General features: G+C 69.6%; 47 protein-coding genes, 1 tRNA gene and 1 other RNA gene. 19 read left to right on the top strand and 30 right to left on the bottom strand.

The features are described 5' to 3' along the window. The 4 genes from Q0654_RS11145 to purB all read right to left on the bottom strand — a co-directional run. Positions 1-508: biotin carboxylase N-terminal domain-containing protein (locus tag Q0654_RS11145; protein ID WP_298853811.1), on the bottom strand; the 508-nt coding region annotated here is incomplete at its 3' end. 115 nt (positions 509-623) lie between these two features. Then, the gene (locus tag Q0654_RS11140) at positions 624-1,574 is read right to left on the bottom strand and encodes a GNAT family N-acetyltransferase (RefSeq protein ID WP_298853810.1); all 951 of its coding nucleotides are present in this window, start codon (positions 1,572-1,574) and stop codon (positions 624-626) included. 20 nt (positions 1,575-1,594) lie between these two features. Next, the gene (locus Q0654_RS11135) at positions 1,595-2,821 is read right to left on the bottom strand and encodes a cupin domain-containing protein (protein ID WP_298853809.1); all 1,227 of its coding nucleotides are present in this window, start codon (positions 2,819-2,821) and stop codon (positions 1,595-1,597) included. Position 2,822: 1 nt separating this feature from the next. Next, positions 2,823-4,196, bottom strand: a complete 1,374-nt coding sequence (gene purB / locus Q0654_RS11130; RefSeq protein WP_298853808.1) for an adenylosuccinate lyase — start codon at positions 4,194-4,196, stop codon at positions 2,823-2,825. Between the two features lie 117 nt (positions 4,197-4,313). Between purB and Q0654_RS11125 the strand changes: the two genes are divergently transcribed. Then, positions 4,314-5,714 carry a class II fumarate hydratase gene (locus Q0654_RS11125; RefSeq protein ID WP_298853807.1) on the top strand — a complete coding sequence of 467 codons (1,401 nt, stop codon included), beginning with the start codon at positions 4,314-4,316 and terminating at the stop codon, positions 5,712-5,714. A gap of 13 nt (positions 5,715-5,727) precedes the next feature. Here Q0654_RS11125 and Q0654_RS11120 read toward each other — a convergent pair whose 3' ends face one another. The 3 genes from Q0654_RS11120 to Q0654_RS11110 form a co-directional block, all read right to left on the bottom strand. Further along, complete coding sequence (locus Q0654_RS11120; protein WP_298853806.1) at positions 5,728-6,870, bottom strand: GGDEF domain-containing protein; 1,143 nt, start codon at positions 6,868-6,870, stop codon at positions 5,728-5,730. Positions 6,871-6,988: 118 nt separating this feature from the next. Beyond that, positions 6,989-7,951, bottom strand: coding sequence for a diguanylate cyclase (locus Q0654_RS11115; protein ID WP_298853805.1), 963 nt, complete (start codon positions 7,949-7,951; stop codon positions 6,989-6,991). Between the two features lie 269 nt (positions 7,952-8,220). Further along, positions 8,221-8,961 (bottom strand): hypothetical protein, encoded by a 741-nt coding sequence (locus Q0654_RS11110; RefSeq protein WP_298853804.1) that lies wholly within the window; start codon positions 8,959-8,961, stop codon positions 8,221-8,223. 118 nt (positions 8,962-9,079) lie between these two features. On the opposite strand from Q0654_RS11110, the gene Q0654_RS11105 reads away from it, so the two are divergent. From Q0654_RS11105 to ffs, 4 genes are all read left to right on the top strand, one after another. Then, a complete protein-coding gene (locus tag Q0654_RS11105) occupies positions 9,080-9,862 on the top strand; it encodes a 3-deoxy-D-manno-octulosonic acid kinase (protein ID WP_298853803.1) in 783 nt (260 codons plus the stop codon). Further along, complete coding sequence (locus Q0654_RS11100; RefSeq protein WP_298853802.1) at positions 9,859-10,644, top strand: MBL fold metallo-hydrolase; 786 nt, start codon at positions 9,859-9,861, stop codon at positions 10,642-10,644. Before Q0654_RS11105 ends, Q0654_RS11100 begins: the two co-directional genes overlap by 4 nt. Positions 10,645-10,721: 77 nt before the next feature. Next, positions 10,722-10,814: transfer RNA gene (locus tag Q0654_RS11095), tRNA-Ser, on the top strand. Positions 10,815-10,897: 83 nt separating this feature from the next. Next, an RNA gene (gene ffs / locus Q0654_RS11090) (signal recognition particle sRNA small type) lies at positions 10,898-10,994 on the top strand. Between the two features lie 165 nt (positions 10,995-11,159). Here the strand turns inward: ffs and Q0654_RS11085 are convergent. The 8 genes from Q0654_RS11085 to Q0654_RS11050 all read right to left on the bottom strand — a co-directional run bounded on the left by Q0654_RS11085 (position 11,160) and on the right by Q0654_RS11050 (position 23,082). Beyond that, positions 11,160-12,788, bottom strand: a complete 1,629-nt coding sequence (locus tag Q0654_RS11085; RefSeq protein WP_298853801.1) for a hypothetical protein — start codon at positions 12,786-12,788, stop codon at positions 11,160-11,162. 95 nt (positions 12,789-12,883) lie between these two features. Beyond that, a complete protein-coding gene (locus tag Q0654_RS11080) occupies positions 12,884-14,665 on the bottom strand; it encodes a hypothetical protein (RefSeq protein WP_298853799.1) in 1,782 nt (593 codons plus the stop codon). A gap of 175 nt (positions 14,666-14,840) precedes the next feature. Beyond that, the gene (locus tag Q0654_RS11075; RefSeq protein ID WP_298853798.1) at positions 14,841-16,505 is read right to left on the bottom strand and encodes a hypothetical protein; all 1,665 of its coding nucleotides are present in this window, start codon (positions 16,503-16,505) and stop codon (positions 14,841-14,843) included. Positions 16,506-17,022: 517 nt separating this feature from the next. After that, entirely contained in the window at positions 17,023-18,768 is a 1,746-nt protein-coding gene (locus tag Q0654_RS11070) for a DUF885 family protein (protein WP_298853796.1), read from the bottom strand. 81 nt (positions 18,769-18,849) lie between these two features. Beyond that, entirely contained in the window at positions 18,850-19,572 is a 723-nt protein-coding gene (locus Q0654_RS11065) for an ABC transporter ATP-binding protein (RefSeq protein WP_298853814.1), read from the bottom strand. 2 nt (positions 19,573-19,574) lie between these two features. Beyond that, positions 19,575-20,759, bottom strand: coding sequence for a hypothetical protein (locus Q0654_RS11060; protein WP_298853794.1), 1,185 nt, complete (start codon positions 20,757-20,759; stop codon positions 19,575-19,577). A 110-nt stretch (positions 20,760-20,869) separates the two neighbouring features. Further along, positions 20,870-21,166, bottom strand: a complete 297-nt coding sequence (locus Q0654_RS11055; RefSeq protein WP_298853793.1) for a hypothetical protein — start codon at positions 21,164-21,166, stop codon at positions 20,870-20,872. Next, positions 21,163-23,082: a hypothetical protein gene (locus tag Q0654_RS11050; protein WP_298853792.1), complete on the bottom strand. Its 1,920-nt coding sequence runs from the start codon at positions 23,080-23,082 to the stop codon at positions 21,163-21,165. Before Q0654_RS11050 ends, Q0654_RS11055 begins: the two co-directional genes overlap by 4 nt. A 126-nt stretch (positions 23,083-23,208) precedes the next feature. Here Q0654_RS11050 and Q0654_RS11045 point away from each other — a divergent pair, with 126 nt between their 5' ends. After that, positions 23,209-25,140 (top strand): winged helix-turn-helix domain-containing protein, encoded by a 1,932-nt coding sequence (locus Q0654_RS11045; RefSeq protein ID WP_298853791.1) that lies wholly within the window; start codon positions 23,209-23,211, stop codon positions 25,138-25,140. 105 nt (positions 25,141-25,245) lie between these two features. Here Q0654_RS11045 and Q0654_RS11040 read toward each other — a convergent pair whose 3' ends face one another. From Q0654_RS11040 to rpsU, 5 genes are all read right to left on the bottom strand, one after another. Next, complete coding sequence (locus tag Q0654_RS11040; protein ID WP_298853790.1) at positions 25,246-27,444, bottom strand: M3 family metallopeptidase; 2,199 nt, start codon at positions 27,442-27,444, stop codon at positions 25,246-25,248. A gap of 333 nt (positions 27,445-27,777) precedes the next feature. After that, a complete protein-coding gene (locus Q0654_RS11035) occupies positions 27,778-29,265 on the bottom strand; it encodes a DUF4139 domain-containing protein (protein ID WP_298853788.1) in 1,488 nt (495 codons plus the stop codon). 116 nt (positions 29,266-29,381) lie between these two features. Then, a complete protein-coding gene (locus tag Q0654_RS11030; protein WP_298853787.1) occupies positions 29,382-30,641 on the bottom strand; it encodes a TCR/Tet family MFS transporter in 1,260 nt (419 codons plus the stop codon). Between the two features lie 20 nt (positions 30,642-30,661). Further along, complete coding sequence (locus tag Q0654_RS11025; RefSeq protein WP_298853786.1) at positions 30,662-31,108, bottom strand: GatB/YqeY domain-containing protein; 447 nt, start codon at positions 31,106-31,108, stop codon at positions 30,662-30,664. 178 nt (positions 31,109-31,286) lie between these two features. Next, positions 31,287-31,502, bottom strand: a complete 216-nt coding sequence (gene rpsU / locus Q0654_RS11020) for a 30S ribosomal protein S21 (protein ID WP_018971772.1) — start codon at positions 31,500-31,502, stop codon at positions 31,287-31,289. Between the two features lie 90 nt (positions 31,503-31,592). Here rpsU and tsaD point away from each other — a divergent pair, with 90 nt between their 5' ends. The 6 genes from tsaD to Q0654_RS10990 all read left to right on the top strand — a co-directional run bounded on the left by tsaD (position 31,593) and on the right by Q0654_RS10990 (position 35,877). Next, positions 31,593-32,609 carry a tRNA (adenosine(37)-N6)-threonylcarbamoyltransferase complex transferase subunit TsaD gene (tsaD, locus tag Q0654_RS11015; RefSeq protein ID WP_190281908.1) on the top strand — a complete coding sequence of 339 codons (1,017 nt, stop codon included), beginning with the start codon at positions 31,593-31,595 and terminating at the stop codon, positions 32,607-32,609. A 111-nt stretch (positions 32,610-32,720) separates the two neighbouring features. Continuing rightward, on the top strand, positions 32,721-33,080 hold the full coding sequence (gene folB / locus Q0654_RS11010) for a dihydroneopterin aldolase (protein WP_028840256.1): 360 nt from the start codon (positions 32,721-32,723) through the stop codon (positions 33,078-33,080). Beyond that, positions 33,077-33,781, top strand: coding sequence for an SDR family oxidoreductase (locus Q0654_RS11005; RefSeq protein ID WP_190281907.1), 705 nt, complete (start codon positions 33,077-33,079; stop codon positions 33,779-33,781). The genes folB and Q0654_RS11005 overlap by 4 nt, the downstream gene beginning before the upstream one ends. Continuing rightward, entirely contained in the window at positions 33,778-34,269 is a 492-nt protein-coding gene (locus Q0654_RS11000) for a 6-carboxytetrahydropterin synthase (RefSeq protein WP_298853778.1), read from the top strand. Before Q0654_RS11005 ends, Q0654_RS11000 begins: the two co-directional genes overlap by 4 nt. Further along, positions 34,269-35,459: an SAM-dependent methyltransferase gene (locus tag Q0654_RS10995; protein ID WP_298853777.1), complete on the top strand. Its 1,191-nt coding sequence runs from the start codon at positions 34,269-34,271 to the stop codon at positions 35,457-35,459. Before Q0654_RS11000 ends, Q0654_RS10995 begins: the two co-directional genes overlap by 1 nt. A gap of 82 nt (positions 35,460-35,541) precedes the next feature. Then, positions 35,542-35,877 (top strand): VanZ family protein, encoded by a 336-nt coding sequence (locus Q0654_RS10990; protein ID WP_223809563.1) that lies wholly within the window; start codon positions 35,542-35,544, stop codon positions 35,875-35,877. A gap of 53 nt (positions 35,878-35,930) precedes the next feature. On the opposite strand, the gene Q0654_RS10985 is transcribed toward Q0654_RS10990, so the two are convergent. Together Q0654_RS10985 and Q0654_RS10980 are read right to left on the bottom strand one after the other, a co-directional pair. Beyond that, complete coding sequence (locus tag Q0654_RS10985; protein ID WP_298853812.1) at positions 35,931-37,160, bottom strand: multifunctional CCA addition/repair protein; 1,230 nt, start codon at positions 37,158-37,160, stop codon at positions 35,931-35,933. Positions 37,161-37,202: 42 nt separating this feature from the next. Then, a complete protein-coding gene (locus Q0654_RS10980; RefSeq protein WP_298853775.1) occupies positions 37,203-39,293 on the bottom strand; it encodes a lytic transglycosylase domain-containing protein in 2,091 nt (696 codons plus the stop codon). 28 nt (positions 39,294-39,321) lie between these two features. On the opposite strand from Q0654_RS10980, the gene Q0654_RS10975 reads away from it, so the two are divergent. Next, positions 39,322-40,122, top strand: a complete 801-nt coding sequence (locus tag Q0654_RS10975; RefSeq protein WP_190281904.1) for a sulfite exporter TauE/SafE family protein — start codon at positions 39,322-39,324, stop codon at positions 40,120-40,122. Positions 40,123-40,129: 7 nt separating this feature from the next. Here the strand turns inward: Q0654_RS10975 and Q0654_RS10970 are convergent, their stop codons facing one another. The 4 genes from Q0654_RS10970 to Q0654_RS10955 form a co-directional block, all read right to left on the bottom strand. Next, a complete protein-coding gene (locus Q0654_RS10970; RefSeq protein ID WP_190281903.1) occupies positions 40,130-40,888 on the bottom strand; it encodes an endonuclease/exonuclease/phosphatase family protein in 759 nt (252 codons plus the stop codon). Between the two features lie 10 nt (positions 40,889-40,898). After that, complete coding sequence (locus Q0654_RS10965; protein WP_190281902.1) at positions 40,899-41,747, bottom strand: thiol:disulfide interchange protein DsbA/DsbL; 849 nt, start codon at positions 41,745-41,747, stop codon at positions 40,899-40,901. A gap of 18 nt (positions 41,748-41,765) precedes the next feature. Beyond that, complete coding sequence (locus tag Q0654_RS10960) at positions 41,766-42,464, bottom strand: thioredoxin domain-containing protein (RefSeq protein WP_298853770.1); 699 nt, start codon at positions 42,462-42,464, stop codon at positions 41,766-41,768. Between the two features lie 78 nt (positions 42,465-42,542). Then, entirely contained in the window at positions 42,543-43,310 is a 768-nt protein-coding gene (locus Q0654_RS10955; protein WP_190281900.1) for a c-type cytochrome, read from the bottom strand. A gap of 118 nt (positions 43,311-43,428) precedes the next feature. On the opposite strand from Q0654_RS10955, the gene yihA reads away from it, so the two are divergent. Together yihA and Q0654_RS10945 are read left to right on the top strand one after the other, a co-directional pair. Then, on the top strand, positions 43,429-44,040 hold the full coding sequence (gene yihA / locus Q0654_RS10950; RefSeq protein ID WP_298853767.1) for a ribosome biogenesis GTP-binding protein YihA/YsxC: 612 nt from the start codon (positions 43,429-43,431) through the stop codon (positions 44,038-44,040). 101 nt (positions 44,041-44,141) lie between these two features. Next, the gene (locus tag Q0654_RS10945) at positions 44,142-45,506 is read left to right on the top strand and encodes a glutamate--cysteine ligase (protein WP_298853764.1); all 1,365 of its coding nucleotides are present in this window, start codon (positions 44,142-44,144) and stop codon (positions 45,504-45,506) included. Between the two features lie 3 nt (positions 45,507-45,509). On the opposite strand, the gene Q0654_RS10940 is transcribed toward Q0654_RS10945, so the two are convergent. Beyond that, the gene (locus Q0654_RS10940) at positions 45,510-46,469 is read right to left on the bottom strand and encodes a hypothetical protein (RefSeq protein WP_190281897.1); all 960 of its coding nucleotides are present in this window, start codon (positions 46,467-46,469) and stop codon (positions 45,510-45,512) included. A gap of 109 nt (positions 46,470-46,578) precedes the next feature. Here Q0654_RS10940 and ppc point away from each other — a divergent pair, with 109 nt between their 5' ends. From ppc to fghA, 4 genes are all read left to right on the top strand, one after another. Continuing rightward, a complete protein-coding gene (gene ppc, locus Q0654_RS10935; protein WP_298853763.1) occupies positions 46,579-49,293 on the top strand; it encodes a phosphoenolpyruvate carboxylase in 2,715 nt (904 codons plus the stop codon). 77 nt (positions 49,294-49,370) lie between these two features. Continuing rightward, positions 49,371-49,655: a formaldehyde-responsive transcriptional repressor FrmR gene (gene frmR / locus Q0654_RS10930; RefSeq protein ID WP_190281895.1), complete on the top strand. Its 285-nt coding sequence runs from the start codon at positions 49,371-49,373 to the stop codon at positions 49,653-49,655. Between the two features lie 18 nt (positions 49,656-49,673). Further along, positions 49,674-50,783 carry an S-(hydroxymethyl)glutathione dehydrogenase/class III alcohol dehydrogenase gene (locus Q0654_RS10925; RefSeq protein ID WP_298853762.1) on the top strand — a complete coding sequence of 370 codons (1,110 nt, stop codon included), beginning with the start codon at positions 49,674-49,676 and terminating at the stop codon, positions 50,781-50,783. A gap of 14 nt (positions 50,784-50,797) precedes the next feature. After that, a complete protein-coding gene (gene fghA, locus Q0654_RS10920; RefSeq protein WP_298853761.1) occupies positions 50,798-51,628 on the top strand; it encodes an S-formylglutathione hydrolase in 831 nt (276 codons plus the stop codon). A gap of 31 nt (positions 51,629-51,659) precedes the next feature. Here the strand turns inward: fghA and Q0654_RS10915 are convergent, their stop codons facing one another. The 3 genes from Q0654_RS10915 to Q0654_RS10905 form a co-directional block, all read right to left on the bottom strand. After that, the gene (locus Q0654_RS10915) at positions 51,660-52,331 is read right to left on the bottom strand and encodes an adenine nucleotide alpha hydrolase (protein WP_190281892.1); all 672 of its coding nucleotides are present in this window, start codon (positions 52,329-52,331) and stop codon (positions 51,660-51,662) included. 13 nt (positions 52,332-52,344) lie between these two features. Beyond that, on the bottom strand, positions 52,345-52,689 hold the full coding sequence (locus tag Q0654_RS10910) for a hypothetical protein (RefSeq protein WP_190281891.1): 345 nt from the start codon (positions 52,687-52,689) through the stop codon (positions 52,345-52,347). Between the two features lie 62 nt (positions 52,690-52,751). Beyond that, the gene (locus Q0654_RS10905) at positions 52,752-53,693 is read right to left on the bottom strand and encodes a DegV family protein (RefSeq protein ID WP_298853753.1); all 942 of its coding nucleotides are present in this window, start codon (positions 53,691-53,693) and stop codon (positions 52,752-52,754) included. Positions 53,694-53,965: the final 272 nt, after the last annotated feature.

The following is a 53,965-nucleotide window of genomic DNA, read 5'->3' as shown; positions in this document are numbered from 1 at the left end:
GCATGCCCTTGCCGCCGCCGCCGTGGGCGGCCTTGATCATCAGCGGATAGCCGATACGTTCGGCCTCGGCGGCGAGGCGGTCGCGCGACTGGTCCTCGCCGGTATAGCCCGGCACCACCGGCACGCCGGCGGCGGCCATCAGCTCCTTGGCGCCGGCCTTCGAGCCCATCTTGCGCATCGAGCCGCCGGAGGGGCCGATGAAGACAAGTCCTGCAGCAGCCACTGCATCCGCGAAGTCGGCGTTCTCCGACAGAAACCCGTAGCCGGGATGGATGGCCTCGGCACCGGTGGCGCGCGCGGCCTCCAGGATCGCTTCGGGTCGCAGGTAGCTGTCGCGCGGGGCCGAGCCACCGATGTGCACGGCGACGTCGGCGAGCCGCGCGTGCTGCGCACCGGCATCGGCGTCCGAGTAGACCGCAATGGTGCGGATGCCCAGACGGCGGCAGGTGCGGATGATGCGGCAGGCGATCTCGCCGCGGTTGGCGATCAGGACGGAAGCGAAGGGCATGCGGGCGCGTCTCGCACGGCCCGCGGGGCTGGGGGCCGCTTCAAGGGGCGCTAGTTTCGGGGATTCGCCCGCACTTGGCTATGTGCCGCAGGACGGTGGCGCAGGCCCGCGGACACTACAACCCGCTCAGCGCGCGCAGTTCGGTGCAGGGCTGGCCGCGCTCCCAGAGCGCGTCGAATTCGTTCTGCAGCTGGCGACGGCGGCCTTCCGCCTGCAGGCTGGCGCTGCCCTCGAAGCGGCTGGCGAGCGGGCGCAGGAAGAACCCGCCGGCATCGTTCAGCAGCAGGGCCATCGGGTTCTGCTGGTCGATGGGCTCGCTGACATGGCGAACGTGGATCAGGCTGGTGAGGCGCTGCATCAGCGGCAGCCAGGGGTGCTGGGCGCGCTGCAAGCTGGCCGGCTCCTGCAGCAGGACGCGCACCTCGACGCCGCGGCCGCGGGCCAGCAGCTGGCGCAGGGCTTCGACCGCTTCCGGCGTGCCCAGCAGCAGTGGGTCGAGGTCGCGGGCGAACACGCTCAGGCGGTGCCGCGAGCGCTGGACGAGCTGCAGGCTCACCTCGCGGGCCTCGTGCTCGCTGTCGATGTTGAGCAGCTCCGGGCCGGCGCTGCGCGGAATCTCGTCTTCGTCCAGGACGCGACGCATGTGCACGTGCTCGATGCCGGCCTCGAAGAAGTTGTCCCCGTAGGCCTCGAAGCCGTGGCGCTCGTAGAAGTCGCGCGCATGCACCTGCGAGTGCAGCTCGACCTGCTGCAGGCCGCGGGTGCGAGCGATCTCGACCAGGCGCTCCAGCATCACCCCGCCGACGCCGCGCCCGCGCCAGGTCTCGAGCACCGCCATACGGCCAATGCGGCCATCGGGCATCAGTCGACCGGTACCGATGGCCGCACCGTCCGTACTGCGCGCGATCACGTGCTGGCAGAGTGGATCGAGCGCATCGAGTTCGATGTCCAGCGGCACGCTCTGGCCGCGCACGAAGACCTCGTCGCGGATCGCGCGCAGGCTGTCGAAATCGCGGCGGTAGTCGGCGGGTTCGACAGTGAAGCCTTCGGGAATGGCTGCGCTCATGACCGGTCTCGTCGGTGGAGTCAACGCGCGCGCGACTTGCGCGCCGGCTGCAGGATCAGATGCCCGGCCTGCACCAGGGCCCAGGCGCTGTCGCGGTCCTGTGGCTTGAGCGCGGCCCAGTCGCTGCCGTCCAACGCATCGCTGCGGGCGAGTCGCTTGGCGCCGGCCAGACTGCAGGGATGCGCCTCACCGTGCACGAACAGGAGAGCGCCTCGGCCCTGTCGCGCCCAGGCGCTGCGGCTGAAGGGATGCCAGCCGAGCTGGCCGCCGGCGGCCAGTGTCTCTTCGAGCTTGGCCCGGCTGGGCAGGCGCGGACCCGGCTGCGGCGTGCCGGCATTGCGATAGGCGGTGATGAAGCGCCCGAACCAGCGGCCCAGGGCCGCGTCGTCCATCGCCAGCAGCGGCGCCAGCGCTTGGCGCACGCGGGCGAGTGCGGCGGCATCGATCTCGGCGACATCGCGTGCCGGTGCGAGATCAGGATCGACATAGCGCAGCTCTTCCGAGAGCTGGGCGCCCAGCTCGTCGGCGAGGTCAGTGACCAGCTCGTTGACGGACGGCGCGCGCATGCCCAGCGACAGGGTGAGACAGGGCGTTTCGGCCACGCCGTGGTGGGGCACGCCGGGCGGCAGGTAGAGCACGTCGCCGGGCCCAAGCACCCAGTCGTGGCTGGGCGTGAACTGCTGTAGCAGGCGCAGCTGCGCGCCCTCGCGGAAGGTCTTGGGCGCAGCCGGATCGACGTCGATCTGCCAGCGCCGCTCGCCCAGGCCCTGCATCAGGAAGACATCGTACTGGTCGACGTGCGGGCCCACCGAGCCTCCCGGCACCGCATAGCTGATCATGATGTCGTCGATGCGCCAGCGCGGCAGGAAGCCGTAGTGCTGCTTCAGCGCCGCGACATCGGCGTCCCACTTGTCGACGTCCTGCACCAGCAGGGTCCAGTCGCGTTCGCTCAAGCTCGCGAAGCGCGCTTCGGGAAACGGGCCGGTCTCCAGCGCGTAGTGGTCCTTGCGGCGATCGTGCAGCACCAGGCGCGACAGCGCGCCGTCCTCGCAGGCGAGACCCGCGAGATCTTCGGGCGTGATCGGACAGGCCACGTCGGCGAAGGCGCCGCGGATCAGCAGGGGGCGCTTCTGCCAGTAGTCGCGCAGGAAGACGGCCGGCGCCATGCCGAGGCGATGCTTCGCGCTGGCCTGCACTTCGATCGGCAGCGTGGAGATTGCGGCGCGCTTGCGCGGGGCGATCGCCATCTCAGATCGCCTTCGCAAGTTTCGCGGCAAGGCCGGTGTAGTCGCCCGGGCTCAGCATGAGCAGCCGCGACTTGTCGTGCTCGGGCAGGTCCAGCGAGGCGATGAAGGCGCGCATCGACTCCTGGGTGATGCCGTGGCCGCGGGTCAGCGCTTTCAGCTGCTCGTAGGGATTGGGCAGGCCGTGGCGGCGCATGACTGTCTGCACCGGTTCGGCCAGCACTTCCCAGGCGGCGTCGAGGTCGGCCGCCAGACGATCCGGATCGGCCGAGAGTTTGCCCAGGCCGCGCATCAGGGCATCGATGGCGATCAGGCTGTGGGCAAACGCCACGCCCAGCGCACGCAGCACGGTGGAGTCGGTCAGATCGCGCTGCCAGCGGCTGATCGGCAGCTTGGAGGCAAAGTGCTCCAGCAGGCCGTTGGCGATGCCGAAGTTGCCTTCGGCGTTCTCGAAGTCGATCGGGTTGACCTTGTGCGGCATGGTCGAGCTGCCAACTTCGCCGGCCTTCACCGCCTGCTTGAAATAGCCCAGCGAGATGTAGCCCCAGACATCGCGGCAGAAGTCGATACCGATGGTGTTGATGCGGCGCTGCACGTCGCAGAGTTCGGCGATGCAGTCGTGCGGCTCGATCTGGGTGGTGTAGGGGTTGAAGTGCAGGCCCAGGCCCTCCACCAGCATCTGCGCCAGCCCCGCCCAGTCGACGTCAGGATAGGCGACCACGTGGGCGTTGTAGTTGCCGACCGCGCCATTGATCTTGCCCTGCAGCTCGACTGCGTCCAACTGCTTCAGCTGGCGGCGCAGGCGCGCCAGCACGTTGGCGATTTCCTTGCCCACGGTGGTCGGCGAGGCGGTCTGGCCGTGCGTGCGCGAGAGCATCGGCAGCTCGGCGTGGGCGTGCGCCAGCTCGCGCAGCTTGGCATCGAGCTTGCCCAGTGCCGGCTGCAGCACCTCGCGGCGGGCCTCGGCCAGCATCAGCGAGTAGCTCAGGTTGTTGATGTCTTCCGAGGTGCAGGCGAAGTGCACGAACTCCAGCGCGGGCCCGAGCTCGGCGTCCTCGCGCAGGCGCTCCTTGATGAAGTACTCGACCGCCTTGACGTCGTGGTTGGTGGTGCGTTCGATCTCCTTGACCCGCTCGGCGTCGGCCACCGAGAACTGCGCGGCCAGTGCGCGCAGGCGCGCGCTGGCGTCCGCGGAAAAGGGCTTGAGTTCGGGGATGCCCGGGTGCGCGGCCAGGGCCAGCAGCCACTCGACCTCGACCCGTACGCGGGCGCGGATCAGGCCGTACTCGGAGAACACCGGCCGCAGGGCGTCGACCTTGGCGCCGTAGCGGCCATCGACGGGAGACAGGGCGGTCAGCGGAGAGAGGGCTGTGGACATGGGGCTCGCGCAGGCGGGGAGGGGAGGCCGCGGATTTTACGCTGCATGGCCCGCCGCGTCGGGTTGGATGTCCCGAGCGGGCGTAGGATCGGCGCTTTCCCGCACCGGAGAACCGCCATGGCAAAGCCCCGGATCGAACGCGACAGCCTTGGAGAGCTCGAAGTCCCCGACGAGGCGCTGTGGGGCGCGCAGACCCAGCGCGCGGTGCAGAACTTCCCGATTTCGGGCCAGCGCATGCCGGCGGGCTTCATCCGTGCGCTGGCGCTGATCAAGTCGGCGGCAGCGCGCGCCAACGCGGATCTCGGCCTGCTGGATGCGAAGCTTGCCGAGGCGATCGAGTCCGCCGCGGCCGAGGTCGCCGAAGGGGGGCACGCCGAGCAGTTCCCGGTCGACGTGTTCCAGACCGGCTCGGGTACCAGCAGCAACATGAACATCAACGAGGTGCTGGCCGCGCTCGCCAAGAAACGCCTGCGCAAGACCGTGTCGCCGAACGATCACGTCAACATGGCGCAGAGCTCGAACGACGCGGTGCCGAGCGCGATCCAGGTGTCGGCGGCGCTGGCCCTGCGCGATCAGCTGCTGCCGGCGCTGAAGTCGCTGAAGAAGACGATCGGCAAGCGCGCCGACGAACTGGCGGACGTGCCCAAGACCGGCCGCACCCATCTGATGGACGCGATGCCGCTCAGCTTCGGGCAGGAGCTCGGTGCCTGGGCCGCGCAGCTCGCCAGTGCGCGCGAGCGCATCGAGCAGGAGGCCGAGCGCCTGCGCCTCTTGCCGCTGTCGGGCACGGCGATCGGCACCGGCATCAACGCGCATCCGCACTTCGGCAAGCGCGCCTGTCGCGCCCTGCAGGCGCTGACGGGTATCAAGTTCCGTCCCGCCGACAACCTGTTCGCCGGCATCGCCGGGCAGGACGCGGCGCTGGGCCTGTCGGCGCAGCTGAACGGGCTGGCGGCGATCCTGATGAAGATCGCCAACGACCTGCGCTGGATGAACTCAGGGCCCTTGGCCGGCTTGGGCGAAATCGAGCTGCCGACCCTGCAGCCGGGCAGCTCGATCATGCCGGGCAAGGTCAACCCGGTGATTCCCGAAGCCGTGGCCATGGTCTGTGCGCAGGTGATGGGCGCACATGTCACCGTGACCGTCGCCGCGCAGAGCGGCAGCTTCCAGTTGAATGTGATGCTGCCGCTGATCGCGCACAGTCTGCTGCAGTCGATCGAGCTGCTTTCGAACGCGATGCGGCTGCTGGGTGAGCGCGCCATCGCGGGTTTTCGCGTGCGCGCAGATCACATCGACGAGGCCTTGGCGCGCAATCCGATCCTGGTCACCGCGCTGAATCCGGTGATCGGCTATGCCAAGGGCGCGGAGATCGCCAAGCGCGCCTATGCGGAAGGCCGGCCCCTGATCGATGTGGCCGAGGAGGTGAGCGGCCTGCCGCGCGCGCAGCTTGTCGAATTGCTTGACCCGCGCGCACTGACCCGCGGCGGGCTGAAGGGCGGAGGTTCGGCGGGCGGCTGAAACCGTCCGCGGTTCAGGCCGCCTGGCGGCGTTCCGCCTTGTGGCTGTACATGGCCTGGTCGGCCCGACGCAGGGCGTCCATCGGATCGCCGCCCGGCTCCAGCCAGGCGGCACCGACGCTGAAGTGGATGGGGCAGGGCTCGGGCAGCGCGGCGAGATCCTCGGCCATGGCCTGCACGCGCGCCTCGATGGCATCGGGATCGCGCAGATGCGAGATCACCAGGAACTCGTCGCCAGCGAAGCGCAGGATTTCGTCGTCCTCGCGGAAATGCCGGCGCAGCGCCGTGGCGACCGCGCTCAGGCAATGATCGCCCGCGGCATGGCCGGCCTCGTCGTTGATGCGCTTGAAGTCATCGAGATCGAAGAACAGCAGACAGGCGCCTTCGCGCTGCGCCCGGTGCAGCACCCCCTCCAGCCCGTGGCGGTTGCGCAGGCCGGTCAGGGCGTCGCGTTCGGCCTGGGCGCGAAGCGCCTGCTGGCTGGCCCGCAGTTCGCGCTGGGCGCGGCTTGCCAGCGCCAGCATGCAGCCAAGGGCAATCGTCCATTCGGCGACGAGGTCGAGCGACGAATGCGCCGCCACGAACAGCGACAGGGTCTCGCCGGGAATGCGCTCCACGCCGAACGCCAGTGAGCCGTAGGCCCAGGCCTCCAGCACGGCGAACGCCGCGCGCAGGCCGAAGCCCAGCGCCAGCCATTCGAGTCCGAGGCCGCGCCCGCGCAGACTCATGAGGACGCCGGCACTGCAGGCCAGGGCGATCAGCGCGGACTGCGCCATGCCCATCAGCGGCACGCTGTCGAGCCAGATCGCACCGAGCAGGCCGTAGCTGACGGCCAGCGCCCAGGGCAGCGCGCGCAGCCGCGAACGCTCGTCCTGCGACTGGAAGCGCAGCACGCCAGCGAGCAGATAGAGCAGGAAGGCGGTCTTGGCGGTGGCATAGGTGACGCGCGCAAACAGCAGGCCGAGCGCTTCGGGCTGGGCCAGCCAGTAGAACCAGGTGACGCCCAGCGCCAGGCAGTTCCACTGCCAGGCACGCGCCCAGTCCCTGAGCACCTCGCCGCCCTCGCGGCGCCCGCTGAAGCTCAGGAAGGCCGTAATCAGCAGCACCGACAGGGTCTGGATGCCGGTGCTCCAGCGCCACAGCAGCAGTTCTTCCACGCATCCCCCTGCGGATCGATGTCAGAGCGCCTGGGCTCAGGGCCTGCGCATGTTCAGGAGCGGTCGACCCCGCCTGCGCGACCCGGCGACGGCCGCCCAGCCTGCGTGCACGCCACCCTCAGCTTGCCATGGCCTCGCCGCCGCCGCCCACCGCCTGCGCGGCGCGGTCGCGGCCGCTCTTCTTGGCAAGGTACAGGGCCTTGTCGGCGAGCGCGATCAGTCGCTCCGGCGACAGCTGGCTGTTCGGCACGCGGGTCGCCACGCCGATGCTGATGCTGACGATGCCCTTGGGGGCATGCCCGTGCTCGATGGCCAGGCGCTCGACGTTGGAGCGCACCGTCTCGGCGATCTCCATGGCCTGTGGGGCCGAGGTTTCCGGCAGCAGCAGGGCGAACTCCTCGCCGCCGTAGCGCGCGGCCAGCTCGCAGGGTCGGCGGATCGCGAACTGCAGGGCGCTGCTGATCCGCCGCAGGCATTCGTCGCCGCGCAGGTGGCCGTAGTTGTCGTTGTAGGGCTTGAAGAAGTCGACGTCGCACATCAGCAGCGAGACCGGGTGCCGGCAGCGCTCGCCGCGCTCCCACTCGCTGCGCAGCATGGCGTCGAAATGGCGGCGGTTGGCGAGACCGGTGAGGCCGTCCATCGCCGACAGCCGCATCAGCTCACGGTTGACCTGGTCGAGCTGGTGGGTGGTTTCCAGGAGCTTGTCGCGCATCTGCGCGATCCGCGACATTGCCCGCACCTTGGCGGCAAACACGATCGGGTTCAGCGGTTTGACCAGGTAGTCGTCACCGCCGGCTGCAATTCCCGATTCGAGGTCGGCATCGCTGGTGCGGCCGGTGAGGAAGACGATCGGAGTCCACTCCCCCGGTCCCTCATCCGCGCGGATTCGACGGGCCACTTCGAAACCATCGATGTCGGGCAGGACCACGTCGAGCAGGATCAGGTCGGGGCGTCGCTGCGTGTACAGCTGAAGACCGTCCAGACCGCGCTCGGCCTGGATGGGCTCGATGTCCATCTCGCGCAGCAGGTGGGCGATCATCGCCTGGCTGGTGCGCGAGTCCTCGATCACCAGCGCCTTCACGCCCTTCGGCTCCCGGGGCTGGCGGCGGGCGGAGGCCTTTGGATCCAAGCTGTCATGGACGCTCCCGTGGCGGCCTCTGCGATGAGGCTTCACGGATGCAAATCCCGGGCCGGGAGCCCACGTCAGGTGCACGTCGGCCCTGTTCCGACGCGCGAACCGGTCTCGCGGAACAGGAGTCCCCTATGCGAAACCTGAGCCTTCGCCAGGCGTCTGGGGCTACCCGGCAGGATCCCCGCAGGTCGGTGCGGCCGGCCCGTGGCGCCTGCCGCTCAGCGCCAGTGTTCAGCGACCCACGCGGTGGGATGCACCTTGCGGTACCACTTGCCGCTGACCCCGGCGATGGCGTCGGGCGGGTTCGGCTTGCCGTGGAAGGCGATGATCTTCGCGCCCTCGGGGAGTCGCGGCGGCTGGAACCAGCACAGGATTCCCGGTCGCACGCAGTGGCGCTTGAAGCTGCGGCACCAGCTATCGGGCCAGTAGCTGACCTTGCCCTGGCGGCCGAGGTAACCAGTGATGAACTCCTGCTCGTTGCGCACCTCGGACAGCGCTTTGTCCTTGTTGGCGGCGAGATACTCCAACGCATCCGCGTGCGCGCCGATGGTGTAGCGATAAACCGAAGTGTTGCCGGTGCCGTCGCGCTTGTCCCATTCCTTGATGACCACGAACTCGCCCGGTGGCTCGAAGAACGCGTCCAGGCTGTCGACGATCACCACGTCGAGGTCGATGAACAGGGTGGTGCCTTTCAGGTCGTAGAGCTCGCGCTTGAAGCTGGTCAGCTTCAGCCAGCCGTGGCCAAAGGTCCAGGGCAGGCGCTGGTCGAAATCGGCGAAGCCGACCTGCGGGATGTCGAGGACCTCGATGTCCGGCTCGATGCCCGTGCGGTCGTCGGTGAGGCAGACGAAGCGGTGCGGGCGCTTCAGATGCCTGCGCACCATCGAACGCAGCCGGTTGACGTACTCCGGGCCGTACTTGCGACCCCATTTGATGCACAGGACGTTGACCGGTTCCATCGCTGATCGCGCTCGCCATCGGTGTGTTTGCAAGGCCTCGCATTCTACATGCGCGACCGGGTCGACCTCGGATGGAGCTTGCTAGACTCCCCTGCCGCCCTGCGTATGAAACACCACCGTGAACCGCAGCGAGACCGACACCCTGGCCAGCGAGAGCGTGCAGGAGGCCCGCGTCACCGACGCCCGCGGCGCCCTGCTGTTCGACCGCCGGCGCATTGCCCAGGCCGATCGCCTGCTGCTGGATCCGCAGCACTGGGCCGAGCGCGGTCGCATGGAGGCATCGCGCGGCGGCCGCGGCGCGGTCTGCTTCGTGCGCGGCGAGTTCGGCGAGGCGGTGATCCGCCACTACCGGCGCGGCGGCCTGGTCGGCCGGGTGATCCGCGATCTGTACCTGTGGACCGGCGAAGACGCCAACCGCGCCTTCCGCGAGTTCCGTCTGCTGGCCCGGCTGCGCGAGCTCGGCCTGCCGGTGCCCGCGCCGCTGGCGGCCGGCTATGCGCGAGCGGGCCTGTTCTACCGCGCCGACCTGATGACCCTGGCGATCCCCGACAGCCGCACGCTGGCGCAAGCGCTGGCCGCCGGACAGGGCGAAGCCTTTGACTGGCGCGGTCTTGGCGGGCTGCTGGCGCGCTTCCACGCCGCGGGCGCGTTCCATGCCGACCTCAATGCCCACAACGTCATGCGCGACGACGCGGGTGGTCTTTGGCTGATCGACTTCGATCGCGGCGACCTGCGTGCACCCGCGCTCGCTTGGCAGCGCGCCAACCTGCAGCGCCTCGCGCGCTCGCTGCGCAAACTCGGGCTTCAGGGCGAGGCGCTGGCGGTGGGCTGGTCGGCCCTGGGCGCGGGCTACGTCGAAGCCGGGGGCAGCGCGGCCGCCTGCGAACTCAAGCCCGCATGAGCACGCCAGCGCACACCCGCGTGGACAGCGGCTGGGCCCTGCGTTTCCTGGGCGTCGGCAGCAGTGCGGCGGTCGAGCTCGGTTCGGCTTCGGCGGTGCTGGAGCACGATGGTCGTCCGCTGCTGATGATCGACTGCGGCGGCGAGGCCCTGACCGCGTATCTCAAGCACTACGGCGAGCCACCGCTGGCCCTGTTCATCACCCATGCCCACCTCGACCACATCGGCGGCATGGAGCGGCTGTTCTTCGCCCTGTACTTCGACGAAGCCCGACGCGGCCGCTGCCGGCTGTACGTGCCGGCCACCGTCGTGCCGCTGCTGCAGGCGCGGCTGGCGGACTATCCGGGCGTGCTCGCCGAGGGCGGCGCCAACTGGTGGGATGCCTTCCAGCTAATCCCGGTCTCGCGCGGCTTCTGGCACGCCGGCCGCCAGTTCGAGGTGTTCCCCTGTCGTCACCATGCGCCGGATACGGCCTTCGGCTTGGCCCTGCGCGGCAGCTTCGTCTACAGCGGCGATACCCGGCCGATCCCCGAGCAGCTGGCGCGCTATCCCGAAGAGACCCTGGCCCACGACTGCGGTCTGCGCGGCAATCCCTCGCACACCGGGCTCGACGACATCGAGCGCGAGTACCCGCAGGCCTGGCGCGAGCGGCTGGCCCTGTACCACTACGGCTCGGCCGCGGACGGCGAGGCCATGCGCGCGCGCGGCTACCGCGTGCTGGCGCCGGGTGAGCGCTTGGCGGTCGCGGCACCCGCGCCCTCAACCCTGCCCGCCGGTGGCTGAGCGCGCGCGCCAGACTTGTGGATTCGCCTCCGAGTCGCTACTCTGCCGCGCTCTGCAGCGTTCGTGCGTGAGACTCCGGAGAGATGTCCGAGTGGTTGAAGGAGCACGCCTGGAAAGTGTGTATACGGCTAAACCCCGTATCGAGGGTTCGAATCCCTCTCTCTCCGCCAGTTTCCGCAACTGAACGATCTGCCCGCCGCGACGCCTGAAAAGGCAGCGGCCGCTGCCCCGGCAGCCCCTCTATGGTGGCTCCCGTCGGTGCCTTCGCGACGATAGGCTGCAAACCCCGCCAGGCCCGGAAGGGAGCAACGGTAGCGGTTGATTCGGGTGCCGGAGTAACGCTGGCGGGAGTCGCCACCCTCTGCACTGCCGTCAGCGCCCGCGCCTGCGGGCCCTGTTGCGTGGGGCCGTGCGTCAGCGCGCGAGTCCGGGCGGCCCACGGCTTGTGAGCCGGCGCGGAGTCGCTTCCTCTGGCATGCCCCTGAGCGCGCGCGAAATCGTCGACACGCTGTCAGCTACGCTGGCCGCCAGACCTGCGCACCGTGCCGACCGCGGAAGCCCTCATCGATCAGTCGGCCATTGCCATCCACCAGACCCGAGCCCGCGCTCAGCGCATCGCGTTCGGTGAACCACACCGGATTCGTGTTCGCCGCGCCGGAGAGGCCGACGGCGCCATTGCTGGCCGTCTGCAGCACGTTCGCAGCGAAGTAGCTGTGCCGGTCGACCCCGGATTCGCGATCCCAATTGCGTGCACCAATCCGTTTGCCCACGAAGGTGTTGCGCCGCACCTGGCAGACGATCGTGACCGGTCCGACATTGGGCGCGGTCCCGTTGGCTGCGCCGTTGGTGACGAGGCCCCCGACATTGCTTCCACCGCGCACGAAGTTGTACTCGATCGAGCCCACGCCGGGCAGGGAGACGGCGTAGGCTGCGTTGTGCGCCTGGATGATGTTCTCGGCCTCCACCGCCTGCGGCGGCAGATCGGCGCGGCAGAACGAGATCTCGTAGTAGCGGCAGTAGCCCTTCGGAAACCACACCGAGTGGCGCACCTCGATGTTCGGGTCGTCAACGATGAAGGTCTCGCGCTCGCACAGGTGGGTGTCGACGTTGTAGTAGTCGTAGCCGTGCAGGCCACTGCAGTTGCGGTACGTGTTCTCTGCCAGCAGCAGATGCTGTCGGCCGTTCGCACGCCCGCCGTTCACCGCGCCGATGCAGGACTGGTTGTTGTTCTGCGCCGTGTTCGCGTTGAAGCAGCGCTCGAAGTGGCAGCGCCAGACGCTCCAGCGATGGTTGAACTCCCAGTCGTTGATGACCCCGAAGTTGCCGGTACCGATGTTCTCGAAGCGCAGTCCGCCGATGAACACGTCGGATGCGCGCATCTGGATGCCGCGATTGAACACCGGAGTCTCGCCGGGATAGGCGATGATCGAGGTCGCCATATGGCTGGCGTTGACCAGAATGGCGTCGCTCAGCGTGTAGTTGCCGCCGCGACACACCAGCACCTTGCCGCGGCTTGGCGAGACCATGCCGTTGCCCAGCATCGCCTGATTCCAGGCCATCGCATTCTGCGGGCTGGTGCCGTCGCCCTTGCCGAGCGCCGTTGGCGCGGTGAACAGGTGTCCGTCAAGCGCCACTTGCAAGCGGAACTCGAACAGCAGCGGCGTGTTGTTCTGATCGCTGCAGCGCACGCGGATCAGATAGCTGCCGGCCACCGGCGACTCCCAGACGAGGGTCGCGTAGTCCGGCGTTGGCGCGTAGTCGCCGGAGCTGTCGCGCTGCAGGAACTCCCCGATCCGCATGCCTGGCGGGCCGGAGAGCAGCTCGTAGAAGCGCGGGTTGCTGCCGCCCATGGCGCGCACCGGACACTCCCAGCGCAGGCCTGGATAGGCGCGACGATGGTGCGAGGCCGCAGGCGCCACCGCGTCGCTCTGCGGATAGATCTTCTGCAAGGGCAGCAGGCTGTTTGGCTCGAAGTAGCCCGGCGGGAACAGGTAGGCGGTGTTGGTGCTGGGCGTGACCGCCTCGAAGCCGTCGGCGTACAGCGCGCTGGAACCGCCCGATGATCCGGCGCGGCAGGCGTCTGGGCGCAAAGCCAAGGCGGTGCTGGCCGCGGTGGTCAGCAGAAGGAACTGTCGACGCTTCATGGTGGGATCTGCCTGTGGATGGGAGGGGGCGCAATACGAGCACATGCTTCGCTCGACCTTGCGGTTGACGTCGCGGCGCGACCGCCCAGTGCGCGCTACTCGAAGCCGTCGGCGAAAACGTTCAGGCTGGTGCTCATCGGCAGCGGATAGCGGTGGCCCAGCGTGGTCAGGCGTGCATCCCCGGCCGGCAGTCGGGTCAAGGCGCCGCTGCCGCCCAGGTCGCTGGTGGCGCTGAGCACGCTGCCCGAGGCCAGCGTGTCGAGGCCGTGCGTGTCGCGCCAGGTCGCCCAGCTCATGTTCATCGCCGAGCCACCGCATTCGGTGTCGCGCATGGCGTTGCTGCTGCTGGTTTCCAATCGGTTCGCGCGGGTGCGCAGCTGGCTCGCGAAGGCGGCCGGCACCGTGTTGAGGCAGGACGCCCAGGCATAGGGCGCGGGCGTCGAGCGGATCAGGTTGTGGCTGATCCGGGTGTCGGCGCTGCCCACATTGAAGGCGCCCCAGCGCAGCACGATGGCGCCGCTCGCGATGGTGTTGTGGTGGATGTCGTGTGCGCGCATCGTGCAGCCTTCGGTCAGGCATTGGCCGCCGAGCAGCACGCCGGTGTTCACGAACAGGTTGTGGTGGATGTGGACCTGCTCGGAACCATACTGCGCCGAGATCTGGATGCCGTTGCTGTTGGCGAAGCCGGGCGCGTACTCGATGAAGTTCTCGCGGTACACGTTGCGCTGCGAGTTGTCCTTGTCGTGCACGCCGACGGTGGTGGCGCCCAAGCGCACCTGGTTGTTCTCGAACAGCGAATCGCCGGCGTCGAACCAGGTGGTGGCGTAGCCGGTCGGGTAGTTGTTGAACTCGGAGTCCTGCACCAGAAAGCGATGGCGCTGCTGCAGATCACCCCAGCCGTGGATGTAGGCCGGGTTCTCTCCGCCGTTGGCCACCACGCCGTCCAGAAATCGCACCTGGCGCACCACCAGGCCGGGCAGCGAGGGATCGCTGACGATGCCGTACTGGCGCACACCGGTGATGTCGACGCCTTCCAGTCGCGCGGCCGGGGCCTCGGTGAAGCGCGCGGTGATATTGCCGCTCTGGTTGAGCGCCAGCACCGGGATTTCATCGGGGTAGGCCAGGATCTGGCGGGGGCGGCCGTCGTTCAGATCGAAGCGGCCTGCATAGGTGCCCGCCCGCAGCATCAGCGCCTGCGCCGACGTGCCTTGAGCCAGCGCGTAGGGAATCGTCTGCAGCGGCTGATCGATGCCGCCGCGGCCGGGGGCATCGACGCCCCCGGGCGCCACGAACAGGAAATGACTCGCCCCAGCGCTGACCACGAAGGTGCGCTGAGCCACCTTCTGCACGGCGGCGCTGTCGCGCACTTCCAGATCGAACTCGTAGCTGCCCGCCGCTGCGGGCACGAAGCGCAGGGTACCGCGTCGGAAGTCGAGGCTGACGCCAGCGCTGGATGCGCTCTGGCCGTTGAAGCGCGTCGCCAGCAGCCGGAACTCGTAGGGGAACTGCCCGCCGACCACGCCGGGCCGGCTCTCGTAGGCGAGGCCGGGGTAGGCGATGGCGCGCAGACCGGCGCCGTTGTGCCACCAGCTCAGCGGCCCATCGGGTGTCGTGGCCGGCATCGTGATGCGCGCCGCCGCGGTGTGCACGCAGCGCACAAAGACCGGCGTCGCGTCTGCCGGCACCTGGCTCGGCGCCTGTGCGGACAGCGCGCAGTGTTGGCCATCCGGCTGGCTCAGCACCTGCACGCTCAAGGGCGTTCCGGGCGCTGCAGCGCCGAGGCTCAGCGCACCGTTCAGGCTTGCCTGGACCGTGGTGCCGCCTTGCCTGAGCGAGACCGTATTGCCGAGCGCCAGGCCCTCAAGCCGGATGTTCACGGGGACCGTCGTGCCGGCCCAGGTGGTCGAGCCCGTCGCGAAAAGCAGCATGGCGATCAGGCGGGTACCGAAGACGGCGCCAAGGTGGCGATGCAACGATCCAGCGAAGCGACTTCTCACGGGCGTGATCTCGAAAGGGTTCAAGGGGAGCGCAGAACGGTGTGTGGACGGCCGGCTACTCGAAGCCGTCTGCGAACAGCGAATCGGGGCGAAGAATCTCGGCGCCATGCGTGCCCAGATACTGGCTGCGGAATGCGCCGGCGAGGCGGTGCTGGGTATCGAGGATGCCGTCGCTGCCGCGACCGTGGCACTCGTTGCCGGTGCTGGACAGGATCAGGTTCTCGCGGATGGCGGGGTCGTAGTACACGCCGGCCGGCGCGTTGGCATCGAACAGAACGATGCGGGTGGCGGTGTTGCCGCCCTGGACCACCGCGTCGTGCACGATCACGTCATTCTCGAAACTGATGCGCAGCGCCGAACTGCTGCGCATGATCACGGCCGGCGCGCGGAGCGTGTTGCGGTAGATCCAGATCGGCCCGCGTTCGCCGCCGGACGCGGTTGCACCCACGCCGATGCCGAGGCCACCGTTGCCGTCGCGAGTCACGATCGTGTTGAAGCAGACCTCGATACGACGCGTTGTAAAGCTGCCATTGGCGCCCGACATGGTGAGGTCGATCAGGCCGCCGTCCCAAGCCTGGTTCCAACGATTGCCGCGGATGCTGATGTCCTCCTGCTCCCAGCCCTTGATCCAGATCGCATGCTGCGACGTCGAGTTGGCCGGCGCTTCGAAGACGTTGTCGGCCACCACCAGATAGCGGGTCTGGTAGGTGTCGATCGCGCTGAATCCGTTGTTGGTGAAGGGCAGGCGGCGGAAGGTGCAGAACACCTGGGCGACGTACTCACGCACGCCGCCGCCGGCGCCCAGGAACAGGCAGCTGTTGTTGTCGTCGCCTCCGCCCGCGGCGGTGCCCAACGACGGCGAGTCGAAGCCCAGCCGGTACTGGTAGCAGCGGTGGTTGACGTTGAGCGAGCCGAAGTAGCGCGGGTTGGCCTGGCCGCTGGGGCCACCCACGAAGTTCAGGTGCGCAACATAGGTGTCGCTGCTGTTGTACCAGGCGAAGTGCCAGGCGTTCAGCGTGCCGCAGTCGATCGTCGCGTGTTCTCCGGGCCAGCCGAACAGGCTGCCGACGCGGCCTGCACCCGTGCCACCGCTGACCGCGATGTTCATCGACTCAGCGGGTGCCTGATACAGGCCTGCCCGCAGACACAGCGCGCCGCCGTCCTGCACCTGCGCATAGGCGTGTGCAAGCGTGCGCCACGGCGCCGACGCCGTTCCGGTGCCGCTGCTGTCGCTGCCGTTCGCGGCATCGACAAAGCGGGCCCAGGTGCCTGAGACCACGCCGCTCCAGCTGAACTGGACGCTGCCGCCATCCTGGTCGCGCACGCGCACGGTGAAGCTGAAGGTGCCGTTCGAAGTCGGCGTCCAGCGCAGGATGCCGTAGCCCGCGTCGCCGTAGTTCCGCCCGAGGCTGGCGCCCGCCGGCGCATCGACCAGCTCGTAGATGAACGGCCAGCTGCCGCCCTGCACCACGATGGGCAGCTCATAGGGCAGGCCGACATGTGCATTGCGATGGAAGGCACGTGTCGAGGTTTCCGCATCCGGGCGCGGCAGCACGATGCGCTGCGGCGTCAGCGGCATCTTGGCCGGAATGAACTGACCGGCCGCGAGCTGGCCGTTCCAGACGCCGGTGGCGCCGATGGGGAGTGCGGCTTGCGCAGACTGACTGCGCAGACCGGCCGCAATGGCCGCAGCGAGGCCGAGGAAATGACGACGATGCATGGGGACTCCGCAGGGACGACGGCTGGCGCAAATGCCTGATGCCCGGCCGCTTCGTCGGCGCTGCGCGGCGCCCGCAGACGGACGCGCCACACCGCTGCGACGGTTGGCCTTGAGGCGAGGTGCCTGGTGTTGCCGATCGAGTCCCTGGCTCGGGCCCTGAGGGCCTCTTGTGGTCTCGATCTGTTCGCTGATGCCGCTGTCCCCGAGCGAACCGGCGCGCGGACACGCGCCTGGGCAGCAGTGTCGACAATTGTGAGCAACTGTCAAGGAGGCTCGGTCGCGATGGCGCCAATCGCTGCGTCCGCGCCGACCAAAGGTGCAGGAATCGCAGCCCGGACGATGTCAGAGCGTGTGAGAAATCCAGACGCCGTAGCGAGGGCGTCCACAGGCGCCGCAGAGAGCGGAGGGTCCTTCAGCATGCTCCCAGAGCTGCACGGCACATGACTTCGCACCCGCGAATGCAGGTGCGACGGCGACGCCTACCTCCGGTCGATCGGGCTGGCTTCAAAGACCGCTGTCACTCCCAGCGCCAGAGCGGCTGGTCCTTGTCAGGCAGTTCGCCGCGCAGGCGCAGGCGGACCAGATCCACCGGCATCGTTCCGCCCTTGAGGATCGCGTCGTGGAAGTCGCGCTCGCCCATCTGGCCCGACTCCACCAGCTCGCGGCGCAGGGCCATGAACTGCAGGCCGCCGAGCAGATAGGCCGCCTGGTACAAGGGGCCATAGTCACCGGTGAAGCTGCGCCGCACTTCGGCGGCGGCGTTCTCGCGCTCATGGCCCACTTCGTTCACCAGCAGCTCGATGGCTTCCTGCGGTGTCATCGTGCCGAGGTGGAAGGCCAGGCTGAACTGGATGCGGGCGGCGCGGTGGCTGCGCCAGAACAGCATGCCCATACGGTCCTCGGGCGTTTGCGCGAAGCCGCGCTGGTACAGGAACAGCTCCCAGTACAGCGCCCAGCCCTCCATCCAGAAGGGCGTACGGAACAGCTGGCGCTGGGTCTGGTGGCGCAGGTTGTAGAAGTACTGCAGGTGGTGGCCGGGGATCAGCTCGTGGTGCACCACCGCGCGCGAGAAGTGCCGGTTGTTGCCGCGCAGGCTCATCAGCTGCTTCTCGTGCGGCATCGAGCTGTGCGGATACGCCACCCACACATCGCGACCGCCCAGGAAGAACGGCGCCTGCAGCTGCGCCTGCGGGCTCAGCATGTTCATGCGCCAGTCGCGCCGCGAGAGCTCGGGCACCGTGACCAGCTGATTGTCGGTGAGGTAGTCGATGGCCTCGTTCGCGAGTTCGACCACCAGCTGCGGCTGCTGGCCGACGGCCGGCGACTTCTGTTTCACCGCCTCCAGCGCCTCGCGCCAGTCGCTGAAGCCCATCTCGCGCGCGGCCTCGCGCATCTCCTCCCGGCACCAGGCCAGCTCGCGGCGGCTGATCTCGACCAGCTGCTCCGGCGTATATGGGATGCGTTCCGCCGTGAGTGCGGCGATCAGCGCCTCGCGACCGATCGGGTCGCCGATGATCACCTCGGGGTTGTCGACACCCGCCAGGCGCTTGCGGATCAGCTCGGCGGTCTTCGGCAGCTGGGCATCCAGCGCCTGCCACGGGTTGCTGACCCAGTGGGTGAAGTCGGGGTCATAGCCGTCCTGGTGGGCATGCCAGTCCTTCAGTGCGCGATGGGTGGCGTCGAGGACGCGGGCGGCACGATGGGCGACAGCGGGCGACAGCGTCGACAGCGCCGCGTCCTTGGCTTCGATGCGTGCATCGAGATCGGCCAGGGCGGCGCGCGCGCGCTCCAGCCTGCCGGCGCTGCTGCGGCCGTCGGCCTGCTGCAGGGCGCGACGTGCTTCCGCGAGTTCGATCAGCGCCGCCACTTCGGGCAGCAGTGGCGCGGCTTCGTTGATGCGCTGGCGCTCGAACTCCAGATCCCCCTGGCGCTGCTGCAGCTCGCCGCGAAACAGGATCCAGTCGATCCGGTCTTCCAGGCCCAGTGCTTCGAAGTCCATCGCGTCGAGCCGCGCCAGCCAGCCCGTGTAGAGCTCACCCAGCGCACGCCGACGCGCCTCGCCCCAGGCGATGTCGTTGACGTGCTCGATGGCGGCCAGATCGGCGCGGAAACGCTGGATCTGCGGCGCCAGCAGCTGCGCGCTGGGCGCATGCTCGGACGCTGGCGGCACCAGTGCCTCGCTGGGCAGCGGTGGCGCCGCCAGCGCAGCGACAGGCACCAGCAGGGCGCAGAACAGGGCGGCGGCGATTCGGGTGCGGCGCATGGTGGGCTCCGGCGTGGCTTGATGCCCGATTGTGCCCGCGCCCGCCGACCGCTGCGGGTGCCACAGGTTCGGGGTGCGTGCTCAGGCGTCCATGGCGGCGACCAGCTCGGCTTCCAGCGAACGCGTTGGATCTGCCCGCAGCGTGGCGAGGGCCGGGCGGTCGAGATCCAGCCGCAGGCGGCCTTCAACCAGCAGCACGGCGCGATGCACATGGCGCTCGGCGAGTTCGATCGCATGCGTCGCGAGCACGATGGCGGTGCCACGCGCTGCCAGATCCACGAGGTGGCGCTTCAGCGCCCAGGCGCTGGGGGGGTCAAGGCCATTCAGCGGTTCATCGAGCAACAGCAGCGGCGGCTCGCCGATCAGGCCGAGCAGCACCGCGAGCTTCTGTCGCGTGCCCAGCGAATACTCTTCCACCGGACGATCGAGATAGACGCTGTAGCGCAGGGCTTCGGCCAACTCGAGAGTGCTGGCCGGCACCTCGCCGAGCCCGCGCGTGCGGGCGAACAGCTGCAGGCATTCGCGCCCGGTCAGCAGGCCCGGCAGGGCCGCGGGATCGACCGCCATGCCGAACTTCCTGCGCGCTGCAGCGGTGTCGGTGGCGATCGCATGGCTGCAGATGTGGATCGTTCCGCGGCGCGCGGGCAGCAGCCCGGCGATGCAGCGCAGCAGGCTGCTCTTGCCCGAGCCGTTCGGGCCGGCCAGCGCGACGAACTCGCCGGCATCGATCCGCAGGTCGATGCCCTGCAGTACGGGCCGACCGCCCAGCTCCAGGTGCAGGTCGCGAACATCGAGTATGTGCATGCTCAAGCCAGTCTCCGTGCACGCCAGGCGTGCCAGCCGATCATTGCGATGGCCGGCAGCAGCACCGCCGGGCCGAGTCCCTCGCGCGCCAGCACCAGCAGCAGGGCGACTTCGGCCATCAGCTGGCCGCGCTGGCGGGCGCGCGAGCGCGGGTAGTGCAGCATCAGCGCGATCTCCAGGCCGCAGAGCAGCAGGAAGCCGAATGCGCCGAGTGCAACGACGAGCGGCGAGGCGCCGAATAGCGTGAGCGCCAGCGCGAATAGGACGCTGGCCAGCAGCGCGCGCGAGGCCGGGTAGCGCCAGCCGCTGCGGCAGAAGTCGACGCGCGAGCGCGGCGTGGCCAGCAGCAGGCGCTCGACCTCGGCCAGCGCGCGGGCGCTGGCGTCGAGCGTGGTGCGCAGCCAAGGCAGCATCACCACCAGCAGCAGCATGCCGGCGAACACGCGCGCGCCTTCGCCGGCCAGCACCATCAGGCCGAGCGGCAGCAGCCAGACCCAGGCGCGGCCGCTGCGCCAGGCGCGTTGGCTGCGGCGGCGCTGCAGCTGTCCGAGTTCAGGCCAGGGGCCGAGCCAGCGCGGCGCGACTGCCCAGCCGCGGGCTTCACTGCGCAGCGGCCTCGCGCCAGCGAGCGACCCCGAGTTCATGGGCTCGGCGCGGGTACCAGCCTGACCCGCGCGTGCCAGCTGCACGAGCCCGCCGGCCAACAGCAGCGAGGCCAGCATCTGCATCAGCAGGGCGCCGGCTTCGTTGGCATTGAACAGGCGCGAGAGCAGGGCGGCGAGTGCGAACAGCGCGGTCCACAGCAGGCCGATGCCGATGCCCAGCAGCAGCTGCTGGCTCAGGCCACGCCGCTGCACGGCTGGCGCAAGGGGCAGGGCTGACAGCCAGCCATGCGCCCGGCTGGCGATTTCGAAGCGCCGCGCACGCTGGTGGAGGCGCCAGAACGCGAGCAGCAGAAAGGCGGACGTGGCCGCAAGCGGCTGCGCGCGCCAGAGCTCAAGCAGCGGCTGCAGTCGCGGCGCCAGCGTCTGCAGCAGCCCTGTGGCCAGTCCGAACAGCGCAAGCAGCGCCAGCGCGTGGAACAGGCTCTCGCCGGGGCGCCTGCGCCACAGACGCCAACGGGCGCGCAGTTCCAGCGCGCTCTGGGCCAGCCGCGGATGCAGGGACGTGGGCCAAGGCAGAGGCATGCGCGAGGTCATTGACGGGGCGCGCTTGGAACCCGCGTTCCGGCGAAGGTTCCACAGGCGTCGCCCGAATCCGCCCGCGCGCCATGCACAGCCGCGGGCGTGCGGGCCTGTCAGTCTTCCAGGCCGTCGCGGAAGATGCGGTTGGTCGGCAGCTGCAGGCTGCTGCCGCCACTGTTCGTACTCGCATTCGGGCTGGCCGCGATGCCGACCGGCTGACCGCTGCCTCCGATCCAGCGCAAACGCTGCAGGGGCGAGGCGGTCACGCTCGCCGTGCTGGCCGGTGCGGGGCCGACCAGTCGGTACTGCGGGCTGCCGGTCTCGGTCGCGAAGGCCGCGCTGCCGACGCTCGACAGCGCCCCGATCGTGAGGCCGAGCGCGAGCGCGCGGATGGCGCAGCGCGGGTTCATGGGCAGCTGCCGGCGAGCAGACCGGTGCCGCGCAGGGTGTTGCCGGCACAGATCAGATTGACCTGGCCGCCGTCGCAGCGCTGGCCCTGCAGGTGGTTGCCGTACCACTCTGCGCTGGCCCCCGCGGGGCCCGCCAGCAGGCAGACCGAATTGCTGTCCGCGGCATCGGTGGCGACGAGGCTGGACTGCTGCAGCTTCAGGTTGGCCGCGGCGGCGATCAGGCTGACCGCGCGCACCGTTTCGTTCGCGGATGAGCGCTGCAGGCGCAGGCTGCTCGCCTCCACCCGCGCGCGGCCCCTCAGCTCCAGGGCGGCGGCGCTCGCGCCGGCGCCAGCGTTGACATGGCCCGCTTCGACCAGACTGTGCTCGATCCGCAGCGGAGCGCTTCCGGCGGGCGCGGACCAGTTCGCGCTCTGTCCGATCCCGATGCAGGGCGCGGTATCGCCCGCGAGGCATTCGACCTGCACGTGGACTTGGCTGAGCCGAGGCGGGATCGCTTCGATGCGGATGCCCGAAGTCTCCCCGCCGCCCTGGCTGCTGTCCTGGCGTCCGCGCAGTCGGATGCGCAGGTCATGTACCTCGAGCGCGGCCTGCGCGGGCTGGTTGCTGGTGCCGTCGCGCAGGCGCAAGGCGCTGACCTGGGTGGCGCGCAGGTCGCGCATGTCGATCGCGCTGTGTTCGATGACTGCGAGCTGGCCCGCGTTCTCGACCACGATGCCCTCCGCCCGCGTGGTCGACGTGGTTCCGCTGGCGCTGCCCTGGATGCTGACCCGGACGTTCGAGAGTCGGCCCTGCGGCCCATCGGAAAACACCGCCGGTGCGCCGAGGAAGCGCAGCCCGTAGACGTTGAGGACGCTGGCGCCTGCCTGCAGCTGCACGTGGAGGTCGCGCCAGACGTTGCCCTGGCCGGCGATGAAGTAGCTGCCGCGGATGCCCTCGGTGGCGTCGGCGGCCTGGATCAGCGCCCCCTCGATGCGCAGATTGAAGCCCGGGCAGTCGGCGCGCAGGCCCATCGCATACTGCCCACCGAGCGCGCGGCCGACCACATCGCGGACCTGACTGTCGAAGGCGCAGACGCTGATGCCGGCGCGCTGACCCAGCGTGCCGGGCGCTGCCCGACTGATGCCGGTCACCCGCTGCAGCCGTACCCGCGCCACCAGCTGCTGCGGGGCGGCACGATCGATCGCGGCGATGCCGACCTGGCTGTCGGCGAAGTTCAAGGGAACCGCCGTGTTCTCCGCGGTGAGGTCGGTGATCTCGGTGTCCGAGCCAAGCTGCAGCGAGGCGGCGAACTCGGGTGCGGTGAACGCCGAGGTGATGAACGTGGCGGCCTGGCCCTTGCCGCTCAGGCGGGTGTGCGAGGGCAGCACGAGGGCTGCGCTGCCCAGGTCGTAGCGGCCGGCGTCAAGCTCGATGGCCACCGGTGCCGTGGCGCTGGCATCGCTGATCGCAGCGACGGTCGCCAGCAGGCGGCTGCCGTTCTCCTGCGGCGTGCCTTCGGCCGAAACCACGATCGTGCGCCGCATCAGGCTGCCGGCGCGCAAGGCGAAGGGCGCGGCAGTCAGGCGCGGTCGCGGCGCCATCTCGCCGTCGCCGGCGATCTGGATGCCGAGGTAGAGCTGTCGGCCCCAGAGGTCGCGCGGCAGCGCAACCACCTGGCCCAACTCGACGGCGAGATTGCCGCCGTCGACGTCGACCGCGTTCTGGGTCTCGCTCCACAGCGGCGTGCCCCCACTGGGATCCGCATACAGGCGGAAGGTGATGCTGAGGCTGGCGCTGATCGGGTTGCCGCCGGCATCCGCAAGCCGCCCCTGGTAGGCCAGGGTGGCCGGCGCCGACGCGCTCGCGGCGGAGGCGCAGACGGCAGCGGCGAGCGCCAGCGGAAGGGCGAGGGCAAGCAGGGGACGTGGTCGCATGGAAGCCGCCTCTGGCGCACGTGGGGACTGCCCCGATTGCGTCATGCGTCCGCGCCGCTTGCCAATAGCCGAGTTCTGAAAACTTCTGATAGTTTCTGGAAGCCCTTGCGCGACAGAGGCTTGCGAATGGATATCCGGGTCGACACCGCAGCGCAGGCGCAGCCCCCGGTTTCCGGGCGCTGGCGCGTCGGGGCGCTGGAGGTCGACTTCGATCGCTGTCAGGCCTTCCGCGAGGGCAAGGAGGTGAGGCTCGATCGCGCGGGGTTCGAGCTGCTGCGCTGCCTGCTGGCCGCGCCGGGCGGGATCCAGCCCAAGGAGCGCCTGCTGCGTGCCGGCTGGCCCGGGCGCGTGGTGTCGGAAAACTCCCTGGCCAAGGCGATCGGCAAGCTGCGCCTGGCCATCGGCGATGCCGAGGGCGAGCGCCTGCGGGTGGTGCACGGCTACGGCTATCGCCTGCTCGAAGCCTGTGAGCCCCTGTCTTTGGATGCTGCCTCTGGCGGAGCGCCCGCGGCGGTCGATGCGCCGCCTGCTCCGATGGCCCCTGCTGCACCGCTCGGGGCATCGGCGCCGCCGCGACGCGCGCTTGGGGCGGGTCTTGCGATCCTGTTGCTGGTCCTGATCGCCGCCGTGGGGTGGCGCCTGCAAGCGCCTTCGGCGCACGCGCCGGCCGGCCACCTCGCCGACGTCATCGCCGTGCTGCCGTTCCGCGACCTCAGTGAAGAGGGCCGGCACGCGGTGTTCGCCGCGGGTCTCGCCAATCACCTGCGCGAGCGCATGCAGCGCGTTCCCGGCCTGCGCGTCGTCGCGCGCGCACCCAGCGAGCGCGTGCAGGCCTGGGACTTCGATCCGGAGACGCTGGGCGCCGAGCTGGGCGCCAACCTGCTGGTCAGCGGCAGCGTCGAGAGCCGTGGCGATCGCCTGCGGGTATCGCTGCAGCTGGTCGACACCACGGGGCGTACGCCCCCGCTGGACGAGACCTTCGAGCGCGCGCCCTACGACCAGGCGACCCTGATCGACGCGGTGACCGAGCGCCTGCTGGACGGCATCGGCGGCCAGCCGGGGCGCTGGGGCCATGATCCGGCGCGCGCGCGCGGCACGGCCAACGCTGCGGCCTATCGTGCCTTCCTGCGCGCCTCCACCCTGTTCGCCGGCAACAACGACCCCAACAGCCAGCGTCGGGCGATCGCGGTGCTGGAGGAGGCGATCGCGCTGGACCCGAACTATGCGGATGCCTGGCGCATGCTCGCCGGCATCCTCGGTGGCAGCGGCTACTACGCCGACAGCGCCGAGCAGCTGCTGCAGGGCAGGGCGCGCGCCTTCGAGGCCTGGCGGCGCACGCTGGAGTTGAGCCCGCCCGATCCGCTCGACTACCTGCTGCTGTCGGAGACGCGCCTGCTCTACCGCTTCGACTATGCGGGCGCCTGGGCCGATCTGGAGCATGCGCAGGCGCTGACGCCCGGCGGCGAGTCCGCGACCCTGCTGGTGTGGAAGGCTCGCTTGCTGGCCTCGATGGGGCGGCTCGAAGAGGCCGTCGCCACGGGCGCGCGGGCCATCGCGCTGGATCCCGAGTCCGGCGCGCGCCGCAACCAGGGCTGGCACTACCTCGCGCTGGGCGACACCCGCAATGCACGCGCGGTGCTGCTGCTCCAGCTGCACGACCTGCCCGAGAACCCGCACACGAACTTCTACCTGGCGCTCTGCGACATCTTCGAGGAGCGGCCACAGCAGGCGCTGGAGCGGCTGGAGCATTCCTCGACCCTGTTCCGGCTGGTCGGCACCGTCATCGCGCTGCATGAGCTCGGCGATCGCGCTGGCTCCGACGCCGCGCTGGATGCGCTGCGCCGGCAGTTTGGCATCGCCGACGGCTACTGGGTCGGCGCCGCGCACGCCTGGCGCGGCGAGAGCGATCTGGCCTTCGAGTGGATCGAGCGCGCCATTCGCGGCGGCGACAGCAGCGTGATGTACCTCCCGTTCGACCCGCTGCTTGCCAATCTGCGCAGCGATCCCCGCTACCGGAAGGCGCTGGCAGCGATCGGCTACCCCCCGCAGTTGCCGTAGGAAGTCCGCGCGCAGCGAAAACACGTCCGGCGGGTCCAAGAAGAAGGGCGCCGTCGTTGCCGACGGCGCCCTCTCCTGTTGCGGCGCGAGTGTTCGCTCAGGCGATCAGTCGTCGCTCTTGTTCTTCAGGCCGCGGCGGTACAGCAGGTTGTCGGCGTCCGGCTGCTTGCCGCGCCACTTCACGTACATCTCCATCGGGTCCTCGGTGCCGCCGCGCGACAGGATGCCCTGGCGGTAGGCCGCACCCAGCTCGGCGTTCAGGCCGCCCTGCTCGGTGACGAAGGCGAAGGCGTCGGCTGCCAGCACTTCGCTCCAGATGTAGGCGTAGTAGCCCGAGGAATAGCCGCCCGGGAACACGTGGGCGAAGAAGGCGCTGCGGTAGCGCGGCGGCACCGGCGCGAAGTCGACGCCGTGCTTGGCCAGCGCGGCCTTCTCGAAGGCTTCGACGTCTTCCACCACCGCGCCCTGCGGCAGGGTGTGCCATTCCATGTCGAGGAAGCTGGCGGCCACGTACTCCAGGGTGTCGAAGCCCTGGTTGAAGCCCGAGGCGTTCAGCACCTTCTGCATCAGCTCGGCCGGGATCGGCTCGCCGGTCTGGTGGTGCTTGGCGTAGTTGGCGAGGATCTCCGGGTGCTTGGCCCAGTCTTCCTCGAACTGCGAGGGGAACTCGACGAAGTCGCGCGGCACCGCCGTGCCGGCCAGCGAGGGGTACTTCACCTTCGAGAACAGGCCATGCACGCCGTGGCCGACCTCATGGAACATGGTGGTGACCTCGTCGAAGGTCATCAGCGCCGGCTGGCCTTCCACCGGCTTCGGGATGTTCATGACGTTCAGCGCGACCGGCTTCTGGTTCAGCAGCTCGCTCTGGTCGACGAAGGTGGACATCCAGGCGCCGCCGCGCTTGCTGGGGCGCGCGAAGTAGTCGGCGTAGAACAGGCCGATCTGGGTGCCGTCGGAGTCGATCACGTCGAAAACGCGCACGTCGGGGTGATAGACGGGCAGGTCGCGGCGCTCGTTGAAGCTGACGCCGTAGAAGCGGTTCAGCGTGTAGAACACGCCGTCACGAAGCACGCGGTCGAGCTCGAAGTAGGGCTTCACCAGCTCGGGGTCGAGATCGTACTTCTGCGCACGCACCTGCTCGGCGTAGAACTCCCAGTCCCAGGGCTGCAGCTGGAAGCCGCCGCCCTGCGCGTCGATCAGCGCCTGGATGTCGGCCGCTTCCTTCTTGGTGTTCTCGACCACGGTCGGCGCCAGGTCCGACAGCATCTTCAGCACGGCTTCCGGCGTGCCGGCCATCTGGTTTTCCAGCTGGAAGGCGGCGTGGTTGGGCTTGCCAAGCAGGGCCGCGCGCTCGGCGCGCAGCTGGGCGAGGCGCAGGACCATCGGACGGGTGTCGCCTTCACCGTCGACCAGGCCGCGGTTGGCCGAGGCTTCCCACACGCGCTGGCGCAGCTCGCGGTTCTTGAGCGAGGTCAGCACCGGCTGGCGGGTGGTGTTGGTGATGCGGATCAGCCACTTGCCCTCATGGCCCGAAGCCTTGGCGGCTTCTGCGGCTGCGGCGATCTGGCCCTCGGAGAGGCCGTCGAGCTGGGCGACGTCGTCGACGACGACCGAAGCGAGCTCGGTCTGCTTCAGCAGGGCCTGCTGGAAGGCCGTCATCAGCCCGGCCTGCTCCTCATTGAGAGCGCGGATGCGGGTCTTGGCGTCTTCCGACAGCTCGGCGCCGGCGCGCACCATGCGCAGGTGGGTCTGCTCGACCAGGCGCTTGGTTTCAGCGTCGAGGTTCAGCACTTCACGGGCGTCGTAGATCGACTTGACGCGCTCGAACAGCTTCGGATTCAGCAGGATCGAATCCTGGTGGGCGGCCATTTTCGGAGAAAACTCGGCCTGCACCTTCTGGATGGTCGGGTTGGTGTCGGTGCCGGCAAGGTTGCCGAACACCCGCGCCGTGCGCATCAGCAGCGCGCCGGAGCGCTCCAGCGCCACCAGGGTGTTCTCGACCGTCGGCGGCTCCGGGTTGTTGGCGATCGCCTCGACCTCGGCGGCGTGCTGCTTCATGCCCTCCAGCAGGGCGGGCAGGTAGTGCTCGTCGCGGATCTTGGTGAAGTCCGGCGCCATCAGCGGCAGGGTGCTGGGGCTCATGAAGGGGTTGTCGGCCAGATCGGCCGCAGCGGCGGGCGCGGCTTCGGCCGGCGCGCTGGCGGTCGGCGCCGGCGCTTCGCCTTCCGGCTTGGAGCAGGCGGTCAGGCCAAGGGCCAGGGTGATCGCACCGGCGAGGGCGCCGGTGAGCAGGGGGCTACGCATGGGGCAACTCCGTTGGAACGTGCCGAAAGAACCCCGGAGCATAGCAGTGCGAAACGCGCCGCCCATCGGCCATCGGTTGGGGCTTCCTGCTCGCGGCCTGCCGCCCGACAGGGGGCTCGACCCACCTGCGCGCGACACTCGCGCCATTCCCGATCGGAGCTCACAGTGCGACTGAAGATCGCGCGGTCACCTTCGATCCACCGGCGCGCGGCTGATCCCCGGGCGGCTCGTGACCCACGCAAGCTCGACATCCGCCGGAATCCCGGCCGAGAGCGCCGCAAGGCCCCGCAATAGGCGCAGGGCCCGCGGCTCACCCCGACCGACCAACCGCCCTCACCAGCGGTAGGTCACCGTATAGCGCACGGTCTGCTTGCCCTCGGCCGGCAGCTTCACTGCGAAATCGATGGTCTGCGCGTCGCGCTTGTCGAAGGCCTGCGAGTTTCCTGTGATGGCCCAGCTGCTCCAGCGGTACAGGTACTCACGCACGGTGACCTCGGCCGGGCTCTTCTTGCCGTTGCGCACTTCGACTTCGATGGTTTCGGTAATCGTGCGGGCCTTCTCGTCATAGCTGTAGCTGACCTGCCGGCGTTCGCCGCTGATGTCGAAGGCCGTGCCGAGCTTCAGCCGGATCGTCTCGTTGCGGGCTGTGTGCTGGATCAGGTCCTCGCCGATGAACTCCTGCGCGCCGTCCGCACTGGCCTGGCTGACGCGCACGCGGCCGCCGGGCAGGGGAATGCCCAGTCGGTTGGCCTCGCGGTTCTCGAACTCGAGAAAGGCGCCGGCCTCGCCGCGTTGGGTGGCGCCAAAACCCTGGTCGGTCATGGCTGCGCCGTAGTTGCGATAGCTGGGGCTGGCGGTGAAGACCAGCTCGCGGCGGCAGTCGGCGCCGGCAACAGCGGGGAACAGCTCAAGCTGCTTGACCGAGTTGTCGGGCAGATCGGTGCGCCGGCCGAGGGTGTAAAGGTGGTACTCGAACAGTTCGGATTCGGCGAAGCCATCCGCCATGGGGGCCGCTTCGGCGACCGCCATCCGGTACATCACCTGCGGTTCGGGCGGCGCCGGCGCGCGATTGACGTCGCCTGCAACCAGCTTCAGCTTCGCGTTCGGAAAGCTGCCGCCGCTCTGGTTGACCAGGCTGACCCAGGCGGCGAGGTCCATGCGGCAGCGGCCGCCATCCTCATGCAGAGTGATGTTGTAGTCGGTCCACCAGGTCATGCCCTGGGTCTGGTAGCTGACCTGGGCGTCATGGCGACCGCCGCGCGCGGCGTCCAGCGTCCAGACCAGGGTGGGCTTGCTGATCAGCCCGCCGGGCAGGGCCGGGAACTGCACGCTGCTCCAGTTGCTGAGTGTCACCACGCTGCCGTCGGCGCGCGACAGGATCAGGCCACCATCGGCTGACAGGAGGGTGCCGCTGATGCGCTCGATGGCGTCGCCACGCACCTGCTCGACAGTCAGCGTCTCGCCGAGGTAGCGCTGCAGCAGCTTGTGCTGGCTGACCAGGTCGTACTGGTAGTTCTGTTCCAGCACGCGGGTGCCGGCCGGGTCGGTGAGCGAGGCGAACTTCACCGTGGTCGGATCGATGCGTCGCGCGACGTCCGAGAAACGCAGCTCCCCGGTGCCGCGGGAGAGCTCCAGCACACGGCGATCGCTGATCACCGCATAGCCCGGCAGGCGATCGCCGTAGTCGGCCAGACGCTCGGTCGAGAGTGTCCCGGGGGCTGCCGCGCTGTAGACGGTCAGCGCGTAATCGGGGCTGTCGGCGGCCGCGGCGGAGGTGGCAGTCATGGCAAGGCTCAGGATCGACAGCAGGGGAACGCGCATGGTGGACCTCCATTCGGTGTGCGGACAATGCCGACGCGGATCGCGGCGACGGCTGGCGGATACGGAGGATGCGCTCGCGCGGGGTTGTGCCGACAGGGGAGCCTGCCCGCTTCCGTTCAGCTTCGGACTCGGGCGCGCACCAGCAGGGCCGCGATCACCAGCAGCGCCGCCGCCAGCAGAAAGGGCGCGCCCGGCAGGTTCCAGGCCTTCAGCGGGCCGATCGCGGCTGCCAGGATCTGGCTGAACATCAGCGGGCCGATGATGCCGGCGATGCCGGTCAGGCTGGTCAGTGCGCCCTGCAGGCGGCCCTGGGCTTCGGCTTCGACGTGGCGGGTCAGCAGGCCCTGGGCCGAGGGCATGGCGAAGCCCCACAGCGCCATCACCGGCACGCCGAGCAGCAGGATCCAGCCCTCGCTGGCGAAGCCGTAGAGGGCGAAACCCGCAGCGCCCATGGACAGGCCGAAGAGCAGGCCGCGACGCTCTCCGATGCGCGGGATCACCCGTCGCACCAGGCCGGCCTGCACCACCGCCGAGCAGATGCCGACCAGGGCCAGCGCTAGGCCGACCTCGCGCTCGTCCCAACCGTAGCGGTAGTCGGCGTACAGCACGAAGGCTGCGGGCAGGGCCATGTGCGCGAGCTGGCTCAGGAACAGGCCGCCAGCCAGCACCGGTACGCCCGGGTGCGCCCGCAGGAACTTGAGCGCGCCGAGCGGATTCGCCCCGCGCCAGGCGAAGGGCCGGCGCTTCTCGGCCGGCAGCGATTCCGGAAGGATCAGCCAGCCGTAAACGAAATTGGCGAGGCTCAAGGCCGCCGCCACCCAGAAGGGCAGGCGCAGGTCGATGCTGCCAAGCACGCCCCCCAGCGCCGGGCCGATCACGAAACCGAGACCGAAGGCGGCGCCGAGGATGCCGAAGCCAGCGGCGCGCTTTTCCGGCGGGGTGACATCGGCAATGTAGGCGTTGGCCGTGGTGATGCTGGCGGCGGTGATGCCGGCGAGCAGGCGCCCCACCAGCAGCCACCACAGGCTGGGCGCCAGCGCCATCAGGATGTAGTCGAGCCCGAGGCCCAGGTTCGACAGCAGGATCACCGGCCGCCGCCCGAAGCGGTCGGACAGTGCGCCCAGCACCGGCGAGGCCAGGAACTGCATCCCGGCAAAGGCGACGGCGAACAATCCGTACAGCGTGGCCGCGCGGGCCGAATCACCGCTGCTGAACTCGAGGATCAGCTTGGGCAGGATCGGAATGATCAGGCCCAGCGCCAGGATGTCCAGCGCGACGGTGATGAAGATGAACAGCAGGGCCGCGCGCCGCCGGGGCGGCGGCGCTGCGGCAGCGGCCTCGCTGGCGAGGCCGTCCACGGGATCGGATGCGCTCAAGGCCTTGGCGCCGCGCGGCTTCAGCCGCCCAGGCGCGCCTTGATGCGGGCGGACACGGCACCCATGTCGGCGCGGCCCGCCACCTTGGGCTTCAGCACACCGACCACCTTGCCCATGTCGCGGCCGCTGGCGGCACCGGTTTCGGCGATCGCGGCCTCGATCAGGGCGTCGATCTCGGCCTCGCTCAGCGCCTGCGGCATGTAGTCCTGGATCACGCTGATCTCGAAGCGCTCGATCGCGGCCAGATCCTCGCGGTTGGCAGCCTCGTACTGGCTGACCGAATCGCGGCGCTGCTTGATCATCTTCTCCAGCACCGACAGCACCTGGGTGTCGTCGAGCTGGATGCGTTCGTCGACTTCGCGCTGCTTGATCGCGGCATTGACCAGGCGGATGACCGCCAACCGCTCCTTGTCGCCGCCCTTCATGGCGGCCTTCATGTCATCGGTCAGTCGCTGTTTCAGGCTCATGGCTCACCTCGGATGTGCGGGGATGCGGCTCAGGAAAGAGCGGGACATCGGAACTGGCGCGCCCGCGAGGATTCGCGGCCAACGCGCGCAAACAGGAAAAGCCGGTGTCGCTTGCGCAACACCGGCTCCGGATTCCCTTCAAGAATTCAAGCCCCGGCCATGCGGGCCGGGCGAGGCCTCAGTAGAGGCGACGGCGCTTGGTGACGTCGCGGCTGACGCGACGCAGATGGCGCTTGACCGCGGCGGCCGCCTTGCGCTTGCGCTCCTGGGTCGGCTTCTCGTAGAACTCGCGCTTGCGGGTCTCGGCCAGCACGCCGGCCTTCTCGCAGGTGCGCTTGAAGCGGCGCAGGGCAAACTCGAACGGTTCGTTTTCGCGGACTTTGACGCTGGGCATCGGGGAATCTCGTGACTGGAGAATTCGCCCGGACAAGTGGGCGAGCCGCGCATGATAGCAGCAGCCCAGGTTTCGGCGCAAGATAGGGGGATGAACGTCCTTGGCATCGAATCCTCCTGCGACGAAACCGGCGTCGCGGTCTACGACACCGGCGCAGGCGGCCTGCGCGCCCATGCGGTCTACAGCCAGATCGCCCTGCACGCCGAATACGGCGGGGTGGTGCCGGAGCTGGCCAGCCGCGACCACGTGCGCAAGCTGCTGCCGCTGATCCGCCAGACCCTGGCCGAAGCCGGCCTGTCCACCGCCGACATCGATGGCGTGGCCTATACCGCCGGGCCCGGCCTGGTGGGCGCGCTGCTGGTCGGCGCGGGCGTGGCCCGCTCGCTGGCATGGGCGCTGGACGTGCCGGCGATCGGCGTGCACCACATGGAAGGCCACCTGCTCGCGCCGCTGATCGAGGAAGACGCACCGCAGCCGCCGTTCGTGGCCTTGCTGGTGTCCGGCGGGCATACCCAGCTGGTGGCGGTGGATGCGATCGGCAGCTACCGGCTGCTGGGCGAAACCCTGGACGACGCCGCCGGCGAGGCCTTCGACAAGACCGCCAAGATGATGGGCCTGCCGTATCCGGGCGGGCCGCAGCTGGCCAGACTGGCCGAGCAGGGCGTGCCGGGGAAATTCAGATTCTCTCGGCCGATGACCGACCGGCCGGGGCTGGATTTCAGCTTCAGCGGCCTGAAGACGCAGGTGCTGCTGGCGTGGCGCGACAGCGACCAGTCCGAGCAGACCCGCGCCGACATCGCCCGAGGCTTCGAGGATGCGGTGGTGGACACGCTGGCGATCAAGTGTGGCCGCGCACTGGATGCGGCTGGCACAGACACCCTGATCGTGGCCGGCGGCGTGGGCGCCAACCGGCGGCTGCGCGCCAAGCTGGTGGAGATGTGCGGGAAGCGCGGCGGCCGGGCCTGCTTCCCGCGCCCGGCGCTGTGCACCGACAACGGCGCGATGATCGCGTTTGCCGGCGCGCTGCGGCTGGCCGCCGGCCAGCACGACGATGCCGCGATCCGCGCGGTGCCGCGCTGGGACATGGCGACGCTCGCGGCGGTGTGAACGGGCGGGCGCCGCGCGGCGGCGCCGGCACGCACGGACGGGTTGTTAAGCTGTGCATCCAATCCCCATTCCGCCGCGGTATCCGGTTCCCCGGGAACGCGAACACGCCCCATGACCGACACCGTTTTCATCGAAGGCCTGCGCCTGGACGCCCTGATCGGCGTGCACGACCGCGAGCGCCACGCCACCCAGCCGGTGCTGCTGGACATCCGCATGCGCTTCGACAACCGCATTGCCGCCAGCAGCGACACGCTGGCCGATGCGCTGGACTACGAGGCGGTGAGCCTGCGGCTGGCCGACTACGTTGCGCAGACCGACTTCATGCTGGTGGAAACGCTGGCCGAATGCTGCGCCGACCTGATACTGACCGAATTCGGCGCCAAGGCGGTGCGGCTGAAGTTGTCCAAGCCGGACGCGCTGGCGAACGCCGCGGCGGTGGGCGTGGAGATCGAGCGCGGGAGTTTTGCATGAGCGTGGTGCTGGTGACCGGCGCCTCGCGCGGGATCGGCCGCGCCATCGTCGAACGCTTCGCCCGCGAAGACGCCACCGTGATCGCCTGCGCGCGCGGACAGGCGGCGCTGGACGCGCTGCGCGCCGCACTGCCGCAGGTCGAATGCCATGCCTGCGACATGCGTGACGGCGACGCCGTGGATGCATTGGCGCGCGACGTCCTCGCGCAGCACGGCGCTGTCGACCTGCTGGTGAACAATGCCGGCGCGTTCCGGCCCGGCGGGATCGCCGGCGAGGACGACGGCGCCCTGCTGGACATGCTGCAGGCCAACCTGTTCGGCGCCTACCGCCTGACCAGGCGCCTGCTGCCGAAGATGGTCGAACGGCGCAGCGGCATGGTGCTGAACGTGTGCAGCACCGCGTCCATCGCCGCCTACCCGAACGGCGGTTCCTACAGCATCGCCAAGCACGCGCTGTACGGCTTCTCGCGCAACCTGCGCGAGGAAATGAAGCCGCACGGCGTGCGCGTGGTGGCGCTGCTGCCGGGCGCGACCCTGACCGCCTCGTGGGACGGCGTGCCGCTGCCGCCGGAACGGCTGATGCCGGCCGCGGACGTGGCGGAGATGGCGTGGACGGCGTGGTCGCTGTCGGCGCGCACGGTGGTCGAGGACATCCTGATGCGCCCGCAGCTCGGCGACATCGAAGAGGCGGATTTCCCATGAGCCCGTCCGTCGTCATCCGCCTGGCCAAGCAGAACATGAAGTTCTCGGCGGCGCATTTCACCATCTTCAACGCGACCGAACGCGAACGCCTGCACGGCCACAACTTCACCGTGGAGGTCGACATCCATGCACGCATGCTGGGCAACGGCATGTGCTTCGACTACGGCATCTACAAGGATCGCGTCGTCGCGCTGTGCCGCGAACTGAACGAGTGGACGATTCTGCCGACGCGGTCGAAATTCCTGCGCATCGAGGAAGCCGGCGAGCACGTGCATGCGCATTTCAACGGCCAGCGCATCCCGTTCCTGCGCGGCGACGTGCTGCTGCTGCCGATCGAGAACGCCACCCTGGAGGAGTTCGCCTACTGGTTCCTGCAGCGGCTATGCGAGGACCGCGAGGCGCTGCGCGCGCACGCCATCGCGGCGATCGAGGTGCGGGTGTTTTCCGGACCGGGACAGAGCGCCGGCCGGCGCATGGCGCTCGACTGATGGCCGCTTCCACGCTGCCGGTGCCGTCCGCCGATGCGCAGGCGCACAGCGCGCACCTGCGCGAGGTGATCCAGGAACAGATCATCGCTGCCGGCGGTCGCATCCCGTTCTGGAAATTCATGGAGCTGGCGCTGTATGCGCCGGGACTGGGCTACTACAGCGCCGGCGCGCACAAGTTCGGCCCGGGCGGCGACTTCACCACCGCGCCGGAGCGCTCGCCGCTGTTCGCGGCCTGCGTGGCTGACGCGCTGGCGCCGGCGCTGCGGCAGGCCGGCAAGGGTGCGGTGTTCATGGAGGTGGGCGGCGGCAGCGGTGCGTTCGCCGAGGCCTGCCTGGAAAAGCTGCAGGCCGATGGCGTGCCGCCGGCGCGCTACGCGATCCTGGAGCCCAGCGCCGACCTGCGCCAGCGCCAGCGTGAGCGGCTGCAGGCGCGGCTGCCGGCGGAGCTGTTCGCACGGGTGGAATGGCTGGACGGGCCGATCTCGGAACCGTGGGACGGCGTGCTGTTCGCCAACGAGGTGATCGATGCGCTGCCGACGCCGCGCTTCGCCATTCGCGCTGGCGAGGTGCTGGAGGAGTGCGTGTCGCTGGATGGCGAAGGCCGCTTCGTGCGTGCCGAGCAACCCGCCGACCCGATGCTGGCGGCCGCCGTGCGCCGCGTCGAATCGCAGTTGCCGGCGCCGTTCGCCGATGGTTACCGCAGCGAGGTGCTGGCGCAGCTGCCGTACTGGCTGCAGGCGGTGGCCGGCGGCCTGCGCAACGGCGCGCTGCTGTTCATCGACTATGGCTATTCGCGCGGCGAGTACTACCAGCCAGGTCGCGACGATGGCACCCTGCGCGCGTTCCGCCAGCACCACGTCACCAATGACGTGTTCGCCTGGCCCGGCTTACAGGACATCACCGCCTCGGTGGATTTCACCGCGCTGGCCGAAGCCGGCGTGGGTGCGGGCTTCGAGTTCTCCGGTTACTGCTCGCAGGCCAGCTTCCTGCTCGGCAACCGGTTGCAGGAAAACCTTGCCGCTGCCGAAGCGCAGACCGCCGATGAAGTGGCGCGCCACAACCTGCGCCAGCAGGCCAAGATCCTGACCCTGCCCAGCGAGATGGGCGAGCGCTTCCAGGCGATCGGCTTCCAGCGCGGCGTCGAACTCGACGCGGCCTTCCTGGTCGGCGACCTGAGCCATCGCCTGTGAGCTGCTGCCGGTGAGCCGCGCGCCACGTATCGGCCGTTCGCTCAAGCCGTTCAGGCGGCCTTGGCTGTGGGCCGGACTGTGGATGCTGGCGATCGCCATCGTGGTGATCGGTTCGCTGCTGCCTGGCAAGGACCTGCCGCCGCTGCCGGTCAGCGACAAGCTGGAGCATTTCGCCGCCTACGCGGCGCTGGCGGCGGGCGCGGTGCAGCTGTTCGCGCGGCGGCTGTCGTGGGGCTTCATCTGCCTGCTGCTGGTATTGATGGGGATCGGTCTGGAGTACCTGCAGGCGTCGATGAAGCTGGGCCGGATGCTCGACCGCAACGATGCGCTGGCCAATACGCTTGGCGTCCTGATCGGGCTGGCCACCGCATTCACCCCGCTGCGCGATTTTCTGCTGCGCTTCGATCGGCGCCACTGACGCCTGCCGGTCCAGCAAGATCGCGCGCTGCGCCTGTTCCGCCGGGGGCTCTCTCAGTCCGAGGGCTGGCGGGCGGCGGCAATCGCCGCGATCCGCGCCTTGCGCAGCGCCTCACCGAACGCCGGGCCGATGACGCCCTGCGCGGCGATATCCGCACCGCGCACCGCCATGGCCGCTGCGTGCAGGCGACGCAGCGTGTCGGCCTGCGGATAGTCGGCTTCGCCCCTGCCGGCACGGCCGCGCGCGTCGGCTTCGCAGACGCTGGCGAGCTGGTCGATGCGGGCCGGCTTGCGGAATCCGTCGCAGCGGGCGATCAGTTCGTGCACGGTCGCGGCTTTCAGTTCGGCGATGCGATGGACATTGAGGTGTTCGCGGCAGCAGGCCACTGCCAGCTCGCGGTGTTCGTTCGGCACTTTCAGGCGCTGGCTCATGGCGATTGCGGGGGCGACCCCACGCTGCTCGTGCATCAGGTGCTTCGGCAGCACGTCCGCGGGAGTGAGCGCCTTGCCGAGGTCGTGGCACAGCGCGGCGTAGCCGACCAGGTCGTCCCCCGGCGCGAGGCGGGCGGCCATGTCGCAGACCAGCTCGCAGTGCAGGCCTGTATCGATTTCCGGGTGGTACTCCGCGCGCTGCGGCACGCCGTACAGCGCATCGACTTCCGGCAGCACCGCGCGCAGGGCGTCGGCCTCGCGCAGGGTGCGCAGGAAGGCGCCGGGGGCGGCGGCGCGCAGCGCCTTTGCCAGCTCCTGCCAGACACGCTCCGGCACCAGTTCGGCCAGCTCGCCGCTGGCGACCATCTGCCGCATCAGCGCCAGCGTTTCCGGGGCGACGGTGAAACCCAGCGGCGCGAAGCGCGCCATGAAGCGCGCAGCGCGCAGCACCCGCAGGGGATCCTCGACGAAGGCGTCGCCGACATGGCGCAGCACGCGCGCTTCGATGTCGCGCGCGCCGCCGAACGGATCGACCAGCGTGCCGTCGCCGGCGCGGGCGATGGCGTTGATGGTGAAGTCCCGGCGACGCAGGTCGTCCTCCAGCGTCACCGACGGGTCGGCATGCACCACGAAGCCGGTGTAGCCGCGCCCGGACTTGCGCTCGGTGCGTGCCAGCGCGTGTTCCTCGCCGGTTTCGGGATGCAGGAAAACCGGGAAGTCGCGGCCCACCTGCCGGTAGCCGGCATCCAGCATCTGCTGCACGCTGGCGCCGACCACCACGAAGTCGCGGTCGCCTGCAGGCAGGCCAAGCAGCGCGTCGCGCACGGCGCCGCCGACGAGGTAGGTCTTCACGTTGTCCGCAAGCGCATGCATGTGCGGATGATGCCCCAGCGGCTACCTGCGTCGCTTGCCGGGCTTCGCTGGCGCAGGCGCCAGCGGCGCGACCGCCGCGGGCTCGACCGGGCAGGCGAACGCCTTGCGCGGGCCGCTGGTGAGCCCCTGCATGCGATCGCCCAGGCGCAGCGCGCTGCCGTCCATGCGCCAGTCGTAGATCGTGCTGAAGCTGAGGACGCGCGCCACGTATTCGCGGGTTTCCTTGTAGCTGATGGTCTCGATCCAGAAGTCCGGGTCCATCGTCGGGCGCTGCGAAACCCAGCGGTTGAGCGGGGTGGGTCCGGCGTTGTAACCGGCGATCACCTGGTAGGGCTTGCCGCCGTAGCGGTCCATCAGCTGGCGCAGGTAGGCGGTGCCGATGGCGATGTTGGCGTCGGGATCGAACAGCGTGTCGGCGCCGTTCCAGGGCTGGCCGATCTTCGCGGCGATCGCCGCGCCGGTGGCCGGGACGACCTGCATCAGGCCGCGCGCGTCTGCGCTGGAGCGGGCGCTGGGGTCGAACACGCTTTCGGCGCGGATCTCAGCCGCCACCCACGCCGGGTCGAGGCCGTTGCGCGCGGCTTCGCGGCGGATCGTTGCGTCGTGGTGCAGCGGGAAGCGCAGCCGGTACAGGTGCTGCTCTTCCGGAAAGCGCTTGCCATCGACGTTGACCAGCCCGAACACGCCGCGGTCGAACCAGCCGTTGTCCTGCGCCACCTCTACCGCCAGCCGCCGCTGTTCGTCGCTGAAGCGCGCCAGCGCGGCGTTCCACTCGCGCGCGGCCCAGCCCCTGCGGTCGAGCTGGAACAGCTGCACTGCGCGGACGATGTTCGGATCGCGGGCCACCGCTTGCTTCAGCGCCGGCGTCGGCGCGGGCAGCCACGGGCATAGCGCGTACGGCTGGTCGAGGCGGTCGGCGGCGAGGAAGCCGTGGAAGTCGGGCTTGCGCGCGGCCTGCGCGTACAGCGACTTGGCAGCGGCCACGTCGCCGGTCAGTTCGCTGGTGCGGGCGGCGAAATACAACCAGCGTGAATCGTTACGCTGCGCGTCCGGCATGCGCTTGATCGCGGCCAGCGCGGCAGCCCAATCGCTACGCGAGAGCGCCTCGCGCACCCGCCACTCGTGCAGGCTGTCGTCATAGGCCGACGCCGGGACGTTGGCGAGGCGGCGCGCGGAATCCGGCAGGTAGGACGCCACCGACCACAGCGCGACCTGGTAGAGCACGCGGGCGTTGTCGTCCTCCCCGAACGCCAGGGCCTTCGCTACGCCCGGCAACAGCATTTCGGCGCGAGCCGGGTCGGTCTTCGCCAGCTTGGCCAGCGCGGTCGATGCCACCAGCCGGCTGCGAGCGGTTTTCGGCCACGCGTCCACGGCGGCCTCCGGCGCATCCAGATAGGCCGCGTACTGCAGCGCCAGAGCCGCATCGGCCGACGGCAGGCCGGCGGCAATCGCGCGCATCACGCCGCCCTGTGCGTCGGCGGCGGCACGGTCGAAGCGTTCCCAGCGCAGCGCATCCGTCAGGCCGCCTTGCGCGGCCAGCAGCGCGAACGGCGGGTCGCATTGCGCCGGCAGCGAACGGCCGCTGCTGCGCCATAGCGCCTGCGCGTCGGCAGTCCATTGCGTATCCGCGCGATTGACCGCCATCAACGCCTGCAGGCGCAGGCAGCGCAGCGCGGCGCCGTCGATGCCGGCATCCCACTGGTCCAGGAAAGCCTGCCATTCGTTGCGGCGGGCCAGCGCGCTGAGCCAGTCGTTGCGGAAGGCCGCGGCCACCGGCTCGCCCCGATGCGCCGCCAGGAAGGCATTGCCGCGCGCCAGCGGCAGCGTATCCATGCGCCCGCGCAGGGCGACGTACTCCAGCCAGCCGGCCAGCGGCTGGCTGGAAAAACCCGCCAGTGCCAGATCATCCAACCCGCTGCTGCCGGCGGCGGTGTCGAAGGCGGCGCGCAGTGCCGGATCGGGCGGCGCGATCCGCACCGGGGCCGGTTGCAGCAGCGGCGCCGGGCGCGGCGTGGGCGACTGCGCGTGGACGGTGGTGATGCCGGCAACCAGCGACGACAACAGCAGCAGCGAGGGCGCGATCTTGTGCATCGCCCGACTATAGCCGAGCATCGATGAACGTCTTTTTCGATGGTGCGCGATGTCGTTCCTGCTTCTCTATCTGGCGCTGGGCGCGTGTGCCGGCGTGCTGGCCGGGCTGCTGGGCATCGGCGGCGGGCTGGTGCTGGTGGGTGCACTGGCATGGCTGCTGCCCACCCAAGGCGTGCCGGTGGACGCGGCGATGCACGCGGCGCTGGCCAGTTCGCTGGCCAGCATCGTGCTGACCGCGGCCTCATCGGCGCGCGCGCATCACCGCCGCGGCAGCGTGCTGTGGCCGACGGTGGGCTGGATGGTGCCCGGCGTGCTGCTGGGCGGCTGGCTGGGCAGCCGCTTCGCGATCACATTGGATGGCAACGTGCTGCGCTGGTGCGTGGCGGCGTACTGCTGGATCGTGGCGGCGCAGATGCTGCTGGTGCAGCCGAAATCCGGCGGCGATGCCGCGCTGGTGCCCCGTGGCCCCGGCTACACGCTGGCAGGTGGCGGGATCGGCATCGTGTCGGCCATCGTCGGCATCGGCGGTGGCAGCCTGACCGTGCCGCTGCTGGTGTGGCGCGGGGTGGTGCCGGTGCAGGCGGTGGGCACTTCGTCTGCCTGCGGCATCTTCATCGGCCTGGGTAGCGCGCTGGGTTACGCATTGCAGGCGCCGGCAGGCGCGCTTCCGCTGGCGGGCGCGGTGGGCTATGTCTATCTGCCGGCGGCGATCGGCGTGGCGCTGGCGTCTGTGCTGGCGGCGCCTTACGGCACCCGGCTCGCGCATGCGCTCAGCGGGCCCGCGCTGAAGCGGGTGTTCGCGGTCTTCCTGCTAGTGGTCGGCAGCGCGTTCGCGTACAGCGCAACCTAGGCTCGTTTCAGCGCAGCGCCGTTTCCGGCACGTCCAGTTCCACCGACAGCGCCAGGTGGTCGGACTGCGCGGCGGGCAGCGCCTGCATGGTGGCCAGTGCCAGCGCCGGCGTCACCAGCATGTGGTCGATGGCGCGCTGGGGGCGCCATGAGGGGAAGGTGGGCACGCAGCGGTCGGGCGGCTGCAGCCGGGTCTTGCGATACAGCTGCTGCATCTCCGGCTGCTCCGGATCGCAGTTGAAGTCGCCCATCAGCACTGCGTGCGGCAGGCCGGCGAGGATGTCGGCGATGAAGTCGATCTGCGAGCGCCGCGACTGGCTACCCAGCGAGAGATGGGCCACCGCCACGGTCAGCGCGTCGCGGCCGTCGCCGAAGGTGGCGGTGAGCACGCCGCGGCCCTTGACCCTGCCCGGCAATGGGTGGTCCTCGACCAGCCGCGGCTCCAGCTTGCTGAGCAGGCCATTGGCGCTGGAAGCCACGCCGGCCACGCTGCGGTTGGGCTGGTGGCTCCAGTAGGCGAAGCCGGCGCGTTCGGCCAGGTAATGGGTCTGGTTGGTGAACCCGGAGCGCAGGCTGCCGGGATCGGCCTCCTGCAGGCCGACGATGTCATGGCGGCCGGCCAGTTCGGCGATGGTGTCCAGTGCGCCGCGCTTGTTGCCGGCCGGCAGCACGTGCGACCAGCTGCGCGCGACGTAGTCGCCGTAGCCGCGCGTGCTGGAGCCGGCCTGGATATTGGCGCTCAGCAGGCGCAGCCGGCGTTTGTCCATGGGGCGGGAATCAGCCCTGCGGCGCGTCCGTCGCCACAGGGCTGGGCGCCGCCGCGGGTGCCGAGGCGGCGAGCTTGGAGCGCTCGGCGACGATCAGCTGGTTGATGATGCGGAACATGTCGTCCACGCTCTTGCCCTTGACCCGGTACTTGCCGGCGACCACGAAGGCCGGGGTGCCCATCTGGTCGCCATTGGCGAAGGCTTCGGTCATGTACTGGCGGGCGCGGTTCATCTTGGTGGCCACCGCGAAGCTCTGCATGCTGTTGAGGAACTGCCCGGGGTTGGCGCCATAGTTGGCGTAGAACGCGGCGATGTCCTCCGGCTTGTCCATGCCGCGCTCGCCCTTCAGGGTCTGGTCGATATGGATGGCCCGGAACATCGCGTCGTGGGTCTTGTCCACCAGCCCCATCGCTTCGGCCGCGTAGTAGGCCTTGGCGTAGTTGTCCCACATCGCGCCGAACGCGGCCGGCACGTAGACGAAATGCACGTCCGGCGGCAGCTTGGACTTCATCGCCGAGACCTGCGGCTGCACGGCGGCGCAGAACGGGCAGACGTAGCCGAAGAACTCGACCACCTCGATGCGGCCAGGCGCGGTGTCGAACGGCTGGCCGTTGGGAATGGTCACGTAGTCGGTGCCTTCCACCGGCGGCGGTGCCTTGGCGGCAGCCTCGGCCGCGGCCTGCACCGCCGCTGCGGCCTGTGCGGCGCGCTGCGGATCCTCGGCGCTGGCGGCCTTGGTGGCGGCCTGCGTAGCCGCCGGGGCGGCGTCGCCGGCCGCGACCGGCGCGGGCGCGTCGTTCTTGCAGGCGGCCAGCGGCAGCAGGACGAGCAGGAGCAGGGCGTGGCGCAATGCGGTCATGGCGGTTCCGTCAGTCGGTCAGGATCGGGGGGCGGCGGGTTTGGCCGCCGGTGCGGCCCGCGGGGGGGCCGGCTTTTTCTTCGGTGCCAGCGCGTCGACGACCGCACGCGCATTGGCCAGCAGGCTTTCGTAACTGTTGCCGAGGACCAGGTAACGGCCGGCGATCACCAGCGATGGCGTTCCCTCGACCTGGCTGCGCACGCCGAAATCGTAGGCCTGCTTCAGCTTGGGCAGCAGCGCGGCGTCGTCCGCCATCGCCGCTTTCAGTGCCGCGGCATTGCTGCCCTGGACCCCGCCGGCGAAGGCGAGGATCTGGCCGGCATCGGCATTGCGCGGCAGTTCGCCGGTCTCGTGGACGGCGGCGAACAGGCGCGGGTGCAGGACCTGCAACGACTTGGCGGCCTGCGCGGCGAAGAACACCCGCGACCACGGGTCGTCACGGCTGAAAACGCCGGGAACCAGCACCAGCCGGGCATGCGCGGGCAGCTGCTTGGCCCAGGCTTCCAGCATCGGCGAGAAGTGCGCGCAGTGCGGGCAGGTGTAGGCGAAGACCTCGGCCACTTCCACTATGCCGGGCGGCAGCGCGCGGTAGGGCTGCCCGTTGTCGATGTAGCGGTACTGCACGCCTTCGGCAAGGCCGGGCAGGGCGCGCTGCGCCTGTGCGGGCGCAAACGCGGTGGCGGCAAGCAGGACGAACGTCAACAGCAGTCCGCGCATCGAATCAGGCTCCGGTGTTCAAGCAGTGGGCCCGGACGAGCATGCACGGGCCAGGGCCAACGCATGGTGAAGCATCGCTCAGCGGGCGATGCTTTCCTTGGTGGTGCCGGGGGCGCGGGTATGCAGGCCCTGCACGTAGCTGGCCAGCGAACGGATTTCCTCGTCGCTCAGCGACTTGCTGACCGCGGCCATGAGGTTGAAATGCGCCGGCGCGGTGTAGGTGGTGGTGCCGGTGCGGTATTCCTCCAGCCGGCGCGTCACGTATGCCGAGTCCTGGCCGTGCAGGGTCGGATAGGCCGGACCGGGGTTGCCGGCACCCGACGGGCCGTGGCAGGCCATGCAGGCCGGCAGGCCGCGGGCCGGATCGCCACTGCGGAACAGGCGCTCGCCGACCTGGTAGAACTTCATGCCCTGGTTGGGGCCTTCGGCAATCGTGGTGTCATCGGCCACGCCGGTGCCGGCCTTCTGGCTGGCGTACCAGGCGCCGACGTCGCGCATGTCCTGCGCGCTGAGGATGCCGGCGAACGGGGCCATGATCGCGGCCATTCCGCTGGTGCGCTGGCCGCTCTTGAACAGGTGCAGCTGGTCGGCGATGTAGCGCTCCGGCATGCCGGCGATGCGCGGCGCGTTCTGCTGCATCGCGTTGCCGTCGAGGCCGTGGCAGGCCGCGCAGGCGCCGGCCTTGGCCTGTCCGGCCTTAGCATCACCCCAGGTGGCGGGCTTCTCGGCCAGCGGCGCGGTCTGCACCGGGGCATTGTCGGGTGCGGCGACGGCTTCGCTCTGGGCCCAAGCAGCGGCGGCAAGAGCAAGACAGGCAACACCGGCAAGGGCATGGACAGGACGCATGCGAAACTCCACTGGCATAAGGACGCGGGCAGGTGCCGCGCAACCTGCAAATTATGGTCGGCGCGCCCGGAGCGGTCAAACTGGACCGACATCCGCGCGGACATGCCATGCTATGCCCATGGCTGCACCCAATCCGTTCGCGCGCGCCCAGTACCTGCTGGCCGCCCACAATTACCGGCAATTGCCGCCCGATGGCGGCTTCGAAGTGGCCTTCGCCGGCCGCTCCAACGCCGGCAAATCCTCCGCCCTCAACGCGCTCTGCCAGCAGAACGCGCTGGCGCGCGTGTCCAAGACCCCCGGCCGCACCCAGCAACTGGTGTTCTTCGGGCTGCCGCCGCACGAGGACAAATACCTGGTCGACCTGCCGGGCTATGGCTACGCCAAGGTGCCGCAGGACCTGCAGGCGCACTGGCAGGCCTTCCTCGAGGGCTATTTCGGCAGCCGCGACGCCCTGCGCGGGCTGGTGGTGGTGATGGACGTGCGCCACCCGCTGAAGGAATACGACCGGCAGATGCTGGGATACGCCATGCGCCGCGGGTTGCCTGCGCACGTGATCCTGACCAAGGCCGACAAGCTTGGCCGCGGCGCCGCCGGCAACACCCTGCAGGCGGTGCGGATGGAACTGGCGCGGTCGTTCGCCGACAGCGTCAGCGTGCAGCTGTTCTCCGGCGAATCGAAGCAGGGCGTTGATGAACTGCGCGCGGTGGTCGCCGGCTGGCTGGCGATATAGCCCAATTGCGCGCAATCACGGAACGCTGATGCCACAACGGCGTTGCTGCGGTGCCGCCGCGGGCCGGCTATCCTGCTTCGCCAAACCGATAGGCGATGCCGATGTCCGGACCCAGCACAGCCAGCGACACGCCGATCACCGGCCGCAACCAGCTGGCCGAGGTGCTGGCTTCGGGCGAGAAACCGCGCGACGCGTGGCGGATCGGCACCGAGCACGAGAAATTCGGCTTCCGGCTGGATGACCTGCGTCCGCCCACCTTCGATGGCGAGAGTGGCATCGAGGCGCTGCTGAAGGGGCTGGTCCGGTTCGGCTGGGCGCCTTACGAGGAAAACGGCCGGGTGATCGCGCTGACCCGCGATGGCGCGTCGGTGACGCTGGAGCCGGCCGGGCAGCTGGAGCTGTCGGGCGCGCCGCTGGAGTCCATCCACCAGACCTGCAGGGAAGTCGGCAGCCACCTGCGCGAAGTGCGTGAAGTGGCCGACGAGCTCAAGCTCGGCTTCCTCGGCATGGGGTTCCAGCCCAAGTGGCGGCGCGACGAAATGCCGTGGATGCCGAAAGGCCGCTACAAGATCATGCGCGACTACATGACCAAGGTCGGCAGCCTGGGCCTGGACATGATGACCCGCACCTGCACGGTGCAGGTCAACCTGGACTATGCGTCCGAAGCGGACATGGTGAAGAAGTTCCGCGTCTCGCTCGCGCTGCAGCCGATAGCAACAGCGCTGTTCGCCGACTCGCCTTTCACCGAGGGCAAGCCCAACGGCTACCTCAGCTACCGCTCGCACATCTGGACCGACACCGACGCCGACCGCACCGGCATGCTCGACTTCGTGTTCGAGGATGGCTTCGGCTACGAGCGCTACGTCGATTACCTGCTCGACGTGCCGATGTACTTCAGTTATCGCGACGGCATCTACCACGATGCCAGCGGCAAATCGTTCCGCGACTTCATGCAGGGCCGCCTGGACGTGCTGCCCGGCGCGCTGCCGACCCTGCGCGACTGGAACGATCACATGACCACCGCCTTCCCGGAAGTGCGGTTGAAGAAGTTCCTGGAGATGCGTGGTGCCGACGGCGGCCCGTGGGGCCGGCTGTGCGCGCTGCCGGCCTTCTGGGTGGGCCTGCTGTACGACGACGCGGCGCTGGATGCCGCCTGGGACCTGGTCAAGGATTTCAGCATGGCCGAACGCCACGCCCTGCGCGATGGCGTGCCGAAGCATGCGCTGGGGCTGCCGTTCCGCGGCGGCACGCTGCGCGACCTGGCCCGCCGCGCGCTGGAGATTTCCGCCGCCGGCCTGCGCCGGCGCGCCGTGCAGGACCGCTGCGGCGCCGATGAGACCGGCTTCCTCGATCCGCTGGTGGAGATCGTGGAGTCCGGCAAGACCCCGGCCGAGCGCAAGCTGGCGCTGTTCCACGGCGAATGGCGCGGCAGTGTCGACCCGGTGTTCTGCGAGTTTTCCTACTGACCCTCAGCGCCTTCGCTTGCGGCTGATGCTGGCGCCTTCAGTGGAGCCCATCACCATCGGGATGCGGATCGTTGCCGGCTGCGTGCCGGGAAATGGCTCGAAGACGTATTGCCGCAGGCAGTCGACCATCGCATCGGCCACCTCCGGCCTGGGCACGAAGTTTTCCAACACGATCCTCCCCATCTGGCCCGAAGGCTGAACCTCCACGATCCAGGTGGCGGCAGCGGCACCGAGCCGGTCGATCTGCTGCACGTAACAGCGCTGCGGTCGCGATGCGACCCGGATCGGCCCGCCATCCTGCGCGGATGCCCGCCGGTGCAGGCCCTGCCGATATTCGTCGATCCGACGCGCGACCCGGTTGTCGTTCGCGTCCAGATAGGCCTGCAGGTCCTGGTCCACCAGTTTGCGCGGGAGGTAGACCGGGGCGTGTTGCCAGATCAGCGACACGCGGTTGAGCAGATTGCCGTTGTAAGCCGAACGCTGGTACTGCGCGTCGTCGGCGCTCATGCCGGGGTCGCGGAACCGGTCAACGTAGTGCAGGTAGACCTGGGTCCAGCGCATCGCTTCGCGCGCGTTGGCATGGCGCATCTCCATTTCCGCCAGATCGGCGAAAGCGGGCAGGTAGCCGGCCTCGGCCATCGGCTGGATGAGTGCGCGCGCCTTGTCCAGATCCTGCGGCAGCAAGTTGCCCGGCAGATATTCACCGTGGCGATAGAGCTGGCCCAGGGTGTATCCGAATTCAGGGCAGTCGGCCATCGTGGACAAGCGCCTGTACGCCGCCAGGGCCTCGTGCCGTCGCGGCTCAGGCGCGGCAGGGTCAAGCAGGTCGAGCAGCGTGCCCTCGGGCAGGGCGGCATAGGCGGCCTCGCAGCCGGCATCCGGCCGGGCAGCTTCCGGAGCGCCGGCAAGAGCGGACGCGGTGGGCAGCAGGCAAGCTGCCAGGAACCATTTCCATCGCTTCATCAAGGCCTCTCCCTGCGTGGGCGATCGTGCATGGATGACGGTATTGACCGGAACGGTAGCACCTGCAACCGTTGACGCGATGCAGCAAGAATCGCGCTAGCCTGCGGCCATGACGTCCGCCGACACGCCGCTGCGCGAGCAGCTCGAATTCGCCGACACCGATACCCCCCTGCGCGACGATGTGCGCCGCCTTGGCGCGATGGTCGGCGACATGCTGGCCGAGCAGGTGGCGCCGGTGTTCCTGGAACAGGTCGAGACGCTGCGGCGGATCGCGATTGCCCGGCGCGAGCAGGGCGAGCCCGTGGACGCGCTGGCGCAGCGGCTGGCGCAGGTGCCGTTGGCGCTGGCGGAGCCGTTGGTGCGCGCGTTCGCGGCCTATTTCAGCGCCACCAACGTGGCCGAGCGCGTGCATCGCATCCGCCGTCGCCGCGACTACCAGCGGTTGGGCGAGGCGCCGCAGCCGGGTGGACTGGAAGCGGTGCTGCGCGGCCTGCGCGACGAAGGCGTGACGCTGGCCGAACTGCAGGCGCAGCTGGCCGGGCTGTGCGTGGAGCCAGTGTTCACCGCGCATCCCACCGAGGCGGTGCGGCGCGCGCTGCTGCTGAAGGAAAAGACCGTGGTCGAACGGCTGATCGCCGATATCGACCGCACCCGCACGCCGCCGGAGCGGCGCGCCGACGACGCCCGCATCCGCCAGTCGTTGACCACCGCCTGGCAGACCAACGAAGCGCCGCCGCAGCGTCCCAGCGTGGCCGACGAGGTCGAGCATGTCGGCTTCTACCTTGGCAGCGTCCTGTATCGCGTGCTGCCGGTGTTCTACGAGACATTTTCCGAGGCGGTGGAAGCCGTCTACGGCGAACGCATCGCGCTGCCGCCGCTGCTGCGCTTCGGCAGCTGGGTGGGCGGCGACATGGACGGCAATCCCAACGTCGGCGCGGCCAGCGTGCGCGACGCGCTGGCCGCGCAGCGCGCGCTGGCGCTGGACTGCTACCTGGCCGACCTGCGCGCGCTGGGCGACATCCTCACCCAGAGCCATGGCAATGCCGACATCGACGCGGAAATCGAGGCGCGTGCCGCCGCACACCGGGCGCTGCTGCCGGAGGGCATGGTGCGCAACCGGCCACGGTTGGCTGACATGCCCTACCGGCAGTTGCTGTGGGCGATGCGCGCGCGCCTGCAGGCCACCGGCGAAGGCGTGACGGGTGGCTATGCCGATGCAGCGGCCTTCATCGACGACCTGGTGCTGATCGATGCGAGCCTGGCCCGGCACCGCGGCGACCATGCCGGCCGCTTCGCGTTGCGGCGCATCCTCTGGCGTGCGCGCACCTTCGGGTTCCACATGGCCGCGCTGGACCTGCGCCAGGATTCCGCCGTGCACGAGCAGGCGCTGGCCGCGCTGGAAGCGGATGCCGAGTGGGCCGCGCGCCCGCTGCCGGCGCGGATCGAGCGGTTGCATGCGCTGATCTCGGGCGCTGCACCGGCCGACGCGGGCGCAGTCGACGCCACGGCGACGCTGGACGTGTTCCGCACCGTGCGCGAGCTACGCGCGGCGCTGGGCGAACATGCTTTCGGCCCCTACATCATCAGCATGGCGCGCAATGCTGCCGACGCGCTGGTCGTGCTGGCGCTGGCGCGCATCGCCGGCTGCATCGTCGATGCCGAAGTGCCGCTGGACGTGGCGCCGCTGTTCGAGACGGTGGACGACCTGGAGGCGGCGCCGGCGACGATGCGGGCGCTGTTCGCCGACCCGCTGTACCGCCGCCATCTGGCCGCGCGCGGCGGGCGGCAGGTGGTGATGCTGGGCTACAGCGACAGCGCCAAGGATGGCGGGCTGCTGGCATCGCGCTGGGCGCTGCAGCGCGCGCAGGTGGAGCTGCTGGAAGTGGCGCGGGCGGCCGGCCTGCAGCTGGTGTTCTTCCACGGCCGTGGCGGGTCGGTCAGCCGCGGTGGCGGCAAGACCGAGCGGGCGATCATGGCGGCGCCGCGCGGCAGCGTGGCCGGGCGCATGCGCGTCACCGAGCAGGGCGAGGTCATCCATCGCAAATACGGAATACGCGCGCTGGCACTGCGCAACCTCGAGCAGATGACCGGCGCGGTGCTGCGCGCATCGCTGCGGCCGCGCCCACCCGAGCCGCGCGAGGGCCGGTGGCGCGCGCTTGCCACCGAGCTGGCACAGGTCTCGCGCGCGCACTACCGCGCGCTTGTGCACGAGCATCCGGACTTCCCGGCCTACTTCCGTGCGGCCACGCCGGTGGACGTGATCGAGCGCCTGCACATCAGCTCGCGGCCCTCGCGCCGCCGCGATGGCGGCATCGCCAACCTGCGCGCGATCCCGTGGGTGTTTTCGTGGGCGCAGAGCCGTTCCGGCCTGACCGGTTGGTACGGCATCGGAACCGCCCTGCGCCACGGCATTGATGTGCACGGACTGGACGCGATGGCGGCCATGGCCCGCGACTGGCCGTTCTTCGCCGCGATGATCGACGACGTGGAAATGGCGATGGCGAAGTCCGACATCGACATCTTCGAACGCTATTCCGCGCTGGCCGGCGGGCTGCATCCGGTGTTCTTCCCGCCCATCGCAGGGGAGTTCGATCGCACCCGCGAGGCGATCCTCGCGATCAAGCAGCGCGACGCGCTGCTGGCCGACGATTACCGGCTGCGCCTGTCGATCCGGCTGCGCAATCCCTACGTCGATCCGATCAGCCTGCTGCAGGTGGACCTGCTGCGGCGATGGCGCGAAGGCGGGCGCGAGGACGAAGCCCTGCTGCGCACGCTGGTGTCCACCGTCAACGGCATCGCCGCGGGCATCCAGAACACCGGTTAGGGGGCGTTGCGGGCATCGCGGGGTGTGTGCCGGGCCGGCTTCGCCTATACTCCCCTGCAGTATCGATGGGTGCCGCCGTGCCGCATTCCCCGGAAGACAAGAAGCGCGCCACCACCCGCCTGCGCCGCATCCGCGGCCAGGTGGATGCGCTGGAGCGCGCGGTGGAGGCCGGCGCCGACTGCGCGCCGATCCTGCAGCAGCTGGCCGCGCTGCGCGGTGCGGTGAACGGGCTGATGGCAGAGATCCTGGACAGCCATCTGCGCGGGGAATTCATTCAGCTCGCCAGCGACCCGAAAATCCGCAAGCAGCACCAGCAGAGCATCGACCAGGTGATCGCGCTGGTGCGTTCCTATCTCAAGTAGACCCACCGGAGCCATGCCATGAAATCCCGCGCCGCCGTTGCCTTCGCCGCTGGCCAGCCGCTGCAGATCGTCGAGATCGACGTTGCCCCGCCCAGGGCCGGCGAGGTGCTGGTGAAGATCACCCACACCGGCGTCTGCCACACCGATGCGTTCACCCTGTCCGGCGATGACCCGGAAGGCCTGTTCCCCTGCGTGCTGGGCCACGAGGGCGCGGGCGTGGTGGTCGAAGTGGGCGAGGGCGTCACCAGCGTTGCACCCGGCGACCACGTGATCCCGCTGTACACCGCCGAATGCGGCGAATGCCTGTTCTGCAAGAGCGGCAAGACCAATCTGTGCACGTCGGTGCGCGCCACCCAAGGCAAGGGCGTGATGCCGGACGGCACCACCCGCTTCTCCTACAACGGCCAGCCGCTGTACCACTACATGGGCTGCAGCACCTTCAGCGAGTACACCGTGGTGGCCGAAGTCTCGCTGGCGAAGATCAACCCCGAGGCCAACCACGAGCAGGTCTGCCTGCTGGGCTGCGGCGTCACCACCGGCCTTGGCGCGGTGAAGAACACGGCGAAGGTGGCCGAAGGCGATTCGGTCGCGGTGTTCGGCCTGGGCGGCATCGGGCTGGCGGTGATCCAGGGGGCAAGGCGGGCGAAGGCGGGGCGGATCATCGCCATCGACACCAATCCCTCGAAGTTCGACATGGCCCGCGACATGGGTGCCACCGACTGCGTGAACCCGAAGGATTTCGATAAACCCATCCAGCAGGTGATCGTGGAGATGACCGGCTGGGGCGTGGACCACAGCTTCGAGTGCATCGGCAACGTCAACGTGATGCGCGCGGCGCTGGAATGCGCGCACCGCGGCTGGGGCCAGAGCGTGATCATCGGGGTGGCCGGTGCGGGGCAGGAGATCTCCACCCGCCCGTTCCAGCTGGTGACCGGCCGCAAGTGGATGGGCACCGCCTTTGGTGGCGTGAAGGGCCGCAGCCAGCTGCCGGGCATGGTGGAGGAGGCGATGGCCGGCGAGATCCAGCTTGCGCCGTTCGTGACCCATACCATGGGGCTGGAGGGGATCAACGAAGCCTTCGAGCTGATGCACGAAGGCAAGTCGATCCGCTCGGTGGTGCGCTTCTAAAGGGGGATGGCCTGATGGAACGCATCGAACACCGCGCCTGCTTCGGCGGCTGGCAGGACGTGTACCGGCACCGCTCGGCGGTGCTCGGCTGCGACATGACGTTCGCGATCTACCTGCCGCCGCAGGTGCAGCACGGACCGGTGCCGGTGCTGTACTGGCTGTCGGGCCTGACCTGCAGCGAGCAGAACTTCATCACCAAGGCCGGCGCCCAGCGCTACGCGGCGGAACACGGCGTCGCCATCGTCTGCCCGGACACCAGTCCGCGCGGCGACGGCGTGGCGGATGCCGACGGTTACGACCTCGGCAAGGGCGCCGGCTTCTACGTCAACGCCACGCAGGCGCCGTGGGCAGCGCATTACCGCATGTTCGACTACGTGGCGGACGAGCTGCCGGCATTGGTGGAAGCGCATTTCCCGGTGACGGACGCGCGTGCGATCAGCGGGCATTCGATGGGCGGCCATGGTGCGCTGGTGGTGGCACTGCGCAATCCCGGGCGCTATCGCAGCGTGTCGGCGTTCTCGCCGATCGTTGCGCCCTCGCAAGTGCCGTGGGGGCAGAAGGCGTTCGCCGCCTATCTTGGCGAGGACCATGCGGCATGGGCGCAGTACGACGCCAGCCAGCTGATCCGGACGGCAGCGGAAAAGCTGCCGGTGCTGGTCGACCAGGGCCAGGCCGACGAGTTCCTCGATGCCCAGCTGCAGCCGTGGCGGCTGAAGGACGCCGCCGATGCGGCCGGGTACCCGGTGTATCTGCGCATGCAGCCGGGGTATGACCACAGCTATTACTTCATCGCCAGCTTCATCGGTGAGCACATCGCCCATCACGCCACGGCGTTGAAGGCATAGCATCGTCCGCGACGCTGCGGGGCGCCTCCAGTCAGGCCAGCCTGAAGTCGGTATAGGCGAAGCGTCCGTCGCGCAGCACGGTGTCGCCAGCCTGCAGCGCCAGCGGCGCGGCGAACATCGGCCCGGCGGACACGCAGGTGTGGAATTCACCGTGTTCGCCGCAGCGGTCGACACCCGGCGGCAGTTCGGCCAGCAGCGCGGCATCGAAGGCGCGGCCGGCGAATGCGGCATCGAGCTGGGTGGTATCCACGCAGCACAGGTGCGCGCGCAGGCCGCCTTCGATCATCTCCCGCGCCAGCCGTGCGGTGTCGCTGTCGAACAGCGGGAACAGCGGCGTCCAGCCCAGCCGCGTGCACAGCGCTTCCCGCCAGCTGCGGATGTCGGCGAGCAGCAGGTCGCCATAGGCGATATGGGCGAGTCCCGGCCATTGCCCCTGCGCCCGTGCCAGTGCGTCGGTGAAGCTGGTGACGTAGGTCGCGTTGTCGGCGGCCTGCGGGATCCATGCTTCGATCAGTGGTAGTCCGGCGGCGCGGGCCTGCGCGTGCAGGACGTCGCGGCGGATGCCCTGCATCGACACACGATCGAAGCCTTCGGTGAGGGTGGTGAGCAAGCCGACCACCTCGACTTCGCCGTGCCTGCGCAGGGCGTGCAGGGCCCATGCGGCGTCCTTGCCGCCGCTCCATGACAGCAGCGCCGGGATCATGCGGTGGGAAAACTCAGACCGCGGTGACGTCGCGCAGCTGCCAGTGACTGCCGGCCAGCAGCGCCATTCGCTGGCGCAGCAGCGCCGAGGACAGGCGGGTATCCACGATCAGGTCGATGTGCAGGTCGTCCTGCTGGCCAGTGACGCGGGCGGCCGGGTCGGTGGCGGCCAGCGCCGGATCGACATCGTCAGGCTCTTCCTGCCTGGCCTGCCAGCGCAGGAACAGGGCGTCATCGCGCAGTGCCTGCTGCAACTCCTCGGCGAATCCTTCCGCGCCGCGCGAACGGAAGCTCAGTTCAGGGTCGTTGCCTCGTGCCTCGTCGGGATTGGGTAGGCGGATGTAGTAGCGAGTGGTCATGGTCGATCCCGGGAAGATGAGTCCAGAGGCTAGTGGCCTGGCTGTGGAGGCGCCGTCACTGCTCAGCCGAAGCGGTGCGGCGGCGCCGCGAACGCCACCACCAGCGCGCCGCGGCCGACGTTGACGAGGCCTGACAGGCCCATGAAGCTCTCGAACACCTCGACGCCGCGGTCCTTGCACACGTCGCGCAGGTGCTGGTAGCCCGGCAGCGCGCGCATTTCCTCCAGCGCGCCGCCATAGCAGAGGTTGACGGTGGGGGCCAGCAGCCCGGACGCCACCCGCTCGGCGGTGAAGTCGAACAGCTTGCGGCTGGCCGCGGCAAAACCCTTCACCTTCGCCACCGGGCCGGTTTCGCCCTGGTTGCAGTGCAGGATGGGCTTGATGTCCAGCGCCGTGCCCAGCGTCGCGCTGAGGAAGCTCACGCTCTTGTCGCCGCGCTTCTTGATGCGGTTGCGCAGGTAGTTCAGGTCCGGCGCCACCATGTAGGCGTGGGTCTTGGTGGCGATGGCCTCCAGGTGCGCGCGGATCCGCGGCGGCGACTCGCCGGCGGCGCGCATGCGCACCGCTTCGATCACCGGCACGCCCACCCCGGCGAACACGCTCTGGCTGTCGATCACCCGCAGCGAGAATGGGGTGTTGTTGCCGGAGGCGGCCCGCACCGCCTTGTAGTCGTTGAGGATGGTGAAGCTGGCCTGCTGCGCGTTGTCGTGGATGCCGCTGCGGGTACGGGTGGTGGTGATGCAGAACACGTAGTCGTAGTCGTGCACCAGCTTGCCCAGGAACAGGTCGTGCACCTGCTGCACGGTGAATGGCGTGGTTTCCGCCTCGAACGCCCGCGCGGCGGTCTCGCCGCTGAGGAAGTTCATCGTCGCTTCCTCGTTGCGCACGTCGGCCAGCACCGCCTGCCCGATCTGCACGGTCACCGGCAGGATGGTGATGTTCTCGCGCTCGATGAAGTCGTTTGGCAGGTCGCAGGCCGAGTCCGCGATGATTCCGATGCGCATGCTGTCCTCCACCCCCGTTCAGATGCCCGCGACCGTACCGCAAGTCGGGCCTGCTTGCATGCGGCGAGGGGCTGCCGGGGGGCAGCGGGATCGGCCCTGTTCATGTTGCCGCGGGGCCCAGCGGGCACAGCGGCGGGGACCAGTTCAGTGCACGTCGGGCGGGTAGGCGCGCGGCAGCTGGCCTTCCTGGGGCGTGCCGGCGGCGCGCAGGTAGCGATCGCGCAGCTCGGTCTGGCGGCTGCGCATCGGGATCGCGCGGCCGTCCAGCCACA

Source organism: uncultured Aquimonas sp., from assembly GCF_937888285.1.
Classification (GTDB): Bacteria; Pseudomonadota; Gammaproteobacteria; order Xanthomonadales; family Xanthomonadaceae; genus Aquimonas.
The sequence above is the reverse complement of the archived record's forward strand: the minus strand, read 5'-3'. Positions and strand labels throughout refer to the sequence as shown.

Coding starts and splice junctions, on each gene's coding strand:
- Q0654_RS11135 (WP_298853809.1), bottom strand. CDS start 2,821: ATGGCGATCGCCCCGCGCAAGCGCGCCGCAATCTCCACGCTGCCGATC.
- Q0654_RS11060 (WP_298853794.1), bottom strand. CDS start 20,759: ATGCCTCTGCCTTGGCCCACGTCCCTGCATCCGCGGCTGGCCCAGAGC.
- Q0654_RS10915 (WP_190281892.1), bottom strand. CDS start 52,331: ATGATCCCGGCGCTGCTGTCATGGAGCGGCGGCAAGGACGCCGCATGG.
- Q0654_RS11140 (WP_298853810.1), bottom strand. CDS start 1,574: ATGAGCGCAGCCATTCCCGAAGGCTTCACTGTCGAACCCGCCGACTAC.
- Q0654_RS11065 (WP_298853814.1), bottom strand. CDS start 19,572: ATGCACATACTCGATGTTCGCGACCTGCACCTGGAGCTGGGCGGTCGG.
- Q0654_RS11040 (WP_298853790.1), bottom strand. CDS start 27,444: ATGCGTAGCCCCCTGCTCACCGGCGCCCTCGCCGGTGCGATCACCCTG.
- Q0654_RS10970 (WP_190281903.1), bottom strand. CDS start 40,888: ATGGACAAACGCCGGCTGCGCCTGCTGAGCGCCAATATCCAGGCCGGC.
- Q0654_RS10960 (WP_298853770.1), bottom strand. CDS start 42,464: ATGCGCGGACTGCTGTTGACGTTCGTCCTGCTTGCCGCCACCGCGTTT.
- Q0654_RS10965 (WP_190281902.1), bottom strand. CDS start 41,747: ATGACCGCATTGCGCCACGCCCTGCTCCTGCTCGTCCTGCTGCCGCTG.
- Q0654_RS10980 (WP_298853775.1), bottom strand. CDS start 39,293: ATGCTCGGCTATAGTCGGGCGATGCACAAGATCGCGCCCTCGCTGCTG.
- Q0654_RS11055 (WP_298853793.1), bottom strand. CDS start 21,166: ATGAACCCGCGCTGCGCCATCCGCGCGCTCGCGCTCGGCCTCACGATC.
- Q0654_RS11125 (WP_298853807.1), top strand. CDS start 4,314: ATGGCAAAGCCCCGGATCGAACGCGACAGCCTTGGAGAGCTCGAAGTC.
- Q0654_RS10940 (WP_190281897.1), bottom strand. CDS start 46,469: ATGAAGCGATGGAAATGGTTCCTGGCAGCTTGCCTGCTGCCCACCGCG.
- Q0654_RS11045 (WP_298853791.1), top strand. CDS start 23,209: ATGGATATCCGGGTCGACACCGCAGCGCAGGCGCAGCCCCCGGTTTCC.
- Q0654_RS10910 (WP_190281891.1), bottom strand. CDS start 52,689: ATGACCACTCGCTACTACATCCGCCTACCCAATCCCGACGAGGCACGA.
- folB (WP_028840256.1), top strand. CDS start 32,721: ATGACCGACACCGTTTTCATCGAAGGCCTGCGCCTGGACGCCCTGATC.
- Q0654_RS10995 (WP_298853777.1), top strand. CDS start 34,269: ATGGCCGCTTCCACGCTGCCGGTGCCGTCCGCCGATGCGCAGGCGCAC.
- purB (WP_298853808.1), bottom strand. CDS start 4,196: ATGTCCACAGCCCTCTCTCCGCTGACCGCCCTGTCTCCCGTCGATGGC.
- yihA (WP_298853767.1), top strand. CDS start 43,429: ATGGCTGCACCCAATCCGTTCGCGCGCGCCCAGTACCTGCTGGCCGCC.
- Q0654_RS11025 (WP_298853786.1), bottom strand. CDS start 31,108: ATGAGCCTGAAACAGCGACTGACCGATGACATGAAGGCCGCCATGAAG.
- Q0654_RS11000 (WP_298853778.1), top strand. CDS start 33,778: ATGAGCCCGTCCGTCGTCATCCGCCTGGCCAAGCAGAACATGAAGTTC.
- Q0654_RS11035 (WP_298853788.1), bottom strand. CDS start 29,265: ATGCGCGTTCCCCTGCTGTCGATCCTGAGCCTTGCCATGACTGCCACC.
- Q0654_RS10955 (WP_190281900.1), bottom strand. CDS start 43,310: ATGCGTCCTGTCCATGCCCTTGCCGGTGTTGCCTGTCTTGCTCTTGCC.
- Q0654_RS10905 (WP_298853753.1), bottom strand. CDS start 53,693: ATGCGCATCGGAATCATCGCGGACTCGGCCTGCGACCTGCCAAACGAC.
- Q0654_RS11050 (WP_298853792.1), bottom strand. CDS start 23,082: ATGCGACCACGTCCCCTGCTTGCCCTCGCCCTTCCGCTGGCGCTCGCC.
- fghA (WP_298853761.1), top strand. CDS start 50,798: ATGGAACGCATCGAACACCGCGCCTGCTTCGGCGGCTGGCAGGACGTG.
- Q0654_RS10945 (WP_298853764.1), top strand. CDS start 44,142: ATGTCCGGACCCAGCACAGCCAGCGACACGCCGATCACCGGCCGCAAC.
- Q0654_RS11070 (WP_298853796.1), bottom strand. CDS start 18,768: ATGCGCCGCACCCGAATCGCCGCCGCCCTGTTCTGCGCCCTGCTGGTG.
- rpsU (WP_018971772.1), bottom strand. CDS start 31,502: ATGCCCAGCGTCAAAGTCCGCGAAAACGAACCGTTCGAGTTTGCCCTG.
- Q0654_RS10925 (WP_298853762.1), top strand. CDS start 49,674: ATGAAATCCCGCGCCGCCGTTGCCTTCGCCGCTGGCCAGCCGCTGCAG.
- Q0654_RS10990 (WP_223809563.1), top strand. CDS start 35,542: ATGCTGGCGATCGCCATCGTGGTGATCGGTTCGCTGCTGCCTGGCAAG.
- Q0654_RS11075 (WP_298853798.1), bottom strand. CDS start 16,505: ATGCATCGTCGTCATTTCCTCGGCCTCGCTGCGGCCATTGCGGCCGGT.
- tsaD (WP_190281908.1), top strand. CDS start 31,593: ATGAACGTCCTTGGCATCGAATCCTCCTGCGACGAAACCGGCGTCGCG.
- Q0654_RS11100 (WP_298853802.1), top strand. CDS start 9,859: ATGAGCACGCCAGCGCACACCCGCGTGGACAGCGGCTGGGCCCTGCGT.
- Q0654_RS11005 (WP_190281907.1), top strand. CDS start 33,077: ATGAGCGTGGTGCTGGTGACCGGCGCCTCGCGCGGGATCGGCCGCGCC.
- Q0654_RS11110 (WP_298853804.1), bottom strand. CDS start 8,961: ATGGAACCGGTCAACGTCCTGTGCATCAAATGGGGTCGCAAGTACGGC.
- ppc (WP_298853763.1), top strand. CDS start 46,579: ATGACGTCCGCCGACACGCCGCTGCGCGAGCAGCTCGAATTCGCCGAC.
- Q0654_RS10975 (WP_190281904.1), top strand. CDS start 39,322: ATGTCGTTCCTGCTTCTCTATCTGGCGCTGGGCGCGTGTGCCGGCGTG.
- Q0654_RS11085 (WP_298853801.1), bottom strand. CDS start 12,788: ATGAAGCGTCGACAGTTCCTTCTGCTGACCACCGCGGCCAGCACCGCC.